The organism is Antarcticimicrobium sp., from assembly GCF_029212575.1.
GTDB lineage: Bacteria > Pseudomonadota > Alphaproteobacteria > Rhodobacterales > Rhodobacteraceae > Antarcticimicrobium.
Genome location: NZ_JARGPK010000008.1, coordinates 1 through 57,065, shown reverse-complemented (window position 1 = coordinate 57,065; position 57,065 = coordinate 1). Strand labels below are relative to the sequence as shown.

At 66.1% G+C, this 57,065-nt stretch carries 52 protein-coding genes and 1 riboswitch (1 of these 53 running past the window's edge); of the genes, 37 read left to right on the top strand and 15 right to left on the bottom strand.

The annotated features are described in order from the left end of the window. The 3 genes from P1U75_RS01120 to P1U75_RS01110 form a co-directional block, all read right to left on the bottom strand. On the bottom strand, positions 1–870 hold the 5' portion of the coding sequence (locus P1U75_RS01120) for an ABC transporter permease subunit (protein WP_300238717.1). 21 nt of this gene lie to the left of the window's left edge; 870 of the gene's 891 nt are visible here — the first part of the coding sequence; its start codon is at positions 868–870; the stop codon falls past the left edge of the window. Between the two features lie 4 nt (positions 871–874). Further along, complete coding sequence (locus tag P1U75_RS01115) at positions 875–2,002, bottom strand: ABC transporter ATP-binding protein (protein WP_300238715.1); 1,128 nt, start codon at positions 2,000–2,002, stop codon at positions 875–877. Between the two features lie 66 nt (positions 2,003–2,068). Then, a complete protein-coding gene (locus tag P1U75_RS01110; protein WP_300238713.1) occupies positions 2,069–3,154 on the bottom strand; it encodes a polyamine ABC transporter substrate-binding protein in 1,086 nt (361 codons plus the stop codon). A gap of 138 nt (positions 3,155–3,292) precedes the next feature. Here P1U75_RS01110 and P1U75_RS01105 point away from each other — a divergent pair, with 138 nt between their 5' ends. Together P1U75_RS01105 and P1U75_RS01100 are read left to right on the top strand one after the other, a co-directional pair. Then, positions 3,293–3,988 carry a GntR family transcriptional regulator gene (locus P1U75_RS01105; RefSeq protein ID WP_300238711.1) on the top strand — a complete coding sequence of 232 codons (696 nt, stop codon included), beginning with the start codon at positions 3,293–3,295 and terminating at the stop codon, positions 3,986–3,988. Between the two features lie 82 nt (positions 3,989–4,070). Then, a complete protein-coding gene (locus P1U75_RS01100; RefSeq protein ID WP_300238708.1) occupies positions 4,071–5,468 on the top strand; it encodes an aspartate aminotransferase family protein in 1,398 nt (465 codons plus the stop codon). A gap of 52 nt (positions 5,469–5,520) precedes the next feature. On the opposite strand, the gene cobO is transcribed toward P1U75_RS01100, so the two are convergent. Both cobO and P1U75_RS01090 read right to left on the bottom strand, forming a co-directional pair. Further along, entirely contained in the window at positions 5,521–6,114 is a 594-nt protein-coding gene (cobO, locus tag P1U75_RS01095) for a cob(I)yrinic acid a,c-diamide adenosyltransferase (protein ID WP_300238705.1), read from the bottom strand. Positions 6,115–6,171: 57 nt separating this feature from the next. Continuing rightward, positions 6,172–7,110 carry a DMT family transporter gene (locus tag P1U75_RS01090; RefSeq protein WP_300238702.1) on the bottom strand — a complete coding sequence of 313 codons (939 nt, stop codon included), beginning with the start codon at positions 7,108–7,110 and terminating at the stop codon, positions 6,172–6,174. Positions 7,111–7,204: 94 nt separating this feature from the next. Here P1U75_RS01090 and P1U75_RS01085 point away from each other — a divergent pair, with 94 nt between their 5' ends. Then, positions 7,205–8,707, top strand: coding sequence for a malonyl-CoA synthase (locus P1U75_RS01085; RefSeq protein ID WP_300238700.1), 1,503 nt, complete (start codon positions 7,205–7,207; stop codon positions 8,705–8,707). A 93-nt stretch (positions 8,708–8,800) separates the two neighbouring features. On the opposite strand, the gene P1U75_RS01080 is transcribed toward P1U75_RS01085, so the two are convergent. Next, positions 8,801–9,745, bottom strand: coding sequence for an AEC family transporter (locus tag P1U75_RS01080; RefSeq protein ID WP_300238697.1), 945 nt, complete (start codon positions 9,743–9,745; stop codon positions 8,801–8,803). A gap of 10 nt (positions 9,746–9,755) precedes the next feature. Further along, on the bottom strand, positions 9,756–10,871 hold the full coding sequence (gene aroC / locus P1U75_RS01075; RefSeq protein ID WP_300238694.1) for a chorismate synthase: 1,116 nt from the start codon (positions 10,869–10,871) through the stop codon (positions 9,756–9,758). 93 nt (positions 10,872–10,964) lie between these two features. Next, a riboswitch (TPP riboswitch) is annotated at positions 10,965–11,075 on the top strand. A gap of 36 nt (positions 11,076–11,111) precedes the next feature. Here aroC and thiB point away from each other — a divergent pair. The 10 genes from thiB to P1U75_RS01025 all read left to right on the top strand — a co-directional run bounded on the left by thiB (position 11,112) and on the right by P1U75_RS01025 (position 21,968). Next, positions 11,112–12,089: a thiamine ABC transporter substrate binding subunit gene (gene thiB, locus P1U75_RS01070; RefSeq protein WP_300238691.1), complete on the top strand. Its 978-nt coding sequence runs from the start codon at positions 11,112–11,114 to the stop codon at positions 12,087–12,089. Continuing rightward, complete coding sequence (locus P1U75_RS01065) at positions 12,065–13,624, top strand: thiamine/thiamine pyrophosphate ABC transporter permease ThiP (protein ID WP_300238688.1); 1,560 nt, start codon at positions 12,065–12,067, stop codon at positions 13,622–13,624. The genes thiB and P1U75_RS01065 overlap by 25 nt, the downstream gene beginning before the upstream one ends. Next, positions 13,611–14,309 carry an ATP-binding cassette domain-containing protein gene (locus P1U75_RS01060; protein ID WP_300238687.1) on the top strand — a complete coding sequence of 233 codons (699 nt, stop codon included), beginning with the start codon at positions 13,611–13,613 and terminating at the stop codon, positions 14,307–14,309. Before P1U75_RS01065 ends, P1U75_RS01060 begins: the two co-directional genes overlap by 14 nt. A 123-nt stretch (positions 14,310–14,432) precedes the next feature. Next, the gene (locus P1U75_RS01055) at positions 14,433–15,062 is read left to right on the top strand and encodes an FMN-binding negative transcriptional regulator (protein WP_300238686.1); all 630 of its coding nucleotides are present in this window, start codon (positions 14,433–14,435) and stop codon (positions 15,060–15,062) included. 58 nt (positions 15,063–15,120) lie between these two features. After that, positions 15,121–15,726: a glutathione S-transferase gene (locus tag P1U75_RS01050; protein WP_300238683.1), complete on the top strand. Its 606-nt coding sequence runs from the start codon at positions 15,121–15,123 to the stop codon at positions 15,724–15,726. A gap of 88 nt (positions 15,727–15,814) precedes the next feature. Further along, positions 15,815–18,280 carry a Lon protease family protein gene (locus P1U75_RS01045; RefSeq protein WP_300238680.1) on the top strand — a complete coding sequence of 822 codons (2,466 nt, stop codon included), beginning with the start codon at positions 15,815–15,817 and terminating at the stop codon, positions 18,278–18,280. A 2-nt stretch (positions 18,281–18,282) separates the two neighbouring features. Then, entirely contained in the window at positions 18,283–19,011 is a 729-nt protein-coding gene (locus tag P1U75_RS01040; protein ID WP_300238677.1) for a hypothetical protein, read from the top strand. 222 nt (positions 19,012–19,233) lie between these two features. Next, positions 19,234–19,797 (top strand): ubiquinol-cytochrome c reductase iron-sulfur subunit, encoded by a 564-nt coding sequence (gene petA / locus P1U75_RS01035; protein WP_300238674.1) that lies wholly within the window; start codon positions 19,234–19,236, stop codon positions 19,795–19,797. Positions 19,798–19,809: 12 nt separating this feature from the next. Beyond that, a complete protein-coding gene (gene petB / locus P1U75_RS01030) occupies positions 19,810–21,153 on the top strand; it encodes a cytochrome b (RefSeq protein ID WP_300238671.1) in 1,344 nt (447 codons plus the stop codon). Between the two features lie 17 nt (positions 21,154–21,170). Further along, a complete protein-coding gene (locus P1U75_RS01025) occupies positions 21,171–21,968 on the top strand; it encodes a cytochrome c1 (protein WP_300238668.1) in 798 nt (265 codons plus the stop codon). A 60-nt stretch (positions 21,969–22,028) separates the two neighbouring features. On the opposite strand, the gene P1U75_RS01020 is transcribed toward P1U75_RS01025, so the two are convergent. The 3 genes from P1U75_RS01020 to P1U75_RS01010 form a co-directional block, all read right to left on the bottom strand. Beyond that, complete coding sequence (locus tag P1U75_RS01020; protein WP_300238666.1) at positions 22,029–24,041, bottom strand: hydantoinase/oxoprolinase family protein; 2,013 nt, start codon at positions 24,039–24,041, stop codon at positions 22,029–22,031. Between the two features lie 73 nt (positions 24,042–24,114). After that, complete coding sequence (queG, locus tag P1U75_RS01015) at positions 24,115–25,227, bottom strand: tRNA epoxyqueuosine(34) reductase QueG (RefSeq protein WP_300238664.1); 1,113 nt, start codon at positions 25,225–25,227, stop codon at positions 24,115–24,117. A gap of 31 nt (positions 25,228–25,258) precedes the next feature. Further along, entirely contained in the window at positions 25,259–25,891 is a 633-nt protein-coding gene (locus P1U75_RS01010) for a class I SAM-dependent methyltransferase (RefSeq protein WP_300238662.1), read from the bottom strand. Positions 25,892–25,975: 84 nt separating this feature from the next. On the opposite strand from P1U75_RS01010, the gene P1U75_RS01005 reads away from it, so the two are divergent. After that, positions 25,976–26,836: an SDR family oxidoreductase gene (locus P1U75_RS01005; RefSeq protein ID WP_300238659.1), complete on the top strand. Its 861-nt coding sequence runs from the start codon at positions 25,976–25,978 to the stop codon at positions 26,834–26,836. After that, positions 26,833–27,432 (top strand): exopolysaccharide biosynthesis protein, encoded by a 600-nt coding sequence (locus tag P1U75_RS01000; protein ID WP_300238657.1) that lies wholly within the window; start codon positions 26,833–26,835, stop codon positions 27,430–27,432. The genes P1U75_RS01005 and P1U75_RS01000 overlap by 4 nt, the downstream gene beginning before the upstream one ends. 35 nt (positions 27,433–27,467) lie before the next feature. Here P1U75_RS01000 and dxs read toward each other — a convergent pair whose 3' ends face one another. The 4 genes from dxs to P1U75_RS00980 are packed head-to-tail and all read right to left on the bottom strand — an operon-like array spanning position 27,468 to position 31,464. Beyond that, entirely contained in the window at positions 27,468–29,396 is a 1,929-nt protein-coding gene (dxs, locus tag P1U75_RS00995; RefSeq protein ID WP_300238655.1) for a 1-deoxy-D-xylulose-5-phosphate synthase, read from the bottom strand. A gap of 24 nt (positions 29,397–29,420) precedes the next feature. Beyond that, complete coding sequence (locus P1U75_RS00990) at positions 29,421–30,287, bottom strand: polyprenyl synthetase family protein (RefSeq protein ID WP_300238653.1); 867 nt, start codon at positions 30,285–30,287, stop codon at positions 29,421–29,423. Further along, positions 30,287–30,541: an exodeoxyribonuclease VII small subunit gene (locus tag P1U75_RS00985; RefSeq protein ID WP_300238651.1), complete on the bottom strand. Its 255-nt coding sequence runs from the start codon at positions 30,539–30,541 to the stop codon at positions 30,287–30,289. The genes P1U75_RS00990 and P1U75_RS00985 overlap by 1 nt, the downstream gene beginning before the upstream one ends. After that, the gene (locus P1U75_RS00980) at positions 30,538–31,464 is read right to left on the bottom strand and encodes a histone deacetylase family protein (protein WP_300238649.1); all 927 of its coding nucleotides are present in this window, start codon (positions 31,462–31,464) and stop codon (positions 30,538–30,540) included. Before P1U75_RS00980 ends, P1U75_RS00985 begins: the two co-directional genes overlap by 4 nt. 267 nt (positions 31,465–31,731) lie before the next feature. Here P1U75_RS00980 and P1U75_RS00975 point away from each other — a divergent pair, with 267 nt between their 5' ends. From P1U75_RS00975 to P1U75_RS00935, 9 genes are all read left to right on the top strand, one after another. After that, the gene (locus tag P1U75_RS00975; RefSeq protein WP_300238647.1) at positions 31,732–32,124 is read left to right on the top strand and encodes a carboxymuconolactone decarboxylase family protein; all 393 of its coding nucleotides are present in this window, start codon (positions 31,732–31,734) and stop codon (positions 32,122–32,124) included. A gap of 113 nt (positions 32,125–32,237) precedes the next feature. Further along, positions 32,238–33,887, top strand: coding sequence for a thiol reductant ABC exporter subunit CydD (gene cydD, locus P1U75_RS00970; protein WP_300238644.1), 1,650 nt, complete (start codon positions 32,238–32,240; stop codon positions 33,885–33,887). After that, positions 33,884–35,566 (top strand): ATP-binding cassette domain-containing protein, encoded by a 1,683-nt coding sequence (locus P1U75_RS00965; RefSeq protein WP_300238642.1) that lies wholly within the window; start codon positions 33,884–33,886, stop codon positions 35,564–35,566. Before cydD ends, P1U75_RS00965 begins: the two co-directional genes overlap by 4 nt. Before the next feature lie 113 nt (positions 35,567–35,679). After that, positions 35,680–37,293, top strand: coding sequence for a cytochrome ubiquinol oxidase subunit I (locus P1U75_RS00960; RefSeq protein WP_300238640.1), 1,614 nt, complete (start codon positions 35,680–35,682; stop codon positions 37,291–37,293). A gap of 5 nt (positions 37,294–37,298) precedes the next feature. Beyond that, positions 37,299–38,456, top strand: a complete 1,158-nt coding sequence (gene cydB / locus P1U75_RS00955) for a cytochrome d ubiquinol oxidase subunit II (protein ID WP_300238637.1) — start codon at positions 37,299–37,301, stop codon at positions 38,454–38,456. Between the two features lie 15 nt (positions 38,457–38,471). Beyond that, positions 38,472–38,591, top strand: a complete 120-nt coding sequence (cydX, locus tag P1U75_RS00950; RefSeq protein WP_300238634.1) for a cytochrome bd-I oxidase subunit CydX — start codon at positions 38,472–38,474, stop codon at positions 38,589–38,591. A gap of 211 nt (positions 38,592–38,802) precedes the next feature. Further along, entirely contained in the window at positions 38,803–40,122 is a 1,320-nt protein-coding gene (locus P1U75_RS00945; protein WP_300238632.1) for an FAD/NAD(P)-binding oxidoreductase, read from the top strand. 12 nt (positions 40,123–40,134) lie between these two features. Further along, positions 40,135–40,494, top strand: a complete 360-nt coding sequence (locus P1U75_RS00940; RefSeq protein ID WP_300238630.1) for a DUF5368 domain-containing protein — start codon at positions 40,135–40,137, stop codon at positions 40,492–40,494. A 60-nt stretch (positions 40,495–40,554) separates the two neighbouring features. Further along, the gene (locus P1U75_RS00935) at positions 40,555–40,992 is read left to right on the top strand and encodes a hypothetical protein (protein WP_300238627.1); all 438 of its coding nucleotides are present in this window, start codon (positions 40,555–40,557) and stop codon (positions 40,990–40,992) included. Positions 40,993–41,061: 69 nt separating this feature from the next. Here the strand turns inward: P1U75_RS00935 and P1U75_RS00930 are convergent, their stop codons facing one another. Further along, positions 41,062–41,670, bottom strand: coding sequence for a TetR/AcrR family transcriptional regulator (locus tag P1U75_RS00930; RefSeq protein ID WP_300238625.1), 609 nt, complete (start codon positions 41,668–41,670; stop codon positions 41,062–41,064). Positions 41,671–41,956: 286 nt separating this feature from the next. Here P1U75_RS00930 and P1U75_RS00925 point away from each other — a divergent pair, with 286 nt between their 5' ends. The 13 genes from P1U75_RS00925 (at position 41,957) to boxC (ending at position 57,010) form a co-directional block, all read left to right on the top strand. Beyond that, positions 41,957–42,832, top strand: a complete 876-nt coding sequence (locus tag P1U75_RS00925) for a branched-chain amino acid ABC transporter permease (RefSeq protein WP_300238623.1) — start codon at positions 41,957–41,959, stop codon at positions 42,830–42,832. 4 nt (positions 42,833–42,836) lie between these two features. After that, positions 42,837–43,922, top strand: coding sequence for a branched-chain amino acid ABC transporter permease (locus P1U75_RS00920; protein ID WP_300238621.1), 1,086 nt, complete (start codon positions 42,837–42,839; stop codon positions 43,920–43,922). Next, positions 43,919–44,686 (top strand): ABC transporter ATP-binding protein, encoded by a 768-nt coding sequence (locus tag P1U75_RS00915; RefSeq protein ID WP_300238619.1) that lies wholly within the window; start codon positions 43,919–43,921, stop codon positions 44,684–44,686. Before P1U75_RS00920 ends, P1U75_RS00915 begins: the two co-directional genes overlap by 4 nt. Then, complete coding sequence (locus P1U75_RS00910) at positions 44,686–45,459, top strand: ABC transporter ATP-binding protein (RefSeq protein WP_300238616.1); 774 nt, start codon at positions 44,686–44,688, stop codon at positions 45,457–45,459. The genes P1U75_RS00915 and P1U75_RS00910 overlap by 1 nt, the downstream gene beginning before the upstream one ends. Positions 45,460–45,463: 4 nt before the next feature. Further along, on the top strand, positions 45,464–47,344 hold the full coding sequence (locus tag P1U75_RS00905; RefSeq protein WP_300238614.1) for a long-chain fatty acid--CoA ligase: 1,881 nt from the start codon (positions 45,464–45,466) through the stop codon (positions 47,342–47,344). A gap of 40 nt (positions 47,345–47,384) precedes the next feature. Beyond that, the gene (locus P1U75_RS00900; protein WP_300238612.1) at positions 47,385–48,545 is read left to right on the top strand and encodes an ABC transporter substrate-binding protein; all 1,161 of its coding nucleotides are present in this window, start codon (positions 47,385–47,387) and stop codon (positions 48,543–48,545) included. A gap of 363 nt (positions 48,546–48,908) precedes the next feature. Beyond that, the gene (locus tag P1U75_RS00895) at positions 48,909–49,967 is read left to right on the top strand and encodes a TRAP transporter substrate-binding protein (RefSeq protein WP_300238610.1); all 1,059 of its coding nucleotides are present in this window, start codon (positions 48,909–48,911) and stop codon (positions 49,965–49,967) included. 85 nt (positions 49,968–50,052) lie between these two features. Further along, positions 50,053–50,637 (top strand): TRAP transporter small permease subunit, encoded by a 585-nt coding sequence (locus P1U75_RS00890; RefSeq protein WP_300238608.1) that lies wholly within the window; start codon positions 50,053–50,055, stop codon positions 50,635–50,637. Beyond that, the gene (locus P1U75_RS00885) at positions 50,634–52,130 is read left to right on the top strand and encodes a TRAP transporter large permease (protein WP_300238606.1); all 1,497 of its coding nucleotides are present in this window, start codon (positions 50,634–50,636) and stop codon (positions 52,128–52,130) included. The genes P1U75_RS00890 and P1U75_RS00885 overlap by 4 nt, the downstream gene beginning before the upstream one ends. A 222-nt stretch (positions 52,131–52,352) precedes the next feature. Next, a complete protein-coding gene (locus tag P1U75_RS00880) occupies positions 52,353–53,894 on the top strand; it encodes a benzoate-CoA ligase family protein (protein ID WP_300238604.1) in 1,542 nt (513 codons plus the stop codon). Further along, the gene (locus tag P1U75_RS00875) at positions 53,894–54,721 is read left to right on the top strand and encodes an alpha/beta hydrolase (RefSeq protein ID WP_300238602.1); all 828 of its coding nucleotides are present in this window, start codon (positions 53,894–53,896) and stop codon (positions 54,719–54,721) included. Before P1U75_RS00880 ends, P1U75_RS00875 begins: the two co-directional genes overlap by 1 nt. A gap of 104 nt (positions 54,722–54,825) precedes the next feature. Next, positions 54,826–55,182, top strand: coding sequence for a DUF309 domain-containing protein (locus P1U75_RS00870; RefSeq protein WP_300238599.1), 357 nt, complete (start codon positions 54,826–54,828; stop codon positions 55,180–55,182). A gap of 169 nt (positions 55,183–55,351) precedes the next feature. Next, positions 55,352–57,010, top strand: coding sequence for a 2,3-epoxybenzoyl-CoA dihydrolase (gene boxC, locus P1U75_RS00865; RefSeq protein ID WP_300238596.1), 1,659 nt, complete (start codon positions 55,352–55,354; stop codon positions 57,008–57,010). Positions 57,011–57,065: the final 55 nt, after the last annotated feature.

The window sequence follows — 57,065 nt, the reverse complement described above, 5'->3', positions numbered from 1 at the left end:
TTTCTGCTGGTTGCGCTGGAACAGCACGATGGGAATGACAAGGATCGCCAGCAGGATGATCGCCACGGCGCTGGCCACCGGCCAGTCGCGGTTGGAAAAGAACTCCTCCCACAGCACCTTGCCGATCATCAGCGTGCCCGATCCGCCCAGCAGCGAGGGGATCACAAACTCGCCCAGCGCCGGGATGAAGACAAGGAAGCTGCCCGCCGCGATCCCGTTGCGGGACAGCGGCACGGTGACCAGCCAGAAGGCCGAGAGCCGCGAACAGCCCAGATCCTCGGCCGCCTCGATCAGCGATTCGTCCAGCCGGTCCAGCGCGGCATAGATCGGCAGGATCATGAACGGCAGGTAGGTATAGACGATGCCGATGTAGACGGCGGTGTTGGTGTTGAGGATGGTCAGCGGCTCGTTGATGATGCCGAGCCACATCAGGAACTGGTTCAGGAACCCCTCCTGGCTGAGGATGCCCATCCAGGCGTAGACCCGGATCAGGAAACTGGTCCAGAACGGCAGGATGACCAGCATCATCAGGGTGGGTCGCCACTCCTCCGGGGCGCGGGCCATGGCATAGGCGATCGGATAGCCCACCGCCAGGGTGATCGCGGTCGAGATCAGCGCGATCCAGAGGCTGCTGAGGTAGGCCTTCCAATAGAGGTCGTCCTGGGTCAGCCAGGTGAAATTCTCGAAATCGAGCGCGGAAAAGAACGCCCTGACCCCCGCCCACCCGGCAGAGAAATCCAGTGTCGGCGTATAGGGCGGGATCGCCAGCGCGATGTCGGAGAGCGAGATCTTGAAGACGATGACAAAGGGCACCAGGAACAGCGCCAGAAGCCAGAAGTAGGGGACCGCGATCAAAAGGAACCGGCGCATCGCGTCACCCCGCCAGAAGAACGCCGCCGGTGACCGTCCAGGACAGCCAGACGGGATCTTCCCAGGTAAAGCTCCGGCGCGAGATCCGGCGCGTGTTCGCCGTCTGCGCCTTGATCACCATGCCCGAGGGCAGTTCGACGTGATAGGTCGAGAGATTGCCGAGATAGGCGATGTCGAGCACCTTGCCCTGCACTGCGTTGACCGCGCCTTCGGGACGGTCGGTCGAGATCGTCACCTTTTCCGGCCGGATCGCCAGGTAACAGGTCTGACCCTTGTCGAACCGGGTGGCAGAGGTGGCCTGCAGCGGCACCTCTCCCTCGGCCCAGTCGATGGCATAGGTATCATCCTCGCCCGGGGTGGCGCGCCCCTCGATGATGTTCACGTCGCCGATGAAATCGGCCACGTAGACGTTGGCGGGCGATTCATAGATCCGGTCCGGTGTCGCCACCTGGATCAGCTTGCCCTCGTCCATCACCGCCACGCGGGAGGCGACGGTCATCGCCTCTTCCTGGTCGTGGGTGACGATGACAAAGGTGGTGCCGGTCTTTTCCTGGATGTCCATCAGCTCGAACTGGGTGTCCTGACGCAGCTTGGCGTCAAGCGCGCCCAGCGGCTCGTCGAGCAGCAGCAGCTTCGGCGCCTTGGCCAGGCTGCGCGCCAGCGCCACGCGCTGACGCTGGCCGCCGGAAATCTGGTGCGGCTTGCGGCCGGCGAATTTCTCCAGCCGGGTCAGTTTCAGCATCTCGGCGACGCGCGCCTCGATCTCGGCCTTCGGCCTTTTGTCGCGGCGCAGGCCAAAGGCGATATTGTCCCAGACGCTGAGGTGCGGAAACAGCGCGTAGGACTGGAACATCATGTTCACCGCCCGCTTGTTCGGCGGCACGCCGACGATGTCCTTGCCGGCCAGCTCGATCCGGCCCTCGGTGGGGGTTTCGAACCCGCCCAGCATCCGCATCATCGTGGTCTTGCCACAGCCTGACGGGCCCAGCAGGGCAAAGAACTCCCGCTCATAGATATCCAGCGACAGATCGTCGATGGCGGTGAATGTGCCGAACCGTTTCGTGACGTTCTGAAACCGGATCAGCGGTTTGGCGTCTGGGTCTTCCCAGGGCGTGAATACTGTGGATTGCAAGATAGCCCCCGTTGGTCTGAGCGTCGTCGGGGCGGGCCGCGACCGGCCCGCCCGCGAAATCGGGGCTCAGATACCCGACTTGATCTTGGTCCACAGCCGGGTGGCAACCCGCTGCACCTTGGCCGGGTAGGGCCGGGTGGTGAACAGGTTTTCCAGCGTCGCCGCATCCGGATAGATCGCCGGATCGTCGATCACGTCCTCGACCAGGAATTCCTGCGAGGCGAGGTTGCCGTTGGCGTAGTAGACATAGTTCGACGCCGCCGCCATGTTCTGCGCATCCAGAATGAAGTTCAGGAACTTGTGCGCCCCGTCCGGGTTCGGCGCATCGACCGGGATCGCCATCTGGTCGAACCACATCTGCGCGCCTTCCTTGGGCGCGTGATAGGCGATCTCGACGCCGTTCTCGGCCTCGGCCGCTCGGTCGCGCGCCTGCAGCACATCGCCGGACCAGCCGACCGCGACGCAGATGTCGCCATTGGCCAGCGCGTTGATGTATTCCGAGCTGTGGAACTTCTGGATATAGGGGCGCACGGCCATATAGACGCCTTCGGCCTTGGCGATCACATCGGGATCCTGGCTGTCGGGATTTTCGCCCAGATATTGCAGCGCCGCCGGGATCATTTCGCCCGGCGCGTCGAGGAAATGCACGCCGCAGCCGCCGAGTTTTTCCATGTTGGCGGGATCGAACACCAGCGACCAGCTGTCAATCGGGGCGTCCTCGCCCAGAAGTTCCTGCACCTTGCCGACGTTCACGCCGATGCCGGTGGTGCCCCACATGTAGTTGATCGAATAGGCGTTGCCGGGATCGTACTGCGCGGTGCGCTTTTCAACCACATCCCAGACGTTCTTGTGGTTCGGCAGTTTCGCCATGTCCAGCTTCTGGAACGCCCCCGCCGAGATCTGGCGCTGCAGGAACGAGCCCGAGGGCACCACCACGTCATAGCCCGATCCGCCGGCCAGCATCTTGGTCTCCAGCACCTCGTTGCTGTCGAACACGTCATAGATCAGGTCGATGCCGGTTTCGTCCTCGAACTTGCTCAGCAGTTCCTCGTCGATATAGTCCGACCAGTTGTAGACGCGGACTTCCTCGGCCTGCACGGCACTCGCGCCCAGCGCCAGAACTGCGGTCAGGCTCAGCGATTTGATTGTCATATCTATCTCCCTGTGAAGGAACGGGTTGGCCCCGCATTTCTCGATTTGATCAAGTTTTGCCTTCTGCGGCAACAGGGGATATGTTTTCACGCAGAACCCCTTTGCGCAAGCGCAGTCATCGGAATTGGAACAAGACCATTGGATTTGATCAAAAAAAAGGCGCCCAAAGCCGCGAAATCCCCCGCCGATCCCCCGGTTCATGAACAGGTCTACCAGACATTACGCGCCCAGATCCTGTTCGGAGAGATGGCCCCGGGCCAGCCGGTGACCATCCAGGGGCTGACCGATTCGCTTGGCGCCGGCATGACCCCGGTCCGCGAGGCGATTCGCCGGTTGATCTCGGACGGGGCGCTGGTGTTCCAGGGCAATCGGCGCGTCAGCGTGCCGGTGTTGTCGGCGGCGGATGTCGAGCAGCTGATTTTCGCCCGTAAAACAATCGAATCCGAACTTGCCCGCCGGGCGGCAAAACATGTCAGGCCCAGCCTGATCGAAGAACTGGAAGCAATTGACGCAGCGCTGGATTCGGCCATCGCGGCGGGGGATGTCACCGGCTACCTGCGCTACAATTACCGCTTTCACGCGGTGCTTTACGATCATGCGAACGCGCCGGTGATGACGGATCTGGTCGAGCGCCTTTGGCTGCGGTTTGGCCCCTCGTTGCGGGTCGTCTGCGGCCGGTTCGGCACGCAGAACCTGCCCGACCGGCACAAGGAACTGCTGCAGGCGTTGCGCGCAAACGATGCCGGGGCGGCCGGCGAGGCGATGGCGCAGGACGTTGTGCAGGGCATGGAGATGGTCGAGGCGATGCTGTCGGAACAGGCGGCAAACGCCTGATTCGAGTGACTTCGATTGACACTGAAAAATTTGATCATATTCTGGGTGAAACCACCGGAATCCCCTGTTCAGGAGTCGTTCGATGCCCGCCATAACCAATCACATGCCGACCGCCGAGTTGCAGGCGCTGGACAGCGCCCATCACATGCACCCTTTCACCACCGGCGACGATCTGGCCAAGAAGGGTCCGCGCGTGATCACCCGGGCCACGGGCGTCTACCTGACCGACAGCGAGGGGATCGAGATCCTCGACGGCATGGCCGGGCTTTGGTGCGTCAACATCGGCTATGGCCGCGACGAACTGGCCGAGGTCGCGGCGCGGCAGATGCACGAGCTGCCTTATTACAACACCTTCTTTCAGACCACCCACGTGCCCGCCATCGCGCTGGCCGCCAAGATCGCCGAACTGGCGCCGGGCGATCTGAACCATGTGTTCTTCGCCTCCGGCGGGTCCGAGGCGAACGACACCAACATCCGCATGGTGCGCACCTATTGGGATGCCAAGGGCAAGCCGGACAAGACCATCATCATCAGCCGCAAGAACGCCTATCACGGTACGTCGATCGGCAGCGCCTCGCTTGGCGGGATGTCGGGGATGCACGCCCAGGGCGGCCTGCCGATCCCGGACATTCACCACATCAACCAGCCGGACTGGTGGGCCGAGGGCGGCGAGATGACGCCGGAGGCCTTCGGCCTGGCCCGCGCGCAGGAACTGGAAACCGCGATTCAGGAGCTGGGCGAGGACCGCGTCGCCGCCTTCATCGCCGAGCCGGTGCAGGGCGCCGGCGGTGTGATCGTGGCACCCGACAGCTATTGGCCCGAGATCCAGCGCATCTGCGACAAGTACGAGATCCTGCTGATCGCCGACGAGGTGATCACCGGGTTCGGCCGCACCGGCAACTGGTTCGGATGCCAGAGCCTGAACATCCGGCCCGACATCATGACCATCGCCAAGGGGCTCAGCTCGGGCTACCAGCCGATCGGCGCCTCGGTGGTCAGCGACGAGGTGGCGGCGGTGCTGGGCAGCGTGGAATTCAACCACGGCTATACCTATTCCGGCCACCCGGTCGCCTCTGCCGTGGCGCTGGAAAACCTGCGGATTCTGCAGGAAGAAGGGATCGTCGACCGCGTGCGCGAGCAAACCGCGCCCTACCTGGCCGAGAAATGGCATTCGCTGGCGGATCACCCGCTGGTGGGAGAGACCAGGATCGTCGGCATGATGGCCTCGCTGGCGCTGACCCCGGACAAGGCGACGCGCGCCAGGTTCGCCTCGGATCCCGGCACGGTCGGATACATCTGCCGCGAACGCAGCTTTGCCAACAACCTGATCATGCGCCACGTCGGTGATCGCATGGTGATCTCTCCGCCGCTGGTGATCAGCAAGGGTGAAATCGACATCCTGATCGACCGCGCACGGACGGCGCTGGACGAATGCCATGCCCAGTTGAAGGAGCAGGGGTTGCTGAAAGCGGCCTCCTGACCGCAAGGCGCCCCGGCTCTGTCCGGGGCGCGTTCACGGCGGGAATGCGCGGTTAGAAATCCACCCCGCGCTGTGCCTTGATCCCGGCCTTGTAGGGGTGCTTCACCTCGGTCATCTCGGTGACCAGGTCGGCATAGGCGCAGATCGCCTCCGGCGCGTCGCGCCCGGTCAGGATCACGCCGGTGCGGCCCGACCGCGCCTTCAGCCCGTCCAGAACCTCTTCGGGGCTCAGGTAGCCATAGCGCAGGGCGATGTTGATCTCGTCCAGCACCACGAGGTCGAAATCGCCGCTCTCCATCATCTCGCGCGCGCGGGCAAAGGCGGCCTGGGCGGCGGCGATGTCGCGGTCGCGGTCCTGGGTGTCCCAGGTGAACCCCTCGCCCATGGTGTGCCAGACGACCCCGCCCAGCCGGTCGAAGAACTGCCGCTCGCCGGTGATCCAGCTGCCCTTGATGAACTGCACCACGCCGACCGCCTGCCGCCAGCCCAGCGCGCGCACCGCCACGCCGAAGGCGCTGGAGGATTTGCCCTTGCCGTTGCCGGTATGCACCAGCACCAGCCCCCGGCCCGGATCGCTGGCCTCCTCCACCTTGGCGCGATGCTTGGCCTGAACTTGCTTCATTTTCTCTTTGTGGGTGTCGGTCATGGCCTGTCCCTTGTGAATGCCGGGCGGATCATAGGGTTGGCGCGCCCGGCGTAAAGACTACGCCTTTGGGTCACTGACCGAGCGGGCGCGGGCGCGCAGCAGCCCCAGGTGGTGTTCGCGCCAGATCACCAGGATATTGCCCGCGATCACCAGTGCAGCCCCCGACAGCATCACCAGCGTCGGCACCTCGCCGAACCAGGCATAGCCGATCAGAATCGCGAACAGCATCGAGGCGTAATCGTAGGGCGCCAGCATCGATGCGGGGCCGAAGCGGTAGGAAGAGGTCAGCAGGATCTGCGCCATCCCGCCGACGATCCCCGCCAGAACCAGCTGCAACGCGGTCTCGCCTGCCGGCATAACCCAGCCGAAAGGGGCGGTCAGCAAAGACAGGACGGAGGCCGTGGCGGAGAAATAGAACACGATGGCCGAGGTGCGCTCGGTCTCGACCATGCGGCGGATATGGATCTGCACCAGCGCCCGCAGCATCGTCGATCCCAGGATCAGCAACGCGCCCAGCGCCGCCGCGTCGTGCAGCCCGGCCCCGCCGCCAAGGCGCGGCCAGACCATGATCAGCACGCCGACCAGCCCGACCAGAACCGCGCTGATCCGCACCATTCGAATGCGCTCGCCCAGCATCACGGCAGCGAGAATCAGGGTAAAGATCGGCGTGGCATAGCCGATGGCCGTGACCTCGGGCAGCGGCAGCAGGCCAAGCCCCGCAAAGGTCATCCCCATCGCCGATGTGCCGATGATCCCGCGCCAGAAATGCCCCATCGGGCGATGCGCGATCAGCCCGCTGCGCAGCTCTCCCTTGGCGGCAATCCAGACCAGGATCACCGGGATGGCGAAGAACGAGCGAAAGAACACCGCCTCGCCCGCCGGCACATCCTCCGACGTCGCCTTGACCAGCGCCGCCATGACCGAGAACAGAAAGATCGCGCTGAGCTTCAGCGCAACCGCAAGGCCGGGTCGATGCGATGTTAAGGATGTCGCCATGCGCGGACCCTGCGCCGAGGCGCGGAAAAGATCAACGGGTTGATTTCACCGCCCCGCAGGGCGCAGATAGGCCGACCCAAAGCGGAGGCACGCCATGTATGACGACAACCACCTGATCACCCGCCTTCGCGCGGCCTCCCTGGGGCATGAGACCCGCAATTTCGCCACCTTCCCGGCCCGCGCCAGCATGACCTTCGGCGAGCTTTTCGCCGGGGCCGAGCGCAACGCCGCAGCTCTGGTGGGCATGGGGGTGCAGCCCGGCGACCGGGTGGCGGTGCAGGTGGACAAGACCATCGAGGCGATCCAGCTCTATCTCGGCACGGTGATGGCGGGGGGCGTCTTCCTGCCGCTCAACACCGCCTATACCACGCCTGAGGTGGCCTATTTTCTCGGCGACGCGACCCCACGCGTGGTGGTCTGCGATCCGGCCCGCGCGGAGGACCTCGCCGAGGTCGCCGGCGGCGCCCGGGTGGTGACGCTCGACGGCAAGGGGCTGGGCAGCCTGACCGACGCGGTGGTCGGGCGCGGCGGCTTCGATCCAGTGCCGCGCAAAGCGGACGATCTGGCGGCAATTCTGTACACTTCCGGCACCACGGGCCGCTCCAAGGGCGCGATGCTCAGCCACGCCAACCTGGCCGCCAACTCCGAAACCCTGCGCGACTACTGGCGGTTTACGCCCGCCGACGTGCTGATCCACGCGCTGCCGATCTTTCACACCCACGGGCTTTTCGTCGCCACCAACGTGGCGCTGCTGGCCGGCGCGCGGGTGGTCTTCCTTCAGGGGTTCGACACCGACGCGATCCTCGACGCGATGCCGCAGGCCACCGCGCTGATGGGGGTGCCGACCTTCTATACCCGCCTGCTCGCCGATCCACGCCTGACGAAAGAGCGCGCGGAGAACATGCGCCTGTTCATCTCCGGTTCCGCGCCGCTGCTGGTCGAAACCCATGAGCAGTGGGAGGCGCGCACCGGCCACCGGATCCTTGAACGTTACGGCATGACCGAGACCAACATGAGCACCTCGAACCCCTACGAGGGCGAGCGCCGGGCCGGCACCGTGGGCTTCCCGCTTCCGGGGGTCGAGGCGCGGGTGATGCAAGACGGACAGGAGGTGCCGGCGGGCGGGATCGGCGTACTTGAAGTGCGCGGGTCCAACGTGTTCCAGGGCTATTGGCAGATGCCCGAGAAGACCGCCGAGGAACTGCGCCCGGATGGCTGGTTCATCACCGGCGACATGGCGATGATCGACGAGGACGGCTATGTCACCATCGTCGGCCGCGAAAGGGACCTGGTCATCACCGGCGGCTTCAACGTCTACCCCAAAGAGATCGAAGGTCTGATCGACGACCTGCCCGGTGTGCTGGAAAGCGCGGTGATCGGCGTGCCGCATCCCGATTTCGGCGAGGGCGTGGTCGCCGTCGTGGTGCCGGAAGGCGAGGGAACGACGCCCGAGGCCATCGCCGCCGCGCTGGACGGGCAGTTGGCCCGGTTCAAGCAGCCGAAACAGATCGTCATGATCGACGCGCTGCCGCGCAACACCATGGGCAAGGTGCAGAAAAAGGCGCTGCGGGACGCCTATGCCGGGCTTTTTTCCTGACGGCGGTTCCGGTGTCTGGCGGGGCGATGAGTATTTGAAAAGAGAAGAAGCAGGGGAGGCGCCCGCCGTCTTCTCTGCCGGGATCCGGCCCGCTCAGATCAGCCAGAACAGCAGCGCGCTGAGCGTGACGAAGGCGCCCGAGGTGGCCATCAGCATGGCGATCGAGGCCGCCCCGCCCAAGCCGCGTTCCTGCGCCAGCACGGTATAGATGCCGAACATCGGCATTGCCGCCGACAGGACGGCGGCGATCCGCATCTCCTCGCTCAGCGCGGCGAGCCCGAGCAGCGGCAGCGCCAGCACGGTCAGCGTGATCATCGCCGGGTGCAGCAGCAGCTTGGCCGCGGCGATCTGGCCGGCCAGCAATTTGTTGCCCTTCATCGGCAGCCCCACCAGCGAGCCGCCGATCACGATGAGCGATAGGGCGGCGGCCGAGGCGGCCAGCATTCCCATCATGCGGTTCACCGGCGCGGGGAGCGTCAGCCCGGAGGCGGAGGCGGCCAGGCCCAGCAACAGCCCGATCACCATCGGCCGCTTCAGCAGGTCGAAAAGCGCCTTTCCCACCAGCCGCAGCGGCGATCCGCCGCCGCGCCCGGCGGCAAGGTCCATCAGCACCAGGCAAAGCGGGATGATCAGGATGTTCTCTACCAGGAAATTCAGCGCCAGGATCACCCCGGCCAAATCCGGCAGCACCAGCAGCAGCACGGGATAGCCGACAAACCCGGAATTGGGGCAAGAGGCCCCCATCACCGCCAGCGCCCGGCGCGGCTTGTCCGGCGCGGTGGCGCTGAACCACAGCCAGGCGGCGGCGATGGTCGCCAGCCCGCCGGTGGCCATCACCAGCAGGTAGCCCGGATGCAGCACCTCGCCCAGGTCGCGCCCGGCCACCGCGTTGAACAGCAGCGCCGGCAGCGCCACGTTCAGAACGTATTTCCCCAGCACCGCCATGTCCTGCGGCTTGAACCAGCCCAGCCGCACCACCGCGTAGCCGATCACGACGGCGGCGTAGATCGGAAAGGTGATACCGAGGATGTCGTTCATGCGGGCGGGCTCAGCCGATCTGGCCGCGCGTCTCGCCCACCGCGCCGCCGATCTGGCCGCGGTTCAGCAGGATATGATCGAGCAGCACGCAGGCCATCATCGCCTCGCCCACCGGCACCGCGCGGATGCCGACACAGGGATCGTGGCGGCCCTTGGTGATGATTTCCGCCGCCTCGCCGGATTTGGTGATGGTCTGGCGGGTTTTCAGGATCGAGGAGGTCGGTTTCACCGCGAAGCGCACCACAACGTCCTGCCCGGTGGAGATGCCGCCGAGGATGCCGCCGGCGTGGTTCGAGGAAAACACCGGCCTGCCGTCATTTCCCATGAAGATCTCGTCGGCGTTGTCCTCGCCGGTGAGCGTGGCCGCACCCATGCCCTCGCCGATCTCGACGCCCTTGACCGCGTTGATCGACATCATCGCGGCGGCCAGATCGGTGTCGAGCTTGCCGTAGACCGGGGCGCCGAGGCCCGCCGGCACGCCGCGTGCCACCACCTCGACAACGGCGCCGACCGAGTTGCCGGATTTACGCAGGGCGGTCATATAGTCGGCCCAATCCGCCGCGGCGCGGGCGTCGGGGCACCAGAACGGGTTTTCCCCGATCTGGTCCCAATCGAAGCGTTCACGGTCGATCCCGTGCGGGCCGATCCGGGTCATGTAGCCGGTGATCTCCACCCCCGGCGCCAGCGTGGCCAGCGCCGCCCGCGCCAGCCCGCCGGCGGCGACCCGCGCGGCGGTTTCCCGCGCCGAGGAGCGGCCGCCGCCGCGGTAGTCGCGGATGCCGTATTTCTGCCAATAGGTGATATCGGCGTGACCGGGGCGGAATTTTTCCTTGATCTCGGAGTAATCCTTGGACCGCTGGTCGGTGTTCTCGATCATCAGTTGCACCGGGGTGCCGGTGGTCTGGCCCTCGAATACGCCGGACAGGATTCTTACCGCGTCCGGCTCGCGCCGCTGGGTGGTGAATTTGCTGGTGCCGGGTTTGCGCCGATCGAGCCATTGCTGGATCATGCCCTCGTCAATCGCGACGCCCGGCGGGCAGCCGTCCACCGTGGCACCCAGCGCGGGCCCGTGGCTTTCGCCCCAGGTGGTGACGCGGAAGAGATGGCCGAAACTGTTGATGGACATGGGGCGGCACTCCTTTGTCCGGCGGTCTAGCCGGGCGGGGCGGGGCGCTCAAGGGGTTTTGCCTTGCGGCCTGTCGAAGGCCGCACTAGGTTGCGCCTTACCTCGGGGTGCCCGGACCTTTCTTGTCCAGGGCTGAGATGCGCAGGCGAACCCGTTGAACCTGAACCGGCTCATACCGGCGTAGGGAAGGTGAATGGACATGCCTCCACCCTTGCCCTGTCGCCGCAAAAGGAGGATGCCATGAAGTATCTAACGTTTGCTGCGGGATTGTTTTCGGCCACGGCGGCGCTTGCCGACACGCCCGAACTGACCGTCTATACCTATGACAGTTTCATCTCCGACTGGGGCCCTGGCCCGGTGGTGGAAGCGGCCTTTGAAGAGGTTTGCGGCTGTGATCTGAAATTCGTCGGCGCCGGGGATGGCGCGGCGCTGCTGGCCCGCATCCGGCTGGAAGGCGCGCGCAGCGCGGCCGATGTGGTGCTGGGGCTGGACACCAACCTGATCCAGGCGGCGCGCGACACCGGGCTGTTCGCCCCGCACGCGGTAAAGGCCGCCTATGACCTGCCGGTCGATTGGGCGGATGCGGAGTTCGTGCCTTATGACTGGGGCTATTTCGCCTTCGTGCACGACAGGGGGCTGGAGGCGCCCGCCGATTTCCGCGCGCTGGCTGACAGCGAGCTGAAGATCGTGATCCAGGATCCGCGCAGCTCCACCCCCGGACTGGGCCTGCTGATGTGGGTCAAATCCGCCTATGGCGATGACGCCCCGGCGATCTGGGACGGCCTGGCGGACAATATCGTCACCGTGACCAAGGGCTGGTCCGAGGCCTATGGGCTGTTTTTGGAGGGCGAGGCCGACATGGTGCTCTCCTACACCACCTCGCCGGCCTATCACCTGATCGCGGAGGAGGACGGCAGCAAGACCGCCGCGCGGTTCGACGAGGGCCATTACATGCAGGTCGAGGTGGCCGGCAAGCTGGCCGCCAGCGACCAGCCCGAGCTGGCCGACGCGTTCCTGCAGTTCATGGTCTCCGACGCGGTGCAATCGGTGCTGCCCACTACCAACTGGATGTACCCGGCGGTGACGCCCGAGGCCGGGTTGCCGCAGGGGTTCGAGACGCTGATCGCGCCGGGCAAGGCGCTGCTCTTGCCGCCCGGTGAGGCCGCTGAATTGCGCGATCCGGCGCTGGCTGAATGGCTGACCGCGCTCAGCCGATAGGCGCGGGTCCGGGGATCGGCGCGGCGGCTATCGTCGCCGCGCTGATCCTGGGATCGCTCGCCGCCGTGGCCCTGCGGGCCGAGCCCGGCACCGGGCTGGGCCCGGCCGATTGGCAGGCGGTACGTTTTACCCTCATGCAGGCCGCACTTTCGGCGGCGATCAGCGTGGCGCTGGCGGTGCCGGTGGCGCGCGCGCTGGCGCGGCGGCGCTTTGCCGGGCGGTCGGCGCTGATCACGCTGCTGGGCGCGCCCTTCATCCTGCCGGTGATCGTGGCGGTTCTCGGCCTGCTGACGGTGTTCGGCCGCGCCGGCTGGGTCAGCCAGGCGCTGGGCGCGGCGGGGTTGGAGCCCTTGCGCATCTACGGGCTGCACGGGGTGGTGCTGGCGCATGTCTTTTTCAACCTGCCGCTGGCGACCCGGCTGATCCTGCAGGGCTGGCAGGAGATCCCGGCCGAGCGGTTCCGGCTGGCCGCCCACCTGGGCGCCGATGCCGGGGCGATCTGGCGGCTGCTGGAGGCGCCGATGCTGGCGCGCAGCGTGCCTGCCGCGCTGGCGGTGGTCTTCGCGATCTGCCTGACCTCCTTTGCGGTGGCGTTGACCCTGGGGGGCGGCCCGCGCGCGACCACGGTCGAACTGGCGATCTACCAGGCGTTCCGATTTGATTTCGACCTCGGCCGCGCGGCGCTGCTGGCGTGCATCCAGATCGCGCTGACCGTGTTGGCTGCGGGCCTGGCCCTGCGCGCGGCGCCCGGCGGCGGCTTTGGCGCCGGGCTGGACCGGCCCCTGCGCCGCTGGGATGCGCAAAGCGGGTTGCTGCGGGCGCAGGACGGCGCGGCGATCACGCTTGCGGCGCTGTTCCTGCTGCTGCCGCTGGCGGCGATCGCGGTGAACGGGCTGGCCGGGGTCACGAGCCTACCGGCCAGCGTGTTTCGGGCCGCGGGAACGTCCATCGTGATTGCGGCGGCCAGCACCGCGACCCTGCTGGTTCTGGCGGTGCCGATGGCGGCCAGCATCGCCATGGCCCGGCGGACCGGCTGGATCGAGCTGGCCGGGCTTCTGGGGCTCGCGGTCTCGCCGCTGGTGATCGGCACTGGGCTGTTCATCGTGGTCTATCCCTTTGCCGATCCCTTCGCGCTGGCGCTGCCGGTGACGGCGCTGGTCAACGCGATCTCGGCGCTGCCCTTTGCGCTGCGCATCCTGGTGCCGCGCGCCCGCGCGGTGCTCGGGGATTTCGGGCGGCTGGGTCTCAGCCTGAACATGGGTGGCCTGCCGTTCCGGCGGCTGGTGCTGCTGCCCCGGATGCGGCCGCAGATCGGCTTTGCCGCCGGGCTTGGCGCCGCGCTCTCGATGGGGGATCTCGGGGTGATCGCGCTGTTCGCAGATCCCGAGGTCGCGACGCTGCCCTTGCAGATCTACCGGCTGATGGGTGCCTACCGGATGGAGGCGGCGGCGGGCGCGGCGCTGCTGCTTCTGGCGCTGTCTATGCTGGCGTTCTGGATTTTTGACAGGGGAGGACGCTGGCATGCTGAGGTTTGAAAAGGCGGTGATCCTCAACGGCGATTTCACCGTTCGCGCCAATCTGGCGTTGGAGCGCGGCGCACGCGTCGCCGTGATCGGCCCGTCGGGGGCGGGCAAGACCACCCTGCTCGAGGCCATCGCCGGGTTCCGGCCACTGGAGGCCGGCCGCCTTGTCTGGGACGGGCGCGACATCACCGCCGATCCGCCCGGTGCGCGCCCCGTCGCCATGCTGTTCCAGGACGGAAACCTGTTTCCGCATCTTACTCTGGCGCAAAACGCCGGGCTGGGTCTGCGCCCCGATCTGCGGCTGAGCGCGGAGCAGAAAGAGCGGGTCAAGGCGGCGCTGGCCCGGGTCGGGCTGGAGGGGCTGGAGGACCGCAGGCCCGGGGCGCTTTCGGGCGGGCAGCAAAGCCGCGCGGCGCTGGCCCGGGTGCTGTTGCAGGACCGGCCGCTGCTGCTGCTCGACGAACCCTTTGCCGCGCTGGGCCCCGCGCTCAAGGCCGAGATGCTCGATCTTGTCGCGGACCTGGCGGCGGAAACCGGCGCCACGCTGCTGATGATCAGCCATGATCCGGACGACGCGCGGCGGATCGCCGATCAGGCGGTGCTTGTGGCCGAGGGGGTGGCGCATCCGCCGCGGCCCACCACCGACTTGCTCGACAATCCGCCGCCGGTTTTGCGGGCTTACCTCGGGGAAGGGTAAGGGGCGCTGCCCCCTCGGCCTCCGGCCTCACCCCCGGAGTGCTTGCGACGAGAAGAAGCGGGGGCGGCGCCCTTGCCAAGCCGCGCGGCGCCGGTCCAGCATGCCGCGACGAAGGAGAGGCCGATGCACCCCAACCCGATCTATCGCAACGCCGATGCCGCCCGGAACATCGGGTTCGCCCGCGCCCGCGGCTTCGGCGTGCTGGCGGTGAGTGATCCGCAGGGTGGTGCGCCCATGCTGAGCCATGTGCCATTCGTGTTGTCGGAGGACGCCGCCACCGCCGAGCTGCACCTGGTGCGCTCCAATCCCATCGCGCGGGCAATGGCCGCGCCCTTGCCGGCGCGGATCGCGGTCAGCGGGCCGGATGGCTATGTCTCGCCCGACCGGTACGGGATGGTGAACCAGGTTCCGACCTGGAATTACGTCGCCGTGCATCTGACCGGGTGGCTGGAGCTTTGCCCGCAAGAGGACCTGCGCGGTTTCCTCGACCGGCTCTCGGCACAATTCGAGGCGCGGCTGGCGCCCAAGCCGGAATGGCGGGCCGACAAGATGGACGCGGAGGCGCTGGCGCGGTTGATGCGGATGATCGTGCCGGTGCGCCTGCGGATCGAGGGCATCGACGGCACCTGGAAGCTGGCCCAGAACAAGCCGGAGGCGGCCCGGATCGCGGCGGCCGAGGGGGTGGCGCAGGACGGAATCGGCGCCGAACTTTCCACCCTGGCCCGGCTCATGCGCGAGGTATCGGAGGAATGATGGACAGGCGCCGCGCCCGGCCCTAGGCTGCCGCCGAAAGCAGCGAATGGAGCCCCCAATGAAACTGATCATGTCCCCCGCCTCGCCCTTTGTCCGCAAGGTGGCGGTGCTGATCCGGGAAACCGGCCAGCAGGGCGATATCGAGGAGGTGGAGGTCTCCACCACCCCGGTGAACACTGCCGAGGCGGTCTGGGCCGCCAACCCGCTGGGCAAGATCCCGGCGCTGGTGCTGGAGGACGGGCGCGCGCTTTACGACAGCCGGGTGATCACCCGCTTTCTCGACGCCCGCGCGCAGGCCAGGCTCTATCCCGAGGACCGGCTCTGGGATGTGCTGACGCTGGAGGCGACCGCCGACGGTATCCTCGAGGCCGCCGTTCTGATGGTCTACGAGGGCCGCGTGCGCCCCGAGGAGGTGCGTTACGCCCCCTGGGTCGAGGCGCAGTGGACCAAGGCGATGACGGCGGTGCGGGCGGTGAACGACCGCTGGCTCGACCAGCTCGACGGCCCGCTCGACATGGCGCAGATCGCCGTGGGTTGCGCGCTGGGCTATCTTGATTTCCGCCACGGGGCTCGCGACTGGCGCGAAGCGGCGCCGGATCTGGCCGACTGGTACGCCAGTTTCGAGCAACGCCCCGCGATGGTGGCAACCCGCCCCCCCGACTGAGCCCGGCGGGATCCAGGGTGTTTGACGCAGATCATGTTCCCGCCGGGGCCGCCGGGCCCAGGATGCGGGAAGACAGGAGAGGATGCCGATGACCGACAGCGCGCAAACCGACCCCGCTAACCGGATCGAGCCGATCGCCACCGACAGGTTGCGGCAGGCCTGCGATCCGGCCAGCCTCGGGTTTGCCACCACGGCGGAGCTGGAGCCGCTCGAAGGGCTAATCGGGCAGGATCGCGCGATGGAGGCGATCGGGCTGGCCGCGGGGATGCGCGCGGCCGATTTCAACCTCTTCGTGCAGGGGCCGCCGGGCACCGGGCGGCGCGCCTCGGTCGATACCTTTCTGAGCAGTCACGCGGCCAGCCTGCCTGAGCCCGACGACTGGGCCTATGTGAACAACTTCGACGCGCCGCACCGGCCGCGCGCGCTGCGGCTGCCGCCGGGTGTGGCCCGCAGGCTGAAGGACGAGATGGAGGACGTGGTCGACGACCTGGCGATCGACATCGCAGCGCTGTTCGAATCCGACGATTATCAGGCGGCGAACCGCACCATCAACGAAGAGTTCGGCGAGCAGCAGGAACACGCCATGTCGGAGTTTGGCGACAAGGCCAAGGCGGAGAATGTCGCGCTGATGCGCACGCCCATGGGCATCATGCTGGCCGCGATCAAAGACGGCGAGGTGGTCAAGACCGACCGTTTCGAAACCTTGCCGGAGGCCGAGCAGAAGGAGATCGAGGAAAAGATCGGCCGGCTGCAGTCCGAGCTGTCCGAGATCCTGCGCAATGCCCCCAAGCTCGACCGCGAGCGTCGCCGCCGGATCGAGGCGCTGAACGCCGAGATGGTGGGCGAGGTGGTCTCATCCCGCCTGCGCGAGGCGCGCGACGCCTTTGCCGGGCTTGACCCGGTGCAGGAGTACCTCGCCACGGTCGAGGAGGACATGACCGGCAACGCCGAGATGTTCCTGGCCGTGATGCAGCAACAGCAGCAGGCCGACGGGCCGTTTCCCGAATCGGTGCACAAGGCGCACGGCAACCCGATGTTCCAGCGTTACATGGTCAACGTCATGGTGACCCGTGGGGAAGACGATGCGCGCGGCGCCCCGCTTGAAACCGAGGATCTGCCAACCCTCGACCGGCTGACCGGACGGATCGAGCACGCCCAGCAGATGGGCGCGCTGATCACCAACTTCATGATGATCAAGCCTGGTGCGCTGCACCGGGCCAACGGCGGATTTCTGGTGCTGGATGCGCGCCGGCTGCTGTCCGAGCCGATGGCCTGGCCCGCGCTCAAGCAGTGCCTCCAAAGCGAATCGATCACCATCACCTCGATGGGCGAGCGGCTCAGCCTGGTCTCGACCACCTCGCTGGAGCCGGACCCGATCCCGATGAACCTGCGGGTGGTGCTGATCGGCGACCGGATGCTTTATGCGCTGCTGGTCACGCTCGACCCGGATTTCGGGGATTTGTTCAAGTTGCAGGCCGATTTCGAGGAGAGCATCGAGCGCAGTGATGAGAGCCAGGCGCTGTTCGCCCGCGTCCTCGGGGAGCGCGCGAAAAGGGACGGGTTGCGCCCGGTCTCGGCTGGCGGCGTGGCCCGGCTGCTGGACGAGGCCGTGCGCCTGGCCGAGGACGCCAGCAAGCTCTCGCTGCACCTGGGCGCGCTGGGCGATTTGCTGCGCGAGGCGGATCACTACGCTGAACAGAGCCGGCGCGATACGATCGAGGCCGAGGATGTGGAGCGGACGGTGCGCCAGGCTGATCGCCGCGCCTCGCGCATCAAGGACCGGATGCGCGAGATGGTGACACGCAAGACCATCCTGATCGACACCGAGGGGGCGCAGGTCGGCCAGGTCAACGGGCTCTCGGTGATCGGGTTGGGCGGCTATCGCTTCGGCCGACCGGCGCGGATCACCGCCCGCACCCGCATGGGCAGCGGCAAGCTGATCGACATCGAGCGCGAGGTCGAGCTTGGCGGCCCGCTGCATTCCAAGGGGGTGCTGATCCTGTCGGGCTATCTGAGTTCGACCTATGCGCTGGATGTGCCGTTCTCGCTCCAGGCCAGCCTCGTGTTCGAGCAGAGTTATGGCGGCGTCGATGGCGACAGCGCCTCGGCGGCGGAGCTTTTCGCGCTGATCTCCTCGTTGTCCGGGCTGCCGCTCGACCAGGGCTTCGGCGTCACCGGCTCGGTCAACCAGAACGGCGAGGTGCAGGCCATCGGCGGCGTCAACGAGAAGATCGAGGGATTTTTCGAGACCTGCGCCGACCGGGGGCTGACAGGCAGGCAGGGGGTGATCATCCCGGCGGCGAACGTCGACCACCTGATGCTGCGCCAGGACGTGGTCGATGCGGTGCGCGACGGCAAGTTCCGGGTGATCGCGATTCGCAGCATCGACGAGGGGCTGGCGGTGCTGACCGGGCGCGATCCCGGGGCGCGCGGCGAGGACGGCGCTTATCCGGCGGATTCGGTGAACGGGCTGGCCGAGGCGCGGCTGCGCGGCTTTGCCGAACAGCGGTTGAAATTCGCCCAGTCTGCCAAACCGGCGGAACAGGGGGGCTGAGCATGGCGGCGCAGGGGACCGGGCACAGGCGCATCCTTGTCGGCGCCGGCAGTTTCGCCGACGCCCGCGCGGCGCTGGCCATCCTCGACCGCCTGGCCGGTTTCGGCATCAGCGACATCGGCGGGCTGTTTCTTGAGGACCGCGGCATGATGGAGGCTGCGGCGCCGCGGATGAGCGCGCTGGTCAGCCCGCGCGGCGCGATCCGAGGGATGCCGTCGCGGCAGGGGTTGCGGCTGATGTGGCAAAGCGACGCGCGTGCCTTTCGCGAACAGCTGATGCAGCTTGCCGCGCGCCGCCGCCTGCGCTGGAGTTTCGAGCGGCTGCCGGGCGATCCGGTGGCCGATCTCTGCGGCGCGGCGCAAAGCTGGGACTGGCTGCTGATCGGGCACCTGACCTCAAGCCGCCACACCGGCAAGGTGGTGGGTGTGGCCCATGAGGACGGCGGCCCGGACGGTGTTGCCGACCTCGCCGGGGCGCTGGCGCGGTCGCTGCGCAGCGGCGCCGAACTGATCCCCGATACCACGCCCGAGGTGGACATTCTGTCGCGGCTGGGCCGGCTGCATGCCGCAGCCGTGGTCATCGATGCCGCCACCGGACCGTTCCGTAGTCCCGCGCAGATCCGCGCGCTTTTGGGCGCGGCGCGCTGTCCGGTTCTCGTGCTTGGGGCCGGACGTCTGCCCGGCCTGGTCGAACACAGCACCCAGATCCCGAACCCCCCGGACCCCGGCTGACCCGCGCCGGCACCGATGGTGTCGTCGTCGGGATCGGCAAGGCGGGGTCGCGCAGGTGTGACCAAACTGCGTCAAACGGCCACGGCTGCGACTCCTTGAACCGTCAAAGCCGCTGGACGAAGCCGGTTCACAACGATAGATACCCGCCGTGAGGCACCGCGCGTATGCAGCGGTGTACGTGCATATTTGCCCCTTGCGGGCGCAGGAAACGGAGCAAACCTCGTGTCCCACGCAGAAGACCACGAAGGCACCAGGAGGGATTTCCTCTACTACGCCACTGCCGGCGCAGGTGCCGTGACCGCCGGGGCCGCCATCTGGCCGCTGGTCAACCAAATGAACCCCTCGGCCGACGTGCAGGCGCTGTCGTCGATCCTCGTTGATGTCAGCGGTGTCGAGTCCGGCACCCAGATCAGCGTGAAATTCCTTGGCAAGCCGGTGTTCATCCGCCGCCGCACCGAGGAAGAGATCGCCCAGGCCCGCGCCGTCGAGATGGACGATCTGCCCGACCGGTTCGCGCGCAACACCAACAAGGGCGAAGGTCTTCCCGCCACCGACGAGAACCGCAGCATGGACGAGGCCGGCGAATGGCTGGTGATGTGGGGCGTCTGCACCCACCTCGGCTGTGTGCCGCTGGGCAACAACTCGGGCGATTTCAACGGCTGGTTCTGCCCCTGCCACGGGTCGCACTACGACACCGCCGGCCGTATCCGCAAAGGTCCGGCCCCCGAGAACCTGCCGGTGCCGGTCGCCGAGTTCACCGACGAAACAACAATCAAGCTGGGTTGAGGAGGCTCTTACATGTCCGGAATTCCGCACGATCATTATGAGCCCAAGACCGGCGGCGAAAAGTGGCTGAACAGCCGCCTGCCGATCATCGGGTTGCTCTACGACACCATCATGATCCCCACGCCGAAGAACCTGAACTGGTGGTGGATCTGGGGCATCGTCCTGGCCTTCTGTCTGGTGCTGCAAATCGCCACCGGCATCGTTCTGGTGATGCATTACACCCCGCATGTCGACATGGCCTTTGCCAGCGTCGAGCACATCATGCGCGACGTCAACGGCGGGCACATGCTGCGTTACCTGCACGCCAACGGTGCCTCGCTGTTCTTCGTCGCCGTCTATATCCACATCTTCCGCGGTCTGTTCTACGGCTCGTACAAGGCCCCGCGCGAGATCACCTGGATCATCGGCATGCTGATCTACCTGTGCATGATGGGCACCGCCTTTATGGGCTACGTGCTGCCCTGGGGCCAGATGTCGTTCTGGGGCGCCACGGTGATCACCGGCCTGTTCGGCGCGATCCCCTTCATCGGCGAGCCGATCCAGACCTGGCTGCTGGGCGGACCGGCGGTGGACAACGCCACGCTGAACCGCTTCTTCTCGCTGCACTACCTGCTGCCCTTCGTGATTGCGGCGCTGGTCGTGGTGCATATCTGGGCCTTCCACACCACCGGCAACAACAACCCCACCGGGGTCGACGTGCGCCGCGGCTCCAAGGAAGAGGCCAAGAAGGACACGCTGCCGTTCTGGCCCTACTTCGTGATCAAGGATCTGTTCGCGCTGGCCGTGGTGCTGGCGGTGTTCTGGGCGATCGTCGGTTTCATGCCGAACTACCTGGGCCACCCCGACAACTACGTCGAGGCCAATCCTCTGGTCACGCCGGCGCATATCGTGCCTGAATGGTACTTCCTGCCGTTCTACGCGATCCTGCGGGCCTTCACCTCCGAGGTCTGGGTGGTGCAGTTCGCCTCCTTCATCACCGGTGGTATCGTCGATGCCAAGTTCTTCGGCGTGCTGGCGATGTTCGGTTCGATCCTGGTGATGGCGCTGGTTCCCTGGCTGGATACCTCCTCGGTACGTTCGGGCAAGTTCCGCCCGATGTTCAAATGGTGGTTCTACCTGCTGGTGATCGACTTCATCGTCCTGATGTGGCTGGGGGCGCAGCCGGCGGAAGAGCCGTACAAGAGCTTTGCCCTGGTCGCCTCGGCCTATTGGTTCGGCTATTTCCTGATCATCCTGCCGATCCTCGGCGTGATCGAGAAGCCGACCGAGATCCCCGCGACTATCGAAGAGGATTTCGAGGCCCATTACGGTAAGACCTCGGACGCCTCCGCGCCCGAAGCCACCCCGGCCGAGTAAGAAAAGGGACGGATAAGATGTTCAAGAAACTTGCAATCGGTGCCGTCGTTGCGCTGGGCCTCACGGCCCCGGCGGCCTCCTTCGCGGCGGGCGCCGGCGGTCACGTGGAGGACTTCTCGTTCTCCTTCGAGGGTCCATTCGGAACCTATGATCAGAACCAGCTCCAGCGCGGTCTGCAGATCTATACCGAAGTCTGCTCGGCCTGCCACGGGATGAAACAGGTGCCGCTCCGGTCGCTGGCCGACGAGGGTGGCCCGCACCTGCCGGCGGATCAGGTTCTTGCCTATGCCGAGCAAAACTTCGAGGTGTTCGACGCCGAACTGGACGATTTCCGTCCCGCCAAGCCGGTCGATCACTTCCCGGCCAACACTTCGGCCGGCGCGCCCGATCTCAGCATGATGGCCAAAGCCCGCGCCGGGTTCCACGGCCCCTACGGCACCGGTCTGAGCCAGCTGTTCAACGGCATCGGCGGGCCAGAGTACATCGCCTCGATCCTCACCGGCTACACCGGCGAGGAAAAGGAAGAGGCGGGTACGCTGTTCTATGAAAACCACGCCTTCCCGGGTGGCTGGATCGCCATGGCGCCGCCGCTGTCGGATGAGCTGGTGGAGTTCGCCGACGGTCACGACAACAGCGTGCATCACATGGCGCAGGATGTCTCCGCCTTCCTGATGTGGGCTGCCGAGCCCAAGATGATGGCGCGCAAGCAGGCCGGCCTTGTCGGTGTGCTGTTCCTGACGATCCTGTCGGTGCTCTTGTACCTGACCAACAAGCGTCTCTGGGCGCCGATCAAGGGTAAACGCTACGAGGCGTGATCGGGGTCATGACGATGTGACATCGAGAACCCCCGCCTGACCGGCGGGGGTTTTTCCTTTTCAGGCGGGTTGCTCCACCGCCACCCGTGGCCGCCCGCTGGCCTCGACCGTCAGCGCCGCTTCCACGAACACCGCCCGCGCCTCGACGCTCGCGGTCCGCAGGTCCCGTGTTGCGGTCACATGGATCCCCTCGGCTCCGGCAGCGCGGGCCTCGGCCTCGGCCTCCCGGCGCAGGCTCGCCTCCAGCCGGGCCATCGCCGCCTCCGGGTCGGGAAAATCCTCCGGGCCGTGCTCCAGATGGGCGCGGAACCTCCCCTCCGAGGGCGAGGTCACCGTCCCGCTGCGCCGCACCGTCACCCGGCCAACCACCGCGCCGATGGCGTTGGCAACCCCGGCATGCGGCGGCAGGATCATTTGGCAGCGAAGCCGCGCGCCCACCGCCGGATAATAGCTGGCGGCCGAGGCCCCCAGCCCCACCACATCTACGTTCAGCGCCGCGTCCAGCGCCAGCAAGCCGCGGTGCCCCTCCAGCCCCCGGCGCAGCAGGACATGCCGCGCCAGCTCGGACGGGGGCAGGTCAAAACCCTCGCCCTCCTCGGCGAAAGCGGTCTCTAACAAGGCCAATACGGTCTGTTCGGTCAGCTGGTCGATGATCATCCGGGCCAGTTCATCGGCCCCGGCGGCGAGCGGCCCGCCGCTGCCGGTGCGCTTGCGCGCCATCAGCTCCAGCGCCATCCCCGCCGCCACGCCATCCCAGGTGTCGAGCAGCCCCAGGCCGTGGCTTGCATCCGTGGGCGTCACGCCGGCCAGTTGCACCAGCCCCCGGCTCACCAGCCGGTCCAGACCGCCCCGGTCGGTCCGCGCCCGCAGCACAAGTGCCAGTGGTTGCACCTCTTCGCCCAGCCGGTCCAGCAGCGCCGCCTCACGCGGGGCCAGCCCATCGGGCACCAGCCCCGGCACCGCCCGGGCAAAGCGCGCGTCATGCTCGCCCGGCACCGGGTTTCGCAGCTGTGCCTCCAAGGCCGCGCGCACCCCGGCACCGCCCTCGGCCGAGATCAGCGCGATCGGCAGCACCCGGCGCGGGCCCAGCGTGACGCCGCCCTCCAGCCCCTCGGCGCGCGGCCGTACCTCACTGTCGCCGCCCAGCCCGCTGGTGCGCATCGCCACCGCCTCGACCATGGTGCGATGCCCGCCGACCTGCGCGCCGTCCGGGTCGATGGCGGGCCGTCCGCCCCGGATCAGGGCCACATCCGTGGTGGTTCCGCCGATGTCCGAGACCAGCGCCTCCTCGGCCCCGGTCAGCCAGCGCGCTCCGACGATCGAGGCCGCCGGGCCGCTCAGGATCGTCTCGATCGGCCGTGCCCGGGCCTGGTCCGCGCTCATCAACGCGCCGTCGCCCCGCACCACCATCAACGGCGCGGTCACCCCGATCTCGGCCAGCACATCGCCGGCGCGCCCGATCAGCCGGTCGATCATGCCGATCAACCGCGCGTTCAGCACCGCCGTCACCGCCCGTTTCGGCCCGTTCAGCCGCGCCGACAACTGATGCGAACAGCTCACCGGACGTCCGGTGCGGGTCTCGATCAGCCGCGCCACCTCTTGCTCATGCGCGGGGTTGCGGGTGGCGAACTGCGCCGCCACCGCATAGCCGGAGACCCCGGTTTCAGTCTCTAAAAAGGCATTCAGGGCATCGACATCCAGCGCCACGGCCTCGGTGCCGGCATGGGTATGGCCGCCGGCGACGATCACCGCCGGGTCGCCCGCCAACGCCTCGCGCAGGTCCGGCCGCTCCAGCGTGGCGGCGCGAAAGCCGACCAGGACCAGCGCCACGCGCCCGCCCTGGCCCTCGACCAGCGCATTGGTCGCCAGCGTTGTCGACAGCGCCGCCAGACCCACCGCGCCCGCGTCCACCCCGGCCTGCGCCAGCACCGCGCGTACCGCCTCGCCGACGCCCACCGCAAGATCCTGCCGCGTGGTCAGCGCCTTGGCGCTGGCCACCACCTCGGCCTCGTCGCGGATCAGCACCGCGTCGGTATAGGTTCCGCCCGTATCCACGCCCAGTGCCAGCGCCATGCCGAATAGCCCCCGTCAATGTCAGAGTCCGACCCTTAGGCCGGTGTTCCGCGCCCCGTCGCGCCCGTTTGCGTCATTCCGTGAGCCGTTCGATTGCCCAGCGCGCCGCATCGGCCACCGCCGGGTCGGGATCGTCGATCAACCCCCTCGCCACCCCGGCCAGCGCCGCCTCGCCGGAATTGCCGATGGCATAGAGCACGTTGCGCACGAAGCGGTCCCGCCCGATCCGCTTGATCGGGCTGCCCGAGAACAGCGCCCGGAACCCGGCATCGTCGAGCAATGCCAGCTCTGCCAGCTTCGGGGCTTCCAGCTCCTCCCGCGCGGCATAGCGCAGGTCGCTCGCCGCCACCGCGAACTTGTTCCACGGGCAGGCCGCCAGGCAATCGTCGCAACCATAGATCCGATTGCCCAGCTTCGCGCGCAACTCTTCCGCCACCGGTCCCTTGTGCTCGATGGTCAGGTAGGAAATGCAGCGCCGCGCGTCGAGCCGGTAGGGCGCGGGAAAGGCATCGGTCGGGCAGGCGGTCAGGCAGGCGCGGCAGGCGCCGCAATGATCGCTCTCGGCGCCGTCCACCGGCAGATCCAGCGTGGTGAAAACAGACCCTAAAAAGGCCCAATTGCCGAACTCCCGGCTCAGCAGGTTGGTATGCTTGCCCTGCCAGCCCAGCCCCGCCGCCTGCGCCAGAGGTTTCTCTGGCACTGGCGCGGTATCGACGAAGACCTTGACCTCTGGTCGCGGGGCCTCGCCCTGGGCCAGCGGCACCCATTTGCCGGTCGTGCCGTCTCGGTTGCCGCCCTTTTCCACCGTGTCGATCAGCCAGCGCGCCAGCCGCTTCAGCCGTTTCTTGACGATATCGTGGTAATCGCGGTTCTGCGCGTAGACCGAGATCGCCGCGCGGTCGCGCCGCGCCAGGATCGCGCGTGGATCGTGCCCGGGGGTATAGCTTTCGGCCAGCATGAGGACCGAGCGCGCCTCGGGCCAGAGCGCATGCGGATCGCCGCGCCAGGCCATCCGCTCCTCCATCCAGCCCATCTGCCCGTGCCAGCCCGCCGCCACGAACTCGGCCAACCGGCCCGGCACCTCGGGCACGTCCCACGGGCGACAGATCCGGGCAGCGACAAAGCCCTCGTCGCGCGCCTGCGCGATCAACCGGCGCTTCAGCTCATATGCCGTGTCGTGATCCAACTGACCTCCGTCGGCGGCGCCGCGCGCCGCCTCAGACCTTTTCGAACAGTGCGATCAGCGCGATGTCGTCCTTGTGCTCGCCCTGCGCCTTGTCGCCATAGATCCGAACTTCGGGCAGGCGCAAGTCGCAGATCGCGCCGCGGCTCAACGCCTCCAGTCTGGCGGCGAACCCGGCGGCGCGGTAATGCGCGGCATTGATCGAGATCGCGAACAGCGCCCCGGGCCGGGCCACCGGCAGCAGCGCCTCGAGCGCTTCCGGGCCCACATGCCCGGTGGTGAAGGTGCCCGACGAGACGATGCCGGCATAGCTCTCCGGCGGCATCGGCAACCCCTGGGTCAGGTCGGCCTCGATCAGGCGGCGATACACCGCCTTTTCCCCGGCCCGCGCCAGCATTTCCGGGCTGATGTCGGTGGCGTCCAGCGGGCCGACGCCCAGACCGGAGAGCGCCGCGCCGCACAGGCCGGTGCCCGCGCCCACGTCCAGCGCCGGGCCCTGCCCGCCGGCCTCGGCAAAGGCGCGGGCGGTGCGCGCATGCAGCCGATAATCCTGCGCATCGGCGAAACTGTTGTCGTAATCGTCGGCCCAACTGGCATAGAGGTGCCGCGAATCTTCCGGCGTCTTCAGGTCATAGGCGGCTTCGAGATCGGGGGTTTTGTAAGTCATGCCTCCAACAAGGCCCAGCGCGGGGCGGAAATCAACCCCGCAGCCGGGCTTGCACGCGGCCCCGGTCCCGCGCATCTAGGGGGCATGAGCAAAACGCTTCTCTGCATCGGTCACGGCTATAGCGCCCAGGCCCTGGCGCGGCACCTCCTGCCGAGGGGCTGGCGCATCCTCGGCACCACCCGCCACGCGGACGGGACCGGGGCATTGGCCGAAACCGGCATCACGCCGCTGGTCTGGTCGGGGGAGGGGGCCTTGCCGAAACTGGACACGGCGACGCACCTGCTGATCTCCGCCGCGCCGGGGCCAAAGGGCGATCCGGTGCTCGCCGAGCTGGGCCAGCAGATGGCCGATATCGCCCCCCGCCTCGCCTGGGTCGGCTATCTTTCCACCACGGCGGTCTACGGCGATCACGGCGGCGGCTGGGTCGACGAGGACACGCCACTGACCCCCGCCACCGCGCGCGGCAAGGCCCGTGTGCGGGCCGAGGCGGGGTGGGCGGCCGTGCCGCACCTGCCGCTGCACATCTTCCGCCTTGCGGGCATCTACGGCCCCGGGCGTGGCCCCTTTGCCAAGGTGCGGGCGGGCACGGCGCGGCGAATCGTCAAGCCGGGCCAGGTGTTCAGCCGCATCCATGTTGATGATATCGCCCGGGTGCTCGCCGCCTCCATTGCCCGGCCCGATCCGGGCGCGGTCTACAATGTCTGCGATGACGACCCGGCCCCGCCCGAGGAGGTCATCGCCGAGGCCGCCCGTCTGCTCGGCCTGCCGCTGCCACCGGCCGAGCCCTATGACGCGGCCGAGATGACGCCGATGGCGCGCAGCTTTTACGCCGAGAGCAAGCGGGTGCGGAACGACCGGATCAAGCGCGACCTCGGCGTGCGGCTGCTTTATCCCGATTACCGCGCCGGTCTGGCGGCGCTGCTGGCCGAAAGCGGCGCGGGATGAATGGCGGCGCGCCGGCGTCCCAGCCGCGTAGCCTGACCGGCCTGCTCGATGCGCTGGACGATGCCGCCACCGGCCCCAGTGTCAGCGTCGCCGACCTGCTGACCCATATCGGCGACCGCTCCTTCACCCCGGTGATCCTTGCCGTCGCGGTGCTGCTGGTCTCGCCGATCTCGGGCATCCCCGGCGTGCCGACGCTCTCGGCGCTGGTGATCGTGCTGATCGGCGCGCAGGCGCTGTTGCGGCGGCGGCATCTCTGGCTGCCCGGCCCGCTGATGCGGCGCAAGATCGGCTCCGACCGGTTCCGTCGTGCCATCGCCTGGCTGCGCCGCCCCTCGGCCTGGATCGACCGGCATTCGCACGCCCGGCTGCGCATCCTCACCACCGGCCCGGCGCGGCTGGCGGCGTTCTCGCTCTGCGTGCTGGTGCCGATGATGTGGCCGGCGCTGGAACTGGTGCCGATGGTCACCTCGCTGGGCGCCGCCGCCGTGGCGCTGGTGGCCTTCGGGCTGCTCACCCACGACGGGCTCTACGTGCTGCTGGGCTACGTCATGTGCGGCACCATGGGGGCGGTGGTGGTGGCGCTGGTGGGGGGTTGATTCCCCGCCCTCGCCAGTTCAATGGGCCTATGGTCTCAGGCCCGTTTCCCCGCGATCGAGGCCACGCCCAGAACCTCGAGCACCCTGGCCTCGATCTGCGCCGCGCCAAGGCCGGCCACCGCGTACATGTCCGCCGGGCTGGCCTGGTCGATGAAATTGTCGGGCAGCACCATCGAGCGGTATTTCAACCCGCTGTCGAACACCCCCTCCTCGGCCAGAAGCTGTGCGACATGGCTGCCGAAACCGCCCACTGCGCCCTCCTCGATGGTGATCAGCGCCTCGTGCTCCGCCGCCAGCCGCAGGATCAGCTCCCGGTCCAGCGGCTTGGCAAAGCGCGCATCGGCCACCGTCGGGGAAATCCCCCGCGTCACCAACGCTTCGGAGGCCGCCATCACCTCGGACAGCCGGGTGCCAAAGGACAGGATCGCCACCCGCCCGCCTTGCCGGATCATCCGGCCCTTGCCGATCTCCAGCACCTCGCCGCGCTCGGGCAATTCCACGCCCACCCCCTCGCCGCGCGGATAGCGAAAGGCGATCGGGCCTTCGTCATGTGCCGCGGCGGTGGCGACCATGTGCTTGAGCTCGGCCTCGTCGGCGGCGGCCATCACCACCATGCCTGGCAGATTGGCAAGAAAGGCCACGTCGAAGGCACCCGCATGGGTCGCCCCGTCGGCCCCGACCAGCCCGGCCCGATCCACGGCAAAGCGCACCGGCAACCGCTGGATCGCCACGTCATGCACCACTTGGTCATAGCCGCGCTGCAGGAAGGTCGAATAGATCGCGCAAAAGGGCTTCATCCCGCCGGCAGCAAGGGCGGCGGAAAAGGTCACCCCGTGCTGCTCGGCGATGCCGACGTCGAAACAGCGCGACGGATAGCGTTCCGCGAACAGGTTCAGCCCGGTGCCGTCCGGCATCGCCGCCGTCACCGCCACGATCTTGTCGTCGTGCGCGGCCTCCTCGACCAGCGTCTTGCCGAAGACGCTGGTATAGCTCGGCGCGTTCGACGGTGCCTTTTTCTGCTCGCCGGTCAGCACGTCGAACCTGGCGGTGGCATGGCCCTTGTCGCGCGCCTGTTCGGCCGGGGCGTATCCCTTGCCCTTCCGGGTCAGGGCGTGGATCAGGATCGGCCCGGTCGCCCGCGCCTTGACCATGCGCAGGATCGGCAGGATCTGGTGCAGGTCGTGGCCGTCGATCGGCCCGATATAGGAAAACCCCAGCTCCTCGAACAGGGTGCCGCCCATGGCCATGCCCTTGAGCATGTCCTTGGCGCGCTTGGCCCCCTCGCGGAACGGTTCGGGAAGGAACGAGATCGCCCCCTTGGCCGCCGCCTTCAGCTCCTGGAACGGCTCCTCGGCGTAGAGCCGCGAGAGATAGGAGGACAGCGCGCCGACGGGGGGTGCGATGCTCATCTCGTTGTCGTTCAGGATCACGATCAGCCGCTTGCCCAGGTGGCCGGCGTTGTTCATCGCCTCGAACGCCATGCCGGCGCTCATCGCGCCGTCGCCGATCACCGCGATGGCATCGCCCAGCCCCTCGGGCACCACGCCGCCCAGGTCGCGCGCCACCGCGAACCCCAGCGCGGCGCTGATCGAGGTCGAGCTATGCGCCGCGCCGAACGGGTCATAGGGACTCTCGCTGCGCTTGGTGAAGCCGCTCAGCCCGCTCTTTTGCCGCAGGGTACGGATGCGATCGCGCCGCCCGGTCAGGATCTTGTGCGGGTAGGATTGGTGGCCGACGTCCCAGATCACCTTGTCGCGCGGCGTGTCGAAGACCGCGTGCAGCGCCACGGTCAGCTCGACCACGCCCAGCCCGGCGCCCAGATGGCCGCCGGTCGCGCTCACGGCCGAGATCGTCTCGGCCCGCAGTTCGGCCGCCAGCTGCACCAGCTGCGATTCCGACAGGTGCTTCAGGTCGGCGGGGCTGTTGATCCGGTCCAGCAGCGGTGTTTTCGGTCGGTCTGGCATCTGCGCCTCCTTCGGCGGCAGCGTCTAGCTTTCGCGCGAGATAACGAAGCGCGCTGCCTCCCGCAAGGGATCTGCCCCTTCGCCGTAGGGGGCAAGCGCCGCCTCGGCCTGCGCCACCAGCTCGCTGGCGCGGCTCCGCGCGCCCTCGAGCCCCAGCAGCGAAACGAATGTCGCCTTGCCGGCCTCGGCGTCCTTGCGCAACCGCTTGCCGGCCTTCTCGGCGTCGCCCTCTTCATCCAAGATGTCGTCGGCGATCTGAAAGGCAAGCCCCAGCGCCCGCGCATAATCGCGCAGCGGCGCGGTATCCGCCCCAGCCAGCCGTGCCCCGGCACAGGCCGCCCATTCGATCAGCGCCCCGGTCTTGCCCGCCTGCAACCGGGTGATCTGGTCCAGCGTCAGCGGTGCCTCGGCCTGTTCCGCCGCGATATCCAGCGCCTGGCCCAGCACCATGCCGCGCGCGCCCGAGGCGCGGGCCAGGCTCAGCGCCAGATCGGCCCGCACCTCCGCAGGCCCGCAACCCTCATGTGCGCAAAGCTCGAACGCAAGCGCCTGCAGGGCGTCACCGGCCAGCACGGCGGTGCCCTCGTCCCATTTCACGTGAACCGTGGGGCGGCCCCGGCGCAGATCGTCGTCATCCATGCAGGGCAGATCGTCATGCACGAGGCTATAGGCGTGCAGCGCCTCGATCGCGCAGGCGGGCCAGATCGCCCGCTTAGGCGCCACATCGTGCAGCCGCGCGCCCTCCAGCACCATAAACCCGCGCAGCCGCTTGCCGCCCTGCACGGCATATCCCATCGCCTGCACCACCGGCAGGCGGCTCAGCCCGGCCAGAACGGTGTCGAAATGCGCCTGGATGCGCGCCGAATCCGCGGCCAGCCGCTCGGCGAACATTACTGACCTTCGACCGGCTTTATGCCCGTCGGGTTGCCATCCGCGTCCAGCGTGATCGCGGCGACCTTTTCCTCGGCGCGCTTCAGCTCGTCCTCGCAGCGTTTCTTCAGCTTGGCGCCGCGCTCGTAGAGAGTGATCGATTCCTCCAGCGCCACCTCGCCGCGTTCGAGCCTGTCGACCACCGACTCCAGCTCCTTCATCGCCTGTTCGAAGCTCATTTTCTCGACGGGTGTGCTCGGGGGGGTCTCAGTCATGTCGCGGCCTTTATCAGTTCTTCCACATGCGCCCTGGCCGATACGGCCAGCGCGTTCAGATCATACCCGCCCTCCAAAGTCGAGACGATCCGGCCACGGCAAAGCGTATCGGCAATATTGCACAGCTCGGCGGTGAGCCAGGCGTAATCCTGCGTCTCCCACTCCAGTTGCGCCAGCGGGTCGTCGCGGTGCGCGTCGAACCCGGCCGAGATCACGATCAGCTCGGGCCGGAACGCGCGCAGACGGTCGAACGCCGCCCCGCCCCAGGCCGCGCGCATCTCCGCGCTGCCGCTGCCCGGCGCCAGCGGCAGGTTCAGCACGTTGTCATAGCCGCCGGTCTCATGCGCCTGCCCGGTGCCGGGCCAAAGCGGGATCTGCTGGCTGGTGATGACCAGCGCCCGCGGCTCGCCCGACAGCAGTTCCTGCGTGCCGTTGCCGTGATGCACATCGAAATCCACCACCGCGACACGTTTGAGCCCGTGGTGGTCCAGCGCGTATTGCGCCGCCAGCGCGGCGGTGCCCAGCAGGCAGAACCCCATCGGCGTCTCCGCCTCGGCATGGTGGCCCGGCGGGCGGGTGGCGCAAAAGGCATTACCGACCTCGCCCGAGAGCACCATGTCCACCGCCCGCAGCGCACCGCCAACGGCGCGGAACGCTGCGGCGAGCGAGCCGGGCGAGATCCAGGTGTCGGCGTCCAGCTGCACGATCCCCGCCTCGGGCCGGCGGTCACGCAATTCCTGAAGATAGGCGGCGGGATGCAGCCGCAACACGTCGTCCTCGGCGGCCAGGGGCGCGGTCACCCGCCGCAGCTCCAGCGGCTCCAGCGCATGCAGCACATGCTCCAGCCGGGCCACCTGCTCGGGGTGACCGGGCGGAGTCTCGTGCCGAAGACACTCGGCATGGGTGATCAGGGCTGTTGTCATCGGCTCTCCCGCATTCGCACCCGCCCGCGTTTTTTCGGCTCCAATTGGCCTTGTTTAACAAACCCGATAAAGGGCCTGCGTCCACTCTTCACGGATAGGCTTATCCTATCGGCCCGGTGACAGAAAGGCCAAGGGCGGTCCGCAAGCGCCCCCGATGCCCTGCCGGTAAAACCATCTGCCGCGCCCGATTTATCCCGCCACAGCCTTGCGTGGCGGCAGGCTGTTGGAGATGGTGAGCCGGAACACGGAACGAAAGGGACTGGCGAGATGAGCGATACCTGGGACGAAGACCTGTTTGCCAAGGGTCTGGCACAGCGCAAGGCGACCCTGGGCGCGGAGTATGTCGAGAAAAACCTCGCCGCCGCCGACGATTTCACCCGCCCGTTCCAGGAGGCGATGACCGCCTGGTGCTGGGGATTCGGCTGGGGCGACGATGTGATCGACCCCAAGACCCGCAGCATGATGAACCTCGCGATGATCGGGGCGCTGGGCAAGATGCACGAATGGGAAATCCACTGCCGCGGCGCGCTGAACAACGGGGTGTCGAAAGAGGAGATCCGCGCCATCATCCACGTCGTCGCCATCTACTGCGGTGTGCCGCAGGCGCTGGAGTGTTTCCGGGCGGCGAAAAAGGTGCTGGAGGAGCGGCAAGGCGCCTGATTCCCGGTGCCATTGCCCGATACAGCGTGTCGCACCCTTCCGGGGTGGTCCCGACTTATTACACATCTTAAATAAATGATATAACCGCCCCCCAGAAGCGACGAGCATTCCCCGTGGCATCGAAATCCTCCATCTCCCGGCTCATTGCCGGTCGGCCCGGCCTTTTGCTAAGGCAGGCTTCGGTCTGGACCACGCTGTCAGGGGCGCTCTGGCCGGTTCAGGCGGTGCTGGTCGCCTGGGTCATCCAGGGCTGGGCCTCGGGCAGCTTCGGGGCGTCGGGATGGGGTGCGGCGGCCGGTTTTGCCCTGCTCGGCCTGATGCGGGCCATTGCCGACCGGATCGCCGGGCGGCGGGCCTTCGCGGCGGCCGACCTTGTGGTCGCCGAGCAACGCAAGATTCTGCTCGACCGCGAGAGCCTGCGCACCGACCGGGCCATTTCCTCGGCGGATCTTGCCGCGCTGCTGTCGGAAAAGCTGGCGCTGCTGTCACCCTACGTGTCCCGCTATCGCCCCGCCATGGCGCGGGTGATGGCGCTGCCGCTGATCCTGCTTGTGCTGACCGCCTCGCAATCCTGGGCGGCGGCGGTCATCCTGTTCCTGGCGGGGCCGTTGATCCCGGTGTTCATGGCGCTGGTGGGCATGGCCGCGAAAGAGGCCAGCGCGCGCCAGATGGTCGAGATCGGCGACATGAACGCGCTGCTGATCGACCGGATCGCGGCGCTACCGGATATCCGCATTCTGGATGCAGCCGAAAAATCGCGCGCCGATTTCGCCGCGCTGGCCGAAGGGGTGCGGCAGCGCACCATGGCGGTGCTGCGGGTCGCCTTCCTGTCCTCGACCGTGCTGGAGCTGTTCTCGGCCATCGGGGTGGCGATGGTGGCCGTTTACGTCGGGTTCTCGCTGTTGGGCGAGATCACATTCGGCGCCTGGGCTTCCCCGATGACGCTTGGAGAGGGGGTGTTCATCCTGTTGCTGGCGCCAGAGTTCTTTCAGCCGCTGCGCGATCTGGCCGCGGCCTGGCATGACAAGGCCGCCGCCGAGGCCGTGGCCGAGGAACTGGAGGCGCGGATGACGCGCGAGGCGGCGCAGGTCCTGGGCACTGGTGCGCGGGTCGAGCGGCTGGCGGGTCCGCCAACCCTGGTGATGGCGGGGGTCACGGTGACGCGCGGCGGGTTGCGCCACGCGATGCCGGATCTTTCCATCGGCGCGGGCGAGCGCGTGGCGCTTCGCGGACCGAGCGGCACCGGAAAATCGACCCTGCTGGAGCTTGCCGCCGGGCTGCTTCGCCCCGATGCGGGGCGGATCACTGTGGCGGGTCAGGCTCTTGATGATGCGAATGCCGACGGCTGGCGCGCACGGATCGCCTTGGTGCCGCAATCGGTACATGTCCCGGATTTGACCCTGAGAGAATTTCTCGATCCGCACGGACAGGGCGCCGACATGCAGGCGGCGCTGGACAAGGCTCGCGCGGCATCCATCGTCGCGGCGCTGCCCGAGGGGCTCGACACCAGGCTGGGAGAGACCGGCGCCGGCGTGTCCGGTGGCGAGGCGCGGCGGCTACTGCTGGCGCGTACCTTCCTGACCGGCGCCGATGTGATCCTGGCCGACGAACCGACCGCCGATCTTGACCATGAAACCGCTGGCGAGATCATCGCGGCGCTGGTCGATCTGGCCAGCGAGGGGCGGACGGTGATCGTCGCCACCCACGACTCCACGCTTTGCGCCGCGATGGGCCGGGTGATCGACCTAGGGGGTGTGGCATGAGGGCGCTTTGGCGGATCTTCCGGCTGCTCTGGACGGCGGATGCCTGGGCAATGTGGCGCGGCGCGGCGCTGACCGTTGTCGTTCTGATCATGGGCGCGGCGCTGCTTGGCCTGTCGGGGTGGTTCATCACCGCGACCGGTTTGGCTGGCATTGCCGGGATTGGCATTGCCTTTGACGTGTTCCGCCCCTCGGCCGGGGTGCGGTTTCTGGCGTTGGGCCGGGCCGGCGCCCGCTATGGCGAGCGGCTGCTGACCCATGACGCCACTCTGCGCGCCCTCGCGGCGCTGCGGATCACCCTGATGCACCGGCTGGAACACTGGCCGATCGACGCGCTGCGGCGGTTGCGCGGCGGCACGGCGCTGACCCGGATCACGGCCGACGTCGATGCCCTCGACGGGGTGGCGCTGCGGCTGGCGCTGCCGGTCGCGGCGGCGCTGATCACCCATGCGGTGGCCTTTGCCATGCTGTCATGGCTTTCTGATCCGGTGGTCGCGGCGGCGATTGGGCTGGGATACCTGATCGGAGGTATGGTGATCCTGCTGCGTGTCGCCCTGCGCACCTTTGCCCCCTCGACCGAGGCCGAGGCGGCGATGCAGACCTTGCGCCAGCGCGCCATCGGCCTGTTTCGCGGCCAGCGTGAGGCGATTCTGCAGGGGTTGATCCCGTCCTGGCGTGCCCGGATCGACGCGGAAGAAGCCCGCGCGCGGGCGGCACAGGACCGGCTCGACCGGATCGACACCGCGGCGGGCCTGGCGCTGACCGCGATGGTGGGTCTGGTCACGGCGCTGGTGCTTGGCCTCTCCGGCGGGCTGATCGCCTCCGGGCGGATCGACGCGGCGCAGGCCGCCATCGGGGTCTTCGTGGCGCTGGCACTGGCCGAAACGGTGATGCCCCTGCGTCGTGGCCTCGCCGAGATCGGACGGATGCGCGATGCGGCAGGCCGGGTGATGGCGCCGGCACCGCAGGGCGCGCGGCCGTTGCCCGCAGGCGGCGCCGCCCCCGCGACCGACCGCGCCGCCGGGCTGGAGGTGCGTGATCTGGACCTCGCGCGTCCCGGGCGCGCGGGGCTGCTGCTGCGTGGGTTGAGTTTCTCGGCCGCACCGGGCGAGATGCTGGCATTGAGCGGTGCCAGCGGGTCGGGCAAAAGCACGCTTCTGGATGCTCTGGCGGGCATCGGGCCGATTCAGGCCGGAGAGGTGCGGGTTCTCGGCGCGTCGCTGGGTGATTGGCCGGAACCAGCGTTGCGTCGGCATCTGACCCTGCTACCGCAGCGCAGCGCGCTGCTCGGCGGAACCGTTCTGGACAACCTGCAGATCGCCCGGCCCGAGCTGAGCGAGGACGCCGCCTGGGAGGTTCTGCGCGCGGTGGCGCTGGACGGGGTGATCCACGGGCGCGGCGGCTTGCAGGCCCGGCTGGGCGAGGGGGGCGCGGGCCTGTCGGGAGGGGAATCGCGGCGGCTGGCGCTGGCGCGTGCCCTGTTGCGTCGGCCCGATATCCTGCTGCTGGACGAACCGACCGAGGGGCTCGACGACCCGACCGCACGCCGCGTCGTGGCGGGGTTGCGGCGCTATCTCCCGCAGGCGACCATCATCGCGGCAACCCACCGCACCGCCGAGATGGAAGGGGCCGACCGGCGCGTGGATCTGGAAAAATACATTCCGAAAACCGGAGTCCTTTGACCCAGATCAAATCGACTCTGGCGACCGCGGGTGTACCCCAAAAACAATGATGTATTTTCGAAGCAGGTTTGTGTCGTGCAAATCTGCAAACTCAAACCGAGGAGATGACAATCATGGAACTTGATGTCGTCGAGCTGTCGCGCCTCCAATTCGCGATGACAGCGATGTATCACTTCCTCTTCGTGCCGCTGACGCTGGGTTTGTCGATCCTGGTCGCGATCATGGAGACGGTCTATGTGATGACCAACCGGCCGATCTGGCGCCAGATGACGAAATTCTGGGGCACGCTGTTCGGCATCAACTTTGTGCTTGGCGTTGCCACCGGCATTACCATGGAATTCCAGTTCGGCATGAATTGGTCCTACTACAGCCACTACGTCGGCGATATCTTCGGCGCGCCGCTTGCGATCGAGGGGCTGATGGCCTTTTTCCTCGAGGCGACCTTTGTCGGGCTGTTCTTTTTCGGTTGGGACAAGCTGAGCAAGACCGCGCACATGGTGGTGACCTGGCTGGTTGCGATCGGCTCGAACTTCTCGGCGCTGTGGATCCTGATCGCCAATGGTTGGATGCAGAACCCGGTCGGCGCCCAGTTCAATCCCGACAGCATGCGGATGGAGATGACCAGCTTTTTCGACGTGATGTTCAACGAGGTGGCGCAGGCGAAATTCGTCCATACCGTTTCCGCCGGTTACGTCACCGCGTCGGTCTTCGTTCTGGGCGTTTCGGCCTGGTATCTTCTGAAGGGGCGGCACATCCAACTCGCCCGCCGGTCGATCGCGGTCGCCTCCAGCTTTGGCCTGGCTGCGGCGCTGTCGGTCGTGGTGCTCGGGGATGAATCCGGCTATTCCGCCAGCCACACCCAAAAGATGAAACTGGCCGCGATCGAGGGCATGTGGGAAACTCACGAGGCGCCCGCGTCGTTCAACCTGATCGGCTTTCCCGACAAGGAAGCGCGCGAGACCCACTATGCGCTGGAAATCCCCTGGGTGATGGGGCTGATCGGCACCCGCTCGCTGACCAGGGAGCTTCCCGGTATCAATGACCTGGTCGACGAGGCCGAGGCAAAGATCCGGCGCGGCATCATCGCCTATGACGCGCTGATGACCATCCGCGAGCAACGCGGCGATGCGCCTGCCGAGGCCCGGTTCATCTTCGAGCAGAATTCCGACGATCTGGGCTTTGCCTTCCTGCTCAAGCGCTATGTTGACGACCCTCGCGAGGCAACCGAAGAGCAGATCGCCATGGCGGCAGAGGATACCATCCCCGGTGTCGCGTCCCTGTTCTGGGCGTTCCGGCTGATGGTCGCTCTTGGCTTCAGCTTCATCGCGGTGATGGCCTATTTCGCGTTCATGGCCAGCTTCCGCGGCATGCGGTTCCCCCGAGTGGCGCTTTGGCTCGGCGTTATCATCATCCCGACGCCCTGGATCGCCGCCGAACTGGGCTGGTTCGTGGCCGAGTTCGGCCGCCAGCCCTGGACGGTCGACGGGGTGCTGCCCACCGCTTTGTCCGTGAGCCATCTGAGCGTGGCCGATCTGCTGATCACGCTGGCCGGCTTCGTCACCTTCTATACCGTCCTCTTCATCATCGAGATGGGCCTGATGGTGAAATACATCCGCAAGGGCCCGACCGAGGATGTGGAAGAAACCGAAACCTGGATGGCGCGGCACGAACACCGGCTGCGCACCCATGATGGCAACGGCCCGTTCGCGGCCGAGCCTGCGGAGTAAAGCCAATGATCCTGTTTGAACTGATCGACTTCGATATTCTTCGTGTCATGTGGTGGGTGCTTTTGGGCGTCCTGCTGATCGGATTTGCCGTGACCGACGGGTTTGACATGGGGGTTGGCGCCCTGCTGCCCTTTGTCGGCAAGACCGACGTGGAACGCCGGATGGTGCTCAACACAGTCGGCCCGGTGTGGGAAGGCAACCAGGTGTGGTTCATCCTGGGCGGCGGCGCCATCTTTGCTGCCTGGCCACCGCTTTACGCGGTCAGCTTCTCGGGCTTTTACCTGGCGATGTTCGCGGTTCTCGCCGCACTCATCCTGCGACCGGTGGGGTTCACCTACCGCTCCAAGCGCGACAGCCAGACCTGGCGGAATGGCTGGGACTGGGCGCTGTTCGTGGGCGGCGCTGCACCGGCGCTGCTGTTCGGGGTGGCGGTTGGCAACGTGCTGCTGGGCGTGCCCTTTTACCTGACCGAGGATCTGATGCCGATGTATGACGGCAACTTCTTCACGAAGTTCGTCGGTCTGCTGCGGCCCTTTGCGATCGTGTCGGGGGTGGTGTCCCTGTCGATGCTGTTGATGCACGGCGCGGCCTGGCTGACGCTGAAGACCGAAGGGCCGGTGCAGATGCGCGCCCGCACCATCGGCACCTACGCCGGGATCGTGGCGGCGCTCGCCTATGCGCTGGCCGGTGTCTGGCTCGCTCTCGGGGTGGACGGTTTTCAGATCGTCAGCGAGGTGGCGGCGAACGGTCCGTCCAACCCGCTGTATTCCGATGTCGAGCGCGGCGGGTCGTGGATGGCGGCCTATAGCGCCCGGCCCTGGATCGTGATCGCGCCGATCATGGGCTTTGTCGGAATTGCCATGGCGGTTCTGGGGCTTCGCGCGGGGCGCGAGGTCTCGACGCTGCTGTGGTCGAAGCTGGCGATCACAGGGATTATCTCAAGCGTCGGCTTGACCATGTTCCCGTTCATCCTGCCCTCGATCGTCGATCCCAACAGTTCGCTTACCGTCTGGGACAGCTCGTCCTCGCATCAGACGTTGTTCGTGATGCTGGTGGCGGCGGTGATCTTCGTGCCGCTGATCCTGGTCTATACGGCCTGGGTGTACAAAGTGCTCTGGGGCAAGGTGACCGAGGACGATGTCACCAGCGGCCATAGCTATTAAGGAAGGAAAACGACGATGTGGTATTTCGCCTGGGTACTCGGCCTTCCGCTGGCCGCGCTGGTCGCTGTTCTGAACGCCATGTGGCTCGAGATGCGCGAAGATGCGCGTCTGACGCAGGAAGACAGCAAAGACTAACCTCTCCCTCTTACGTCTCTGGGAGGGGTCAGACCGGGACGGGCGCCTTTCGGGGCGCCCGTTTCCGTTTGTAGTGCGGGAACGACGGCGCGGGCTTGGAAAAGCGCCCCGCATAAAAAAGACATCCAAAATACAGCTTATTGATCTGAGTCAAAATCCGGCACTCTGCCGTATGCAAAAACGGCGATATGAACCGCAGGAAACGGAACCCATGACCGACCAAGAACAGTTTTCTCCGTCCCGCCGCGAATTCCTGGGCCTGACGGCCGGGGCGGCCGCCCTTGCCGCGGCCGGGGCCGGCCAGCCGGCACGCGCACAGGTCGCCACCCGAGCGCATATCGTCATCCTTGGCTCCGGCGCCGCCGGCACCGCCCTGGCCAACCGGCTGGTGCACCGTCTGGACGGGGCGCGCATCACTCTGGTCGACGGGCGCAAGCAGCACCTTTATCAGCCGGGGTTCAGCCTGATCGCCGCCGGGCTCAAGACCGCCGGTTACTCGGTCAGCCAGACCGCCGACTGGTTGCCCTCGGGCGTCGAGTTGAAACAGGACTACGCCGCGCAGATCGACCCGGAGGCAAAGACCGTTTCGCTCCAGGGGGGTGAGAAACTGTCCTATGACTATCTGGTCGTCGCCACCGGGCTGACGCTGGACCATGATGCCATCGAGGGGTTCAGCCTGGATCTGGTCGGCACCGAGGGGATCGGCGCGCTCTACGCCGGGCCGGATTACGCCGCCAAGACGTGGCAGGCCGCGTCAAGGTTCACCGAAGAGGGCGGCGTCGGCCTGTTCACCCGGCCCGCGACCGAGATGAAATGCGCCGGCGCGCCGCTCAAGCACACCTTCCTGATCGACGATATCACCCGTAAGGCGGGCAATCGCGGCAAGGCCGAGATCATTTATGCCGCCAACAACGACTCGCTTTTCGGGGTGCCGATCGTGTCGGAAAAGGTTCGCATGCTGTTCAAGGATCGCGGCATCAACGCAGCCTATTCGCACGTCTTGCGGGCCATCGACCCGGGCAGGAAACGCGCCACCTTCGACACGCCCGACGGGCGGACGGAGCTGGAATACGACTATATCCACGTGATCCCGCCGCAGCGGGCGCCGCAGGTGGTGCGCGACAGCGGGCTGAGTTGGGACGACAAATGGGTCGATCAGGGCTGGGTCGAGGTCGACAAGCACAGCCTGCGCCATCTCCGTTACCCCGAGGTTTTCGCGGTGGGCGACGTGGCCGGTGTGCCAAAGGGCAAGACGGCGGCATCGGTCAAATGGCAGGTGCCGGTCGTCGAGGAGCATCTGGTCGCCCAGATCGCCGGCGATACCACCGATGCCGCCTACAACGGCTATACATCCTGCCCGATGATCACCCGGGTCGGTCGCGCCATGCTGGTCGAGTTCAATTACAACGACGACCTCACACCCTCGTTCCCGGGCATGATCGCCCCGCTGGAGGAGCTGTGGATCAGCTGGCTGATGAAGGAGGTGGCGCTGAAGGCCACCTACAACGCGATGCTGCGTGGCAAGGCGTAAGGAGAGCACGAAATGAAAGACCTGACATTGGGAACCCTGATCGCCGTGTTCGAGGAAATCTTCGGCCGGGGCCTGTTCTGGGCCATGGTCGCCGCCGCCGTGGTGATCACGATGGCCTATGTCTATGTGCTGATCCGCGACCGCGCGGTGAGCTGGAAGAAATTCCTCTGGGCGCAGCTTTCGATGCCCTTCGGCGCGATCGGCGCCGTGCTTTTCGTCCAGCGGATGACCCATTCGGGCTTTGGCGACATCGGCGGTCCGGTCGATGTGATCGTGATGCTGATGGTCGCCGCGGCCGGCGCCGTCGGGCTGGCGATCCTGGTCTACACGCTGGAATCGCTGATCCTGCGCAAGAGCAGGCTTAAGTTCTGAACAATCCCCGCGCGGCTGTCGTGCGGGCCCTTTTCGATCCCTCACCTTAAGGAGAAAGACATGAAACGTATTCTGACCGCCGCCGCCCTGGCCACCGCAACCCTGACCACCCAGGCCCAGGCCGAGGCGCCCGAGACGCTGGTGACCATCCTGACCGCGCCCGAGGCGCAGACCCAGTTGATGGCAATGGTGCTGACCATGCAGGCGGCACAGCAGGGCGTCACCCCGCATATCATGCTTTGCGGCCCGGCGGGCGAACTGGCGCTCAGGGACGCGCCCGAAAGCGCCACCGCCGGCCAGCCGCCCAAGAACATGAGCCCGCAGGGCCTGATGCAGGCGATCATGAAACAGCCCGGCGCCAAGGTCGAGGTCTGCGCGATCTACCTGCCGGGCAAGGGTGCCGATGCTTCGGTGCTGCTGGACGGCGTGGGCGTGGCCAAACCCGGAGAGATGGCCGGGGCGATCATCGCCGAGAACGCCCGCGTGATGAGCTACTGATCCGGCCAAATCCCGATTGCAAGACAACCCGTCGCGGCCCCGGTCGCGGCGGGTCTTTCCATTCCCGGATCAGATCAGCGCGGCCAGTCCCATGTCGGCCAGTTGGCGCGCCACCTGCGCGGTGAATCCCTCCGGCTCCGACGGGCGCGGCGAATACCAGAACACGGGCGCGTTCAACAGGATCAATACGCTGTGCAGCGCCACCGAGAGGTTCTGGCGCCGGAACTCTCCCAACTCCATGCCCTTGTGGATCACCGCGCGAAACAGGTTCTCGTACCCGGCGTTGGCCGCCATGATCCGGGCCTCCATGGCGCGGTCGGCCTCGGTGGGGGATTTCGGTTCCAACCCGGTGTAATGCTGCATGACAACCTTGTGGTAGGGCAGCGTCGCAAACACCGCCGCGACATGGGCCAGCGCCATGTTGTGAAAATTCCGCCCCGGCGGCAGGCTGTCGTCGATCACCGGGGCGATGGCCTGCCGGGTAAACTCCGGCGCCTGCAGACGAACCGCGCCCAGCAGCGCCCCCTTCGAGGCGAAATGGTGGTAAATCCGCCCCTTGGTCGCGCCGAGGCTGCGCGCGATGTCATCGACAGACGCGACGCTGACCCCGAGTTTCATGAAACAGGTGGCGGCGGCATCGAGGATCTCGCTTTGCGGCTCGGTAAGAGTATCTGGCATCGGGTTCCGAAGGCTGTGATGGCGATGGCCCCAGCTGGGTGTGCTGCGCCGGTGGTAAATGGAACCAAAGTTCCGTCATCTGGTCATAAGGGTGGATATTTCTTGCTTCTGATGCAGATGTAAAGAAACATTCCTGCGCATAGACGATTGACAAAACAGGGACATACCGAGTGGTATGTTGATAAGCCGAAGAGCTGGATTCGTGTGAGGGCACGGGTCCGCGGGGCGCACCGGGAGAGGAGAGACCGGCGCACCCCGTCATGCCAAACCGGCAGGGGAGGACAATTTGGACGTATTGCAACTGCTGGTCAGCGGGCTGGCAAATGGCTGTGTTTACGGTCTGATCGCGCTGGGCTTCGTGTTGATCTACAAGGCGACCGAGGCGGTGAACTTCGCCCAGGGCGACCTGATGATGCTGGGCGCTTTCGTGACGCTGGGCCTGACCAACGCCGAATACATGGACCTGCCGTTCTGGATCGCGGCGCCGCTGGCGATCGGGTTGATGGCGCTGATCGGTTACCTGCTCGACCTGGTGATCCTGCGCCACCTTTTCGGCCAGAGCCAGACCGCGGTGGTGATCCTGACCATCGCCATGGGCTTCGTCCTGCGCTTTGTCGCAGGGGCGATCTGGGGGCATGAGCCGCAGTCGCTGGAAAGCCCGCTGGCGCATGGCGATTTCCAGGTTGCCGGCGTGGTGCTCGGGATGGCGGACCTTGCCGTGATTGTCGTCACCTTCCTTCTGACGCTGTTCCTCTATCAATTCTTCCAGCGCACCAAGCTGGGACTGGCGATGCAGGCGGCGTCGCAGAACCAGATGGCGGCCTATTACATGGGCATCCCGGTGAAGCGGGTGCACGGGCTGATCTGGGGCCTGTCGGGCGCGGTGGCCGCGGTTGCGGGCATCCTGTTCGCGTCGAAGGGCGCGATCGACCCCAACGCCGGGCTGCTGGGGATCAAGGCCTTTGCGGCGGCGGTGATCGGCGGCTTCGGCAGCCTGCCCGGCGCGCTGGCCGGCGGGTTGATCGTGGGGGTGATCGAACCCTTTGCCTCGCGCTACCTCGCCGCCGGCTATTCGCAGGTCGCACCCTATGCGCTGTTGCTGTTCGTTCTGGTGTTCCGCCCGCACGGCCTGTTCAGCCAGGTCCGCACGAAAAAGGTCTGACGCCATGCGTATCCATTTCAAGACGTCCTACGAACACGACATCCGGCTGTTTCCCGACTGGTGGAGTTTCTTCGTCTATGCCGCGCTGGTGGCTGTCGCCGTGATCCTGCCCTGGCTGCTCGACGATTTCTTTCTCGGAGAGGTTACCAACGTGCTGATCTGGGCCATTGCGGGGCTGGGGTTGATGCTGCTGACCGGGCAGACCGGGCAGGCCAGCCTGGGGCACGCGGCCTTTCTCGCCATCGGCTGCTATTCCTGCATCATCGGGATGGAGAACGGGCTGCCGTTCCTGCTGGCCTTTCCGCTGGCCGGCGTGATCACCGGGATCTTCGGCACGCTGTTCTCGATCCCGGCGGTGCGGCTGCACGGCATTTATCTGGCGATTGCCACCATCGCGCTGTCGGTGCTGGCCGACGACATCATCGTCCTGCTGGAACCCTGGACCGATGGGGTCAGTGGCAAGTTCGCCCCGATGATCACCATCTTCGGGATCGAAATCGAACGTTGGACGACCCCGGACCGCTTCTACTGGCTGGTCCTCGCCGTCACCATCCTGTGCACGCTGTTCTATCGCAACCTGCTGCGTGCGCCGCTGGGCAGGGCCTTTGCCGCCGTGCGCGATTCCGAGGTTTCAGCCACCGCCATGGGGGTGCACATCGCCTTTACCAAGGCGGCGGCCTTCGGCCTGTCCTGCGCGATCACCGGGCTGGCCGGGGCGCTGATGGGGTTCTATGCCGGCGCCTTCAACAACGAAACCTTCTCCATCGTGATCTCCATCAGCCTGCTGATGATGATCGTGATCGGCGGGCTGGGCTCGATCCACGGGGCGTTCTTCGGCGCCGTCGTCATCGCCTTTCTGCCGCAGGCGCTGTCGATGACCACCGACATGATCGGCGGCGGCAACGTGGCGATCCCGGGGCTGGAAACCGGCGTGTTCGGCGCCATCCTGATCCTCTTCATCCTGTTCGAGCCGATGGGCATCTACGGCCGCTGGCTCAAGATCCGGACCTGGTTCGAACTGTTTCCCTTCGCCCGCAAGGACATGTTCAAGCGCCAGAAAAGCTACCTCAAGACGGAGCGTCTGAGATGAGCCTGCTGGAAATCACCAACGCCACGCTGAAATTCGGCGGCGTGGTCGCCGTCAACGACCTGAGCCTTTCGGTCGAGGAGGGCGAGGTTTATGCCATCGTCGGCCCCAACGGGGCGGGCAAGTCCACCGTGTTCAACCTGATCTCGCGGTTTTACGAGCCGTTTTCGGGCCAGATCACCTTCGACGGGCAGAACCTGCTGGACCGGCGCGCCGATGCGGTCGCCGATCTGGGCATCGCCCGCACCTTCCAGAACATCGAACTGTTCGATCATGCCACGGTGTTGCAGAACCTGCTGGTCGGCCGCCACCGGCACCGCCGCACCAACATGATCGAAGAGATGCTGTTCACCCCCCGCGTCCGGCGCGAGGAAAAAAAGCACCGCGAAGCGGTCGAACGGGTGATCGATTTCCTCGATCTGCAACCCTATCGCAACAAGATGATCGCGGGCCTTCCCTATGGCGTGCGCAAGGTGGTGGAACTGGGCCGCGCGCTGTCCTCCGACCCGCGCCTGTTGCTGCTGGACGAGCCGGCCTCGGGCCTCTCGGTCGAGGAAACCCAGGACATGCGCTGGTGGATCGACGACATCCGCAAGCAGATGGGGATCACCGTGTTGATGGTGGAACATGACATGGGGCTGGTCTCGGGCGTCTCCGACCGGGTGCTGGCGCTGGCCGATGGCGCCAAGCTGGCCGAGGGCACCCCGGCCGAGGTGCAATCGGACCCGGCGGTGATCGCGGCCTACCTCGGAACGGGGGCGGCGTGATGGGGCAGAGCGTACTGGAAATCAAGAACCTGGAGAGCTTTTACGGCCCGATCATGGCGATCCGGGGCGTCAGCCTGAAGGTGGAACAGGGGCAGGTGGTGACCGTGCTGGGCGCCAACGGCGCGGGCAAGTCGACCCTGCTCAAGACCATCTCGGGGATCATGGAACCGGAAAAGGGCAAGATCGTCTTCGACGGCGAGGAAATCCAGGGGATGGAGCCGCACCAGATCGTCAACCGCGGCATTGTCCATGTGCCCGAGGGGCGCGAGGTGTTTCCGCTGCTGACGGTGGACGAGAACCTGAGCCTGGGCGCCTACACCCGCAACGACCGCGCCGAGATCGAGCGCGACCGCCAGATGGTGTTCGAGTATTTCCCGATCCTGGCCGAGCGCCGCCAGCAGGAGGCCGGAACGCTCTCGGGTGGCCAGCAACAGATGCTGGCGATCGGCCGCGGCCTGATGCTGCGGCCCAAGATCATGCTACTGGACGAGCCCAGCCTCGGGCTGTCGCCGCTGCTGGTACAGGAGATTTTCGGCATCCTGCGGCGGCTGAACGCCGACGAGCAAGTGACCATGATGCTGGTCGAGCAGAACGCAAGGGTGGCGCTGGACCTGGCGGATGTGGGCTATGTGATGGAGATCGGCCGGATCGTGATGGACGGCACCGCCGACCGCCTGATGGAGAGCGAGGATATCAAGTCGTTCTACCTGGGCCATCAGGAACAGGGCCAGCGCGGCGAGCGTCGCTGGAAGCGCAAGAAGACCTGGAGGTAAGGCGATGAATGTCCAATCGACCGACCAGATCGAGGTCAACGGCGTGATGGTCAACGCGGTGCCGGGCACGCGGCCCGCGCTGGTGGATGGCTGCGACACGGTGGTCAAGCTCTTTGCCCGGCGCTGCGCCGAGATGGGCGACCGGATCGCGCACCGGGAAAAGGATCTGGGCATCTGGCAATCCTGTTCGTGGCGCGACTACTGGACCCATGCCAAATGGCTGGGGCTGGGCCTGCGCGCGTTGGGGCTGGAACGGGGCGAGGTGGTCTCGATCCTGTCCGAGGATCGCAAGGAATGGCTCTATGCCGACATGGGTATCCAGTGTGTCGGCGGCATTGCCTCGGGGGTCTATACCACCGACTCGGCCAGCCAGCTGGAGTACATCCTGCGCGATTCCGATAGCCGGTTCCTGTTTGTCGAGGATGACGAGCAGCTCGACAAGTTCCTCGAGATCGAGGACCAAGCGCCGCAGGTGCTCAAGGTTATCATCCTGGAAAAAGAGGGGCTGCACGACCTGCGCCACGACAAATGCGTGTTTCTCGACGAGCTTTACGAGACAGGCCGTGCCTTCGAGGCCGAGAACCTCGGGTTCTTCGAGGCCGAGATCGAAAGGGTCCGGCCAGAGGATACCGGGCTTCTGATCTATACCTCGGGCACCACCGGGGCGCCCAAGGGTGCCATGCTGAGCCAGGAGAATATCGTCGGCGCGATGGTGTCGGGCGCCCATGCGCTGCCGACCTTGCCCACCGATCAACAGCTTTGTTTTCTGCCGCTCTGCCATATCCTTGAACGCGACGTGTCGGTCTATTTCCCGCTCGCGGCGCGGGCCACGGTGAATTTCGCCGAAAGCACCGAGACCGTGTTCGACAACCTGCAGGAGGTTTCGCCGGATCACTTCACCGCCGTTCCGCGGGTCTGGGAAAAGATCTATTCGCGGGTGCTCGTGTTGGCGCAGGAGGCCACGCCGGCGGGACGTCTGGCGTTTCACATGGCGCAAAAGGCCGGGGCGCGGCGGGCCGGCTTCCTGTTGGCGGGCAAGCGCCCGCCGCTGGCGGTCTCGGCGTATTATGCGATCTGGGATTTCCTGGTCCTGCGCAACCTGCGCCGGATGCTCGGCATGGACAAGATGCGGCGCGGCACCACCGGGGCGGCGCCGATCTCGCCCGAGCTGATCAAGTGGTACTGGTCGATCGGCGTCAAGCTGATCGAAGGCTACGGCATGACCGAGAACGCCGGACTGGCCACCGTCAACCTGCCCGAGGACAACAAGCTGGGCACCGTGGGCAAGCCGGTGCCGGGGTTTCAGGTTCGCATCGCCGGGGACGGCGAGATCCAGACCTTTGGCCTCAACAATTTCCAGGGCTACTGGCGCAACAACGAAAAGACCGCCGAGACCTTTACCGAGGACGGCTGGCTGCGCACTGGCGACGTGGGGCGGCTGGACGAGGACGGGTTCCTGACCATCACCGGCCGTCTCAAGGACATCATCATCACCGCTGGCGGCAAAAATATCACCCCGGCCGAGATCGAAAGCCGGCTGAAGTTCAGTCACTATGTTTCGGACGCGGTGGTGATCGGGGATCGGCGCAAGTACCTGACCTGCCTGATCATGATCGACCAGGAAAACGTCGAGAAGTTTGCGCAGGACCAGAAAATACCGTTCAGTGATTTTGCATCCCTCTGCGCCGCGCCGGAGGTGGTCGCGCTGATCCGTCAGGAGGTCGAGACGGTGAACAGGGAGTTCGCGCGGGTCGAGCAGATCAAGGACTTCCGCCTGATCAACGTGCTCCTGACGGCGGAGGACGAGGAACTGACCGCAACCATGAAGCTCAAGCGCAGCTTCGTGGAGAAAAAGCACAAGGCGCTGATCGACGAAATGTACTGAACAAGACCCCAAACGTACGTTTTTCATAGGGAGGATAACCATGAAGAAACTGACAACGGCCCTGGCCGCCGCGGTATTGGCCACCGGGATTTCCGGCGCCGCCCGCGCGGACACCCAGGGCGTGAGCGACGGCGAGATCGTGATCGGTTCGGTCAACGACCTCAGCGGCATCTTTGCCGCGGTGGGCGTTCCGGCGGTGAACGGCGCCAACCTGCGCTTTGACGAGGTGAACGCGGCCGGCGGCGTGCATGGCCGCACGATCCGCTTCGTGGTCGAGGACAACGGGTACCAGATCCCGCGCGCGATGCAGGGCTACAACAAGCTTCTGAATCGCGACAAGGTCTTTGCCATGCTGTTGTCACTGGGCACGCCGATGAATCTGGCGGGCTTCAAGCTGCTCGATCCCAAGGGCATCCCGAATATCGGCCCGCTGACGGCGGCGCGCGACATGCTGAAGGAGCCGATGCACAACAAGTTCGTCGGCTTTTCCAGCTATTGGGACCAGGTGCAGGAGGGGGTCAAGTATCTTGCCGCCGAGAAGGGGGCCAAGAAGATTTGCTCGATGTATCTGCCCACCGATTTCGGCAAAGAGATCGGCGACAGCACCAAGGACATCGTCGGTACGCTGGGGCTGACCTTTGCCGGCGAGACCACGCACAAGCCGGACGAGCTTGATTTCGTCGGGTCGCTGACCAAGCTGAAGGCGGCCGAGTGTGACGTGATCACGCTGGCGCTGGGCGTGCGGCAGGCGATCACAGTGGTCGGCACCGCCAAGAAGCTGGGCTGGAACGACGTGATGTTCCTGAACACCTCGGCCGGGTTCCTGGCGGTTGTCGCGGCTGTGCCGGGCGGCGTGACCGAGGGGCTCTATGCCGCTGCGGGCTGGGTTGACCTGCAGTCGCGTGCCGATGATCCCGTGGTGGCCAAGTTCATGGCCGCCTACAAGGACAGGTTCGACCAGGATGCCGGCGGGTTCTCGATGCTGGGCTATTCCGCCGCCGATACGGTGATCCGCGCGCTCGAGGCGGCGGGGCCGGAGCTGACCCAGGAGAGCTTCATCAACGGGATGGAGACGCTGGATTACCATGACGCTCTGGCGGATGCAAAAATCACCTATGGTCCCGAGGATCATCAGGGCGCCGACGAGGTGGTGATCTCGGTCGTCGAAGGCGGCAAGTGGAAGGTTCTGAGCCGCCAGTAATCCCGCCCGAGACCAGCGGAAACCCAGAACCGGCGCGGCCCCCGCGCCGGTTTTTCGTTTTCCCGAAACGCCCGGAACGCCCGGAACCTTCGGACCGATGAACAGGCGAATTGCCGCAGAGACCCCGTGGCGTTAGGCTGAAAACGGAGTCGTGTCCTCAAACAATTTCGAATAGGCGTTACCAAAAACCTGACTTGCACCGGGTTTTCGTTACAATAGACAGGTCGCACCGTCTTGCCGACCTTGGGGGGTACATGGTTTCGCGTGGCGGGCGTGACGAAGAGTGAGGATTTTGGCAATATATTGCATTGCGGAGTACGATCGGCATTATATTGCTCGAAACTGGTCAAAGGGAGGAATCACATGACCAATCGGAGAAGTATTCTGGGCCTGGTGGGCGGCGCGGCCGTTGCCGCCTTGGCAACCGGACTGATGGCAACCTCGGCGATGGCGCAAGAGGTGACGCTGAAGCTGCACCAGTTCCTGCCGGCGCAGGCGAACGTGCCGAAGCTGATCCTGGATGTCTGGGCCGACAACGTCGAGAAGGACTCCGGCGGCCGCATCAAGGTTGACCGTTATCCCTCGATGCAGCTCGGCGGCAAGCCGCCAGAACTGCTCGACCAGGCGATCGACGGCGTGGCGGACATCGTCTGGACCGTCGTGGGCTATACCCCCGGCCGGTTCCCCGGCACCGAGGTTTTCGAACTGCCCTTCATGATGACCAACGCGCGCGCGGTCTCGCGGGCCTATTGGGAAATGTTCGAAGAGCACTGGAAAGACACCGATTTCCAGAACGTGCACATCCTGGGCACCTGGGTTCACGGCCCCGGCCTGATCCACTCGGCCGATCCGGTCGAGACCCCCGAGGACCTGCAGGGCATGAAGATCCGCGGCGGCTCCCGCTCGGTCAACTCGCTGCTGACCGAACTGGGCGCAACCCCGGTGGGCATGCCGGTTCCGGCAATTCCCGAGGGTCTGTCCAAGGGCGTGATCGACGGCACCACCATCCCGTGGGAAGTAACCACCGCGCTGAAAGTGCCGGAACTGGTTGAAAACCACACCGAGTTCACCGGCGGCGCGCTTTATACGCTGACCTTCGTTCTGGCGATGAACAAGGAAAAGTATGACAGCCTGCCCGACGATCTGAAAAAGGTGGTCGACGACAACTCCGGCATGGAGTTCTCGGTCTTTGCCGGCGGCACCCAGGCCGACTCCGATGGCCCGGCACGCGAGATCGCGCTGGATCTGGGCAACAACATCATCACCCTGGACGAAGCGCAGACCGCCGTTTGGCGTGACGCCTCGCAGCCGATCTACGACGCCTGGCTCAAGGACATGAGCGACAAGGGCATCGACGGTCAGGCGCTGCTGGATCAGGCCCAGGCGCTGATCGCCAAATACACCCCGATGTACGAAAAGTAATCGGGCGCAACCAAATGCAGCCGCGGCGGCCCCTGTCGCCGCGGCTCGTTCTTTCACACGACTGGCAACTGCCGAAGGGGAAAGCATGCACGCTTTATTCACCGGTCTGGCCCGCTTCATGGCTATCCTGGGTGGGATTGTGCTTTCGGCGCTCATTCTTCTCACCTGTGTCTCGATCCTGGGACGGAGCCTGAACGGCATTCTGCATGGCGACTTCGTGATGGGCCTCGCGCCCGGACTGGCCCATTGGCTGATCGACATCGGGGTAGGGCCGGTCAACGGCGACTTCGAACTGGTCGAGGCCGGGGTGGCCTTTGCCATATTTGCCTTCATTCCGCTGTGCCAGATCACCGCCGGGCATGCCTCGGTCGATCTGGTGGCCAATGCGCTGTCGCGCGGCACCAACCGGTTCATGCGCATGGTGACCGAGGTGATCTTTGCGCTGGTGCTGATCCTGATCGCCTGGAAACTCGCCGACGGGATGCTGTCGAAGAAAGGCTATGGCGAAACCTCCTTTCTGCTGCAATTCCCGGTCTGGTGGGCCTATGCGGCAAGCTTATTCGGCGCGGTGATCTCGGCCATCGTGGGAACCTACATGGCCGGCGTTCGGGTAACCGAGTTCGTGACCGGCCGCATTCTCGTCTGGGACGGTGTGGAGACGGATCAATGAGTGCGCTTGAAGTCGGGATTGCCTCCTTTCCCGCCCTTATGGTCCTGATTTTCCTGCGGGTGCCGATCGGGCTGGCGATGTTCGTAGTCGGGCTGGTCGGGATGTTCATCGTCACCGACGGGACCACGGTCGCCTTCGGGCGGATGAAGAGCGAGACCTATACAACCTTTTCCAGCTATTCTCTGACCATCGTGCCGATGTTCCTGCTGATGGGGCATTTCGCGACGCTCGGCGGCATGTCGAACGCGCTGTTCAAGGCCGCCGAGGGGTGGCTCGGACACCGCAAGGGCGGCGTTGCCATGGCGGCGATCGGCGCCTGTGCCGGGTTCGGGGCGATCTGCGGATCGTCGCTGGCCACCGCTGCCACCATGGGCCGTGTCGCGTTGCCGGAGTTGAAGCAATATGGCTATGCCGGCGGGTTCTCGACCGCGACGCTGGCCGCCGGCGGCACGCTGGGCATCCTGATCCCGCCTTCGGTGGTGCTGGTGATCTATGCCATCCTGACCGAGCAGAACATCGCCAAGCTGTTTCTCGCGGCCTTCATTCCCGGCCTGCTGGCGGCGCTGGGCTATGTCATCGCGATCTCGATCTACGTCCGCCTCTACCCGGAGGCGGCAGGCACCCGCCCGCGCGTGCCCTATGGCGAGCGGCTGACCGCGCTGATCCAGGTCTGGCCGGTGCTGCTGGTCTTCGGGCTGGTGGTTGGCGGCATCTACCTGGGCTGGTTCACCCCGACCGAGGGCGCGGCGGTGGGGGCCGCGGGCACCGGTGTGATCGCCCTGGTTAACGGCGGGCTGACGCGCGCGACGCTGGTCGACAGTTTCTTCGTCACCGCGCGGTCGACGGCGATGATCTTTTTCATCGTTCTGGGCGCCGGGTTCTATAACGGTTTTCTGGCGCTGACCCAGGTGCCGCAGGAACTGGCCGATTTCGTGGTGGGCCAGGGGTATTCGCCCTGGCTGGTGCTGACGCTGATCCTGGTCTTCTACCTGCTGTTCGGCTGCCTGATGGACAGCCTGTCGATGATCCTTCTGACGATCCCGATCTTCTACCCGGTGATCAGCGTGATGGATTTCGGCATGGTCAACCTGGCGGATCTGCAGGCGGATGCGGCGATGGAGGTGATCCGCAGCGGCGTGCCCGAGGGCATGGCGACAGACATGCTGGAGTCCATCAAGACGGCGATCGCCAGCGGTGCCGAACTCACGCGCGATCAGATGAAGGCGCTGGACATCCGCATGACGCGCGGCATGGCCAACCGGATGGAGACCGAGCATGTGGCGATCTGGTTCGGCATCCTGGTGCTGATCGTGGTCGAGGTCGGGCTGATCACCCCGCCGGTGGGGATGAACCTGTTCATCATCAACGCGATGGACCGCAAGACGCGGATGGTCGATACCTACAAGGCGGTGATGTTCTTTGTCGGTTCGGACCTCGTGCGGGTGGCCATCCTGGTGATGTTCCCGGCGATCACGCTGTTCCTGTTGCGATAGCGGCGGCACAAGCCCGGAGGGATTGGCCCGGCCCCGATGGGGTCGGGCCTTTTTCATTTCGCAGGGGATGATAGGTATGGTGCAAAATAATGCCGAAACCTTTGGCACTATCTTGCATATTCGTGTGTAAGGTGCATGATGCGCACAACGAGTCATGGCGCAGCGGGGAGGAGATCCGCCGTGCCGGACCGGATCACTGGGACCGAACAGGGAGGAGGACCCATGCAGCAGTCATCGGGCAATGCGGCGCTTTATTTCGTTGACCGCCATGTCGACGAGGGCCGGGGCGACAAGATCGCCTTTCGCGAGGCGGACGGCGACCGGCGCAGCCTGACCTATGGGCGTCTGGCCGAGGAAACCGCGCGGTTCGCCGGAGCGCTGGACCGTCACGGCGTGCGGCGCGAAGAGCGCGTGGCGATGATCGTGCGCGACCAGATCGAGTTCCCGGTGGTGTTCTGGGGCGCGCTCAAGGCCGGTGCGATCCCGGTGCCGCTGAACACGCTGCTGTCTTCGGACATCTACGAGGTGATCCTGAGCGACAGCCGCGCCTCGATCCTCGTCGTCTCCGAAGACCTGTGGGATGTTGTCGCCCCCGCCGTCGCAGACAACCGGTATCTGCGGACGGTGCTGGTGATCGGCAATGCCCCCGAGGGCACCGAAAGCTATAGCGCCTTCACCGAGGGCGCCGCGCCGATGCCGACCGTCGAGGCGCATGCGGATGAACTGGCCTTCTGGCTCTATTCCTCGGGCTCGACCGGGCTGCCCAAGGGGGTGCGCCACGTTCATTCCAGCCTGAAGGCCACTGCCGACACCTTTGGCGCGCAGGTTCTGGGCATCCGCGAGGAGGACACCGTCTATTCCGTGGCCAAGTTGTTCTTTGCCTACGGGCTGGGCAACGGGATGTCCTTTCCGATGTCGGTGGGCGCGACCACGGTGCTTTTTGGCGGACGCCCGACACCCGATGTGGTGTTCGACATCATGAAAACGGAGCGCCCGACCATCTTTTGCGGGGTGCCCACGCTCTATGCCGCAGTGGTCGCCGCGCAGGAGGCCGCCGGCGGCACGCCCGAGCATTCGATCCGCCTGTGCACCTCGGCCGGCGAGGCGCTGCCGCGCGATATCGGCGAGCGCTGGGAAAAGCTCTGGGGCGCCGAGATCGTGGATGGTGTCGGCTCGACCGAGATGCTGCACATCTTTCTGTCGAACCGGCCGGGCGACATCGTCTATGGCACCTCGGGCGTCGCGGTGCCGGGGTATGAGGTGCGGTTGGTCGATGAACATGACGAGGATGTGCCGGAGGGCGAGGTCGGCGAGTTGCTGGTGCGCGGGCCGTCCTCGGCCGATGGCTACTGGAACCGCCGCAACAAGTCGCAATCGACCTTTGCCGGGCACTGGACCCGCACAGGCGACAAGTACGAAAGCACGGGCAAGGGGCGCTATGTCTACTGCGGTCGCACCGACGACATGTTCAAGGTCTCGGGCATCTGGGTTTCGCCCTTTGAGGTCGAACAGGCGCTGGTCGAACACCCGGCCGTGCTGGAGGCCGCCGTGGTGGCGCGCGCCGACGAGAAGGGGCTGGATAAACCCGCCGCCTATATCGTGCTGAAGGACGGCGCCGATCCAAGCATTGTGGGCGAGTTGAAGGATCTGGTGAAGGACAAGATCGGCATGTGGAAATACCCGCGCTGGATCGAGGTGGTCGAGGATCTGCCCAAGACCGCCACCGGCAAGATCCAGCGGTTCAAGTTGCGGGGATCGGCGTGATGGCGCATCTGGACTGGGCCGAGACGCCGACAACGCCGTTGGTGGTGAACGGGGTGACGCTGGAATACACATGCCTCGGCCCGTCGCCGGACACGGCCCCGACCATCGTCATGCTGCACGAGGGGCTGGGATGTGCTGCGCTGTGGCGCGATTTCCCCGCCAAGGTGGCGGCGCGCACCGGCATGGGTGTGCTGGTCTATTCGCGCCAGGGCTATGGCCAGTCCGATCCGGCCGAGTTGCCGCGCCCGATGGACTTCATGACCCGCGAGGCGCTGGAAGTTCTGCCGCATGTGCTGGATCAGGCCGGGATCACCCGCTGCGTCCTGTTCGGCCATTCCGATGGCGCGACCATTGCCGCGATCTACGGCGGCAGCGTCGAGGATTTCCGCGTGCGCGGGCTGATCTTCATGGCGCCGCATTTCTTTACCGAGGAGATGGGGCTGGCCGAGATCGCCAAGGCGCGCGAGGCTTTCGAGACCACCGATCTCAGGGACCGGATGGCGCAGTATCACAAGAATCCGGAGAACGCCTTTCGCGGCTGGAACGACACATGGTTGAACCCGGCGTTCAAGGATTGGAACGTGGGTGAGGTCATCGATTATCTGCGCATCCCGGTGCTGGCGATCCAGGGGCGCGAGGATCAATACGGCACGCTGGCCCAGATCGAGGAGATCGAGACGCGGTCCTATGCACCGGTCGATGTGGCGATCCTCGACGATTGTAAGCATGCCCCGCATCAGGAGCAGACGGAAAGAACACTCGACGCGGTGTCCGAATTCGCCGCGCGGTTGGAGCGGATCGAGGCGGCCGACGTGGTCCCGGTCTGACCCCGGTGCGGTTCCGCGCGCCATCCCATGCCTATGTTCCGGGGGAAACGCCCCGGCATCCGGACGGCGCCTTTGCCAGTTTGACCGATACGGCGCGGCCGGGCATGACGCCCGCCGCGCTTGCCGCGTCCGACGCCTGGCGCACCGGTGGGCAATACCTGCGGCTGGGCTATTTCTGGGAGGCGCATGAGCTGTTCGAGCCGGTCTGGATGGCGCTTCCGCCCAATTCCCGTGAGCGGGCCCTGGTGCAGGGTGTGATCCAGTTGGCGAACGCCGCGCTCAAGGAACGGATGCGCCGGCCGCGCGCGGTGTTGCGGCTGTGTGATCTGGCCGAGCGGCACCTTGACGCCGCAGGGGCGGACGGGGCCGAAGCGATGCACGCGGACGGCGCGTGGTTGGAACATGAGATCACGCGGTTGCGGATGGGGGCGAATCTGATCCGCGATCCGGGCGCGGAATAGTGCAAAATAATGCATATCTCATCAAAATACTGCGCACTATAATTCATATAATTCCGTAACACACTGAAAAATAACAAAATGAGTTAAGCACTATTATGCATATTCCTGTTTACCCAGCGGACGGAATGCCATAAAGTGCATTCAGGAAACGACCTTTCAGGAGCGCGACATGTCCAAAGTGATCGACTTTCAGACCGACCCGTCGAAATACCGCCACTGGCGAGTGGAGTACGATGGCGAGATCGCAAATCTCTACATGGATGTGGATGAGAAGGGCGGGCTGTTCGACGGCTATGAGCTCAAGCTCAACTCCTATGACCTCGGTGTCGATATCGAGCTGGCCGACGTGGTCCAGCGGATGCGGTTTGAGCACCCCGAGGTGAAGGTCGTGGTGATGCAGTCGGGCAAGGACAAGGTGTTCTGCGCCGGCGCCAACATCCGCATGCTGGGCGGCGCCAGCCATGCGCACAAGGTGAACTTCTGCAAGTTCACCAATGAGACGCGCAATACCTTCGAGGCCGCCGAAGAGGATTCGGGTCAGAAATACATGGCCGCGGTAAAGGGCGCCTGCGCCGGCGGCGGGTACGAGCTGGCGCTGGCCTGCAACCACATCATGCTGACCAACGACAGCACCTCGTCGGTTGCGCTGCCCGAGGTGCCGCTTCTGGCGGTGCTGCCGGGCACCGGCGGGCTGACCCGGGTCACCGACAAGCGCAAGGTGCGCCGTGATCTGGCCGATGTGTTCTGTTCGGTCGAAGAGGGCGTGAAAGGCCAGCGCGCGGTCGATTGGCGGCTGGTCGACGAGGTGGTGCCGAATTCGAAGTTCGACGCGGTGGTTCAGGAACGCGCCCACGAATTCGCGGCGAAGTCACAAAAGCCCTCCGGCCTGACCGGCATCGCGCTGAACCCGCTGGACCGCAAGATCGACGGCGACAGCGTGACCTATTCTCTGGTCGAGGTCGCCATCGACCGCGCCGGGCACAAGGCCACCATCACCCTGTCTGGCCCGGATGCCGATGCGCCCGCCGACATGGACGAAGTGCAGGCACAGGGTTGCGACGGCTACATGCTGCGGCTGGCGCGCGAGCTGGACGACGCGATCCTGCATCTGCGCCTGAACGAGCGCGAGATGGGGGTGCTGGTGTTCCGCAGCCAGGGCGACCCGGAAAAGCTGATTGCGCATGAAAAGCTGCTGATGGAAAACGCCGATCACTGGCTGGCCAACGAGATCCTGAAATACTGGAAACGGGTGCTGAAGCGCGTCGATCTGACCTCGCGTTCGATGGTGGCGATGGTCGAGCATGGAAGTTGCTTTGCGGGGGTTCTGGCTGAATTGTTGTGGTCCTGCGATCGCGGCTATATGATGCTGGATGAGTTCGAGGGCGACAACCGCCCGCTGGCCACCGTCACCCTGACCGAGGGCAATTTCGGCCTTTATCCGATGAGCAACGATCTGACCCGACTGCAAACCCGCTTTCTCGGCACGCCTGAGACCGTCGATGCGCTGAAGGCCCGGATCGGTGAGCCGATGGAGGCCGACGCGGCCGACAAGGCCGGGCTGATCACCTATGCCTTTGACGACATCGACTGGGAGGACGAGGTGCGTATCTTCTTCGAGGAGCGGGCCAGCTTTAGCCCCGACGCGATGACCGGGATGGAGGCCAACCTGCGCTTTCCCGGACCGGAGACGATGGAAACCCGCATCTTTGGCCGCCTGACCGCCTGGCAGAACTGGATCTTCCAGCGGCCCAACGCGGTCGGCAAGGACGGCGCGCTGCAGCGGTATGGCACCGGGGTGCGCGGCGACTACAACATGGAACGTGTGTAAAGGAAGCTGGCGGGCTGAAGCCCGCCCTACGGAAAATGCCGGCGTAGGGCGGGCT

Bases quoted from the DNA above. Each gene is read 5' to 3' on its own strand.
- P1U75_RS01085 (WP_300238700.1), top strand. From the start codon at position 7,205: ATGTATGACGACAACCACCTGATCACCCGCCTTCGCGCGGCCTCCCTG.
- P1U75_RS01020 (WP_300238666.1), bottom strand. From the start codon at position 24,041: ATGGCGCTGGCACTGGGCGTGGATACGGGCGGAACCTATACCGACGCG.
- aroC (WP_300238694.1), bottom strand. From the start codon at position 10,871: ATGTCCATCAACAGTTTCGGCCATCTCTTCCGCGTCACCACCTGGGGC.
- P1U75_RS00880 (WP_300238604.1), top strand. From the start codon at position 52,353: ATGCAGCAGTCATCGGGCAATGCGGCGCTTTATTTCGTTGACCGCCAT.
- P1U75_RS00945 (WP_300238632.1), top strand. From the start codon at position 38,803: ATGACCGACCAAGAACAGTTTTCTCCGTCCCGCCGCGAATTCCTGGGC.
- boxC (WP_300238596.1), top strand. From the start codon at position 55,352: ATGTCCAAAGTGATCGACTTTCAGACCGACCCGTCGAAATACCGCCAC.
- P1U75_RS00900 (WP_300238612.1), top strand. From the start codon at position 47,385: ATGAAGAAACTGACAACGGCCCTGGCCGCCGCGGTATTGGCCACCGGG.
- P1U75_RS00895 (WP_300238610.1), top strand. From the start codon at position 48,909: ATGACCAATCGGAGAAGTATTCTGGGCCTGGTGGGCGGCGCGGCCGTT.
- P1U75_RS00975 (WP_300238647.1), top strand. From the start codon at position 31,732: ATGAGCGATACCTGGGACGAAGACCTGTTTGCCAAGGGTCTGGCACAG.
- P1U75_RS01055 (WP_300238686.1), top strand. From the start codon at position 14,433: ATGCACCCCAACCCGATCTATCGCAACGCCGATGCCGCCCGGAACATC.
- petB (WP_300238671.1), top strand. From the start codon at position 19,810: ATGTCCGGAATTCCGCACGATCATTATGAGCCCAAGACCGGCGGCGAA.
- cobO (WP_300238705.1), bottom strand. From the start codon at position 6,114: ATGACCGACACCCACAAAGAGAAAATGAAGCAAGTTCAGGCCAAGCAT.
- P1U75_RS00960 (WP_300238640.1), top strand. From the start codon at position 35,680: ATGGAACTTGATGTCGTCGAGCTGTCGCGCCTCCAATTCGCGATGACA.
- P1U75_RS00915 (WP_300238619.1), top strand. From the start codon at position 43,919: ATGAGCCTGCTGGAAATCACCAACGCCACGCTGAAATTCGGCGGCGTG.
- P1U75_RS01065 (WP_300238688.1), top strand. From the start codon at position 12,065: ATGGCTGACCGCGCTCAGCCGATAGGCGCGGGTCCGGGGATCGGCGCG.
- P1U75_RS00985 (WP_300238651.1), bottom strand. From the start codon at position 30,541: ATGACTGAGACCCCCCCGAGCACACCCGTCGAGAAAATGAGCTTCGAA.
- P1U75_RS00930 (WP_300238625.1), bottom strand. From the start codon at position 41,670: ATGCCAGATACTCTTACCGAGCCGCAAAGCGAGATCCTCGATGCCGCC.
- thiB (WP_300238691.1), top strand. From the start codon at position 11,112: ATGAAGTATCTAACGTTTGCTGCGGGATTGTTTTCGGCCACGGCGGCG.
- P1U75_RS01100 (WP_300238708.1), top strand. From the start codon at position 4,071: ATGCCCGCCATAACCAATCACATGCCGACCGCCGAGTTGCAGGCGCTG.
- P1U75_RS00885 (WP_300238606.1), top strand. From the start codon at position 50,634: ATGAGTGCGCTTGAAGTCGGGATTGCCTCCTTTCCCGCCCTTATGGTC.
- P1U75_RS00910 (WP_300238616.1), top strand. From the start codon at position 44,686: ATGGGGCAGAGCGTACTGGAAATCAAGAACCTGGAGAGCTTTTACGGC.
- P1U75_RS00980 (WP_300238649.1), bottom strand. From the start codon at position 31,464: ATGACAACAGCCCTGATCACCCATGCCGAGTGTCTTCGGCACGAGACT.
- P1U75_RS01050 (WP_300238683.1), top strand. From the start codon at position 15,121: ATGAAACTGATCATGTCCCCCGCCTCGCCCTTTGTCCGCAAGGTGGCG.
- P1U75_RS01060 (WP_300238687.1), top strand. From the start codon at position 13,611: ATGCTGAGGTTTGAAAAGGCGGTGATCCTCAACGGCGATTTCACCGTT.
- P1U75_RS00990 (WP_300238653.1), bottom strand. From the start codon at position 30,287: ATGTTCGCCGAGCGGCTGGCCGCGGATTCGGCGCGCATCCAGGCGCAT.
- cydX (WP_300238634.1), top strand. From the start codon at position 38,472: ATGTGGTATTTCGCCTGGGTACTCGGCCTTCCGCTGGCCGCGCTGGTC.
- P1U75_RS00965 (WP_300238642.1), top strand. From the start codon at position 33,884: ATGAGGGCGCTTTGGCGGATCTTCCGGCTGCTCTGGACGGCGGATGCC.
- P1U75_RS00905 (WP_300238614.1), top strand. From the start codon at position 45,464: ATGAATGTCCAATCGACCGACCAGATCGAGGTCAACGGCGTGATGGTC.
- P1U75_RS00890 (WP_300238608.1), top strand. From the start codon at position 50,053: ATGCACGCTTTATTCACCGGTCTGGCCCGCTTCATGGCTATCCTGGGT.
- P1U75_RS00875 (WP_300238602.1), top strand. From the start codon at position 53,894: ATGGCGCATCTGGACTGGGCCGAGACGCCGACAACGCCGTTGGTGGTG.
- P1U75_RS00870 (WP_300238599.1), top strand. From the start codon at position 54,826: ATGACGCCCGCCGCGCTTGCCGCGTCCGACGCCTGGCGCACCGGTGGG.
- cydB (WP_300238637.1), top strand. From the start codon at position 37,299: ATGATCCTGTTTGAACTGATCGACTTCGATATTCTTCGTGTCATGTGG.
- P1U75_RS01000 (WP_300238657.1), top strand. From the start codon at position 26,833: ATGAATGGCGGCGCGCCGGCGTCCCAGCCGCGTAGCCTGACCGGCCTG.
- P1U75_RS01110 (WP_300238713.1), bottom strand. From the start codon at position 3,154: ATGACAATCAAATCGCTGAGCCTGACCGCAGTTCTGGCGCTGGGCGCG.
- P1U75_RS01025 (WP_300238668.1), top strand. From the start codon at position 21,171: ATGTTCAAGAAACTTGCAATCGGTGCCGTCGTTGCGCTGGGCCTCACG.
- P1U75_RS00935 (WP_300238627.1), top strand. From the start codon at position 40,555: ATGAAACGTATTCTGACCGCCGCCGCCCTGGCCACCGCAACCCTGACC.
- dxs (WP_300238655.1), bottom strand. From the start codon at position 29,396: ATGCCAGACCGACCGAAAACACCGCTGCTGGACCGGATCAACAGCCCC.
- P1U75_RS01080 (WP_300238697.1), bottom strand. From the start codon at position 9,745: ATGAACGACATCCTCGGTATCACCTTTCCGATCTACGCCGCCGTCGTG.
- P1U75_RS00920 (WP_300238621.1), top strand. From the start codon at position 42,837: ATGCGTATCCATTTCAAGACGTCCTACGAACACGACATCCGGCTGTTT.
- P1U75_RS01040 (WP_300238677.1), top strand. From the start codon at position 18,283: ATGGCGGCGCAGGGGACCGGGCACAGGCGCATCCTTGTCGGCGCCGGC.
- P1U75_RS00940 (WP_300238630.1), top strand. From the start codon at position 40,135: ATGAAAGACCTGACATTGGGAACCCTGATCGCCGTGTTCGAGGAAATC.
- P1U75_RS01010 (WP_300238662.1), bottom strand. From the start codon at position 25,891: ATGACTTACAAAACCCCCGATCTCGAAGCCGCCTATGACCTGAAGACG.
- P1U75_RS01005 (WP_300238659.1), top strand. From the start codon at position 25,976: ATGAGCAAAACGCTTCTCTGCATCGGTCACGGCTATAGCGCCCAGGCC.
- P1U75_RS01045 (WP_300238680.1), top strand. From the start codon at position 15,815: ATGACCGACAGCGCGCAAACCGACCCCGCTAACCGGATCGAGCCGATC.
- P1U75_RS01090 (WP_300238702.1), bottom strand. From the start codon at position 7,110: ATGGCGACATCCTTAACATCGCATCGACCCGGCCTTGCGGTTGCGCTG.